General features: G+C 59.5%; 51 protein-coding genes and 2 pseudogenes (2 of these 53 cut by a window edge). 28 read left to right on the top strand and 25 right to left on the bottom strand.

The annotated features are described in order from the left end of the window. A protein-coding gene (locus KBY08_RS04320) for a sensor domain-containing diguanylate cyclase (RefSeq protein ID WP_024651386.1) crosses the window boundary here: on the bottom strand, positions 1-1,409 show its 5' portion. Its footprint begins 166 nt before the window's first position; only the first 1,409 of its 1,575 coding nucleotides appear in the window; it begins with the start codon at positions 1,407-1,409; its stop codon lies beyond the left edge, outside the window. Between the two features lie 363 nt (positions 1,410-1,772). Here KBY08_RS04320 and KBY08_RS04315 point away from each other — a divergent pair, with 363 nt between their 5' ends. Next, positions 1,773-3,971 (top strand): putative bifunctional diguanylate cyclase/phosphodiesterase, encoded by a 2,199-nt coding sequence (locus tag KBY08_RS04315; protein WP_104684397.1) that lies wholly within the window; start codon positions 1,773-1,775, stop codon positions 3,969-3,971. Between the two features lie 60 nt (positions 3,972-4,031). On the opposite strand, the gene hppD is transcribed toward KBY08_RS04315, so the two are convergent. Both hppD and KBY08_RS04305 read right to left on the bottom strand, forming a co-directional pair. Further along, positions 4,032-5,108 (bottom strand): 4-hydroxyphenylpyruvate dioxygenase, encoded by a 1,077-nt coding sequence (gene hppD / locus KBY08_RS04310; RefSeq protein WP_010438666.1) that lies wholly within the window; start codon positions 5,106-5,108, stop codon positions 4,032-4,034. Positions 5,109-5,250: 142 nt separating this feature from the next. After that, positions 5,251-5,409, bottom strand: a pseudogene (locus KBY08_RS04305) (maleylacetoacetate isomerase); the annotation flags it as partial. 134 nt (positions 5,410-5,543) lie between these two features. Between KBY08_RS04305 and glcD the strand changes: the two are divergent. The 4 genes from glcD to KBY08_RS04285 are packed head-to-tail and all read left to right on the top strand — an operon-like array spanning position 5,544 to position 9,779. Beyond that, positions 5,544-7,043, top strand: coding sequence for a glycolate oxidase subunit GlcD (glcD, locus tag KBY08_RS04300; RefSeq protein ID WP_003403770.1), 1,500 nt, complete (start codon positions 5,544-5,546; stop codon positions 7,041-7,043). Then, positions 7,043-8,101, top strand: a complete 1,059-nt coding sequence (gene glcE, locus KBY08_RS04295) for a glycolate oxidase subunit GlcE (RefSeq protein WP_024642320.1) — start codon at positions 7,043-7,045, stop codon at positions 8,099-8,101. The genes glcD and glcE overlap by 1 nt, the downstream gene beginning before the upstream one ends. 3 nt (positions 8,102-8,104) lie before the next feature. Then, entirely contained in the window at positions 8,105-9,337 is a 1,233-nt protein-coding gene (gene glcF / locus KBY08_RS04290) for a glycolate oxidase subunit GlcF (protein WP_003403772.1), read from the top strand. A 34-nt stretch (positions 9,338-9,371) separates the two neighbouring features. Next, a complete protein-coding gene (locus KBY08_RS04285; RefSeq protein ID WP_011268368.1) occupies positions 9,372-9,779 on the top strand; it encodes a heme-binding protein in 408 nt (135 codons plus the stop codon). 48 nt (positions 9,780-9,827) lie between these two features. On the opposite strand, the gene KBY08_RS04280 is transcribed toward KBY08_RS04285, so the two are convergent. Next, positions 9,828-10,799 (bottom strand): YncE family protein, encoded by a 972-nt coding sequence (locus KBY08_RS04280; RefSeq protein ID WP_024638673.1) that lies wholly within the window; start codon positions 10,797-10,799, stop codon positions 9,828-9,830. Between the two features lie 328 nt (positions 10,800-11,127). Further along, positions 11,128-12,144, bottom strand: coding sequence for a LacI family DNA-binding transcriptional regulator (locus tag KBY08_RS04275; RefSeq protein WP_024642321.1), 1,017 nt, complete (start codon positions 12,142-12,144; stop codon positions 11,128-11,130). A gap of 283 nt (positions 12,145-12,427) precedes the next feature. On the opposite strand from KBY08_RS04275, the gene KBY08_RS04270 reads away from it, so the two are divergent. The 3 genes from KBY08_RS04270 (at position 12,428) to csrA (ending at position 15,080) form a co-directional block, all read left to right on the top strand. Further along, a complete protein-coding gene (locus KBY08_RS04270) occupies positions 12,428-12,916 on the top strand; it encodes a gluconokinase (protein WP_024638672.1) in 489 nt (162 codons plus the stop codon). Between the two features lie 98 nt (positions 12,917-13,014). Beyond that, positions 13,015-14,367 carry a GntP family permease gene (locus KBY08_RS04265; protein WP_003315860.1) on the top strand — a complete coding sequence of 451 codons (1,353 nt, stop codon included), beginning with the start codon at positions 13,015-13,017 and terminating at the stop codon, positions 14,365-14,367. Between the two features lie 524 nt (positions 14,368-14,891). Next, positions 14,892-15,080 carry a carbon storage regulator CsrA gene (gene csrA, locus KBY08_RS04260; RefSeq protein WP_002554157.1) on the top strand — a complete coding sequence of 63 codons (189 nt, stop codon included), beginning with the start codon at positions 14,892-14,894 and terminating at the stop codon, positions 15,078-15,080. 117 nt (positions 15,081-15,197) lie between these two features. On the opposite strand, the gene KBY08_RS04255 is transcribed toward csrA, so the two are convergent. The 3 genes from KBY08_RS04255 to KBY08_RS04245 form a co-directional block, all read right to left on the bottom strand. Then, the gene (locus KBY08_RS04255; protein WP_024642322.1) at positions 15,198-16,598 is read right to left on the bottom strand and encodes a hypothetical protein; all 1,401 of its coding nucleotides are present in this window, start codon (positions 16,596-16,598) and stop codon (positions 15,198-15,200) included. A 716-nt stretch (positions 16,599-17,314) separates the two neighbouring features. Beyond that, entirely contained in the window at positions 17,315-17,575 is a 261-nt protein-coding gene (locus KBY08_RS04250) for a DUF1652 domain-containing protein (protein ID WP_003403781.1), read from the bottom strand. Between the two features lie 405 nt (positions 17,576-17,980). Beyond that, positions 17,981-18,478, bottom strand: coding sequence for a GNAT family N-acetyltransferase (locus KBY08_RS04245; protein ID WP_003403782.1), 498 nt, complete (start codon positions 18,476-18,478; stop codon positions 17,981-17,983). 365 nt (positions 18,479-18,843) lie between these two features. On the opposite strand from KBY08_RS04245, the gene KBY08_RS04240 reads away from it, so the two are divergent. From KBY08_RS04240 to KBY08_RS04230, 3 genes are all read left to right on the top strand, one after another. Continuing rightward, a complete protein-coding gene (locus KBY08_RS04240; protein WP_032654974.1) occupies positions 18,844-19,788 on the top strand; it encodes an alpha/beta hydrolase in 945 nt (314 codons plus the stop codon). A 54-nt stretch (positions 19,789-19,842) separates the two neighbouring features. Continuing rightward, complete coding sequence (locus KBY08_RS04235; protein WP_024642324.1) at positions 19,843-20,283, top strand: GNAT family acetyltransferase; 441 nt, start codon at positions 19,843-19,845, stop codon at positions 20,281-20,283. 109 nt (positions 20,284-20,392) lie between these two features. Further along, entirely contained in the window at positions 20,393-22,513 is a 2,121-nt protein-coding gene (locus tag KBY08_RS04230; protein ID WP_024661110.1) for a TonB-dependent siderophore receptor, read from the top strand. 58 nt (positions 22,514-22,571) lie between these two features. On the opposite strand, the gene KBY08_RS04225 is transcribed toward KBY08_RS04230, so the two are convergent. Continuing rightward, entirely contained in the window at positions 22,572-23,093 is a 522-nt protein-coding gene (locus KBY08_RS04225; protein WP_003403786.1) for a DUF3237 domain-containing protein, read from the bottom strand. A gap of 184 nt (positions 23,094-23,277) precedes the next feature. Between KBY08_RS04225 and KBY08_RS04220 the strand changes: the two genes are divergently transcribed. The 3 genes from KBY08_RS04220 to KBY08_RS04210 all read left to right on the top strand — a co-directional run bounded on the left by KBY08_RS04220 (position 23,278) and on the right by KBY08_RS04210 (position 26,226). Next, on the top strand, positions 23,278-23,895 hold the full coding sequence (locus KBY08_RS04220; protein WP_024651396.1) for a TetR/AcrR family transcriptional regulator: 618 nt from the start codon (positions 23,278-23,280) through the stop codon (positions 23,893-23,895). A gap of 93 nt (positions 23,896-23,988) precedes the next feature. Next, positions 23,989-25,656, top strand: a complete 1,668-nt coding sequence (locus KBY08_RS04215) for a methyl-accepting chemotaxis protein (RefSeq protein ID WP_371834304.1) — start codon at positions 23,989-23,991, stop codon at positions 25,654-25,656. A 141-nt stretch (positions 25,657-25,797) separates the two neighbouring features. Further along, entirely contained in the window at positions 25,798-26,226 is a 429-nt protein-coding gene (locus tag KBY08_RS04210; RefSeq protein WP_032607810.1) for a nuclear transport factor 2 family protein, read from the top strand. A gap of 28 nt (positions 26,227-26,254) precedes the next feature. Here the strand turns inward: KBY08_RS04210 and KBY08_RS04205 are convergent, their stop codons facing one another. The 4 genes and pseudogenes from KBY08_RS04205 to KBY08_RS04195 form a co-directional block, all read right to left on the bottom strand. Next, positions 26,255-27,136, bottom strand: a complete 882-nt coding sequence (locus KBY08_RS04205; RefSeq protein ID WP_024642587.1) for a CAP domain-containing protein — start codon at positions 27,134-27,136, stop codon at positions 26,255-26,257. A 138-nt stretch (positions 27,137-27,274) separates the two neighbouring features. Beyond that, positions 27,275-28,138 carry a methyl-accepting chemotaxis protein gene (locus KBY08_RS26650; protein WP_404944258.1) on the bottom strand — a complete coding sequence of 288 codons (864 nt, stop codon included), beginning with the start codon at positions 28,136-28,138 and terminating at the stop codon, positions 27,275-27,277. After that, positions 28,133-28,915 (bottom strand): annotated as a pseudogene (locus tag KBY08_RS26645) (MCP four helix bundle domain-containing protein); the annotation flags it as partial. The pseudogene KBY08_RS26645 and the gene KBY08_RS26650, both read right to left, overlap by 6 nt. Before the next feature lie 199 nt (positions 28,916-29,114). Then, positions 29,115-29,840 (bottom strand): GNAT family N-acetyltransferase, encoded by a 726-nt coding sequence (locus KBY08_RS04195; protein WP_024642586.1) that lies wholly within the window; start codon positions 29,838-29,840, stop codon positions 29,115-29,117. A 576-nt stretch (positions 29,841-30,416) separates the two neighbouring features. On the opposite strand from KBY08_RS04195, the gene katB reads away from it, so the two are divergent. Further along, on the top strand, positions 30,417-31,922 hold the full coding sequence (gene katB, locus KBY08_RS04190) for a catalase KatB (RefSeq protein WP_024638661.1): 1,506 nt from the start codon (positions 30,417-30,419) through the stop codon (positions 31,920-31,922). 61 nt (positions 31,923-31,983) lie between these two features. Then, positions 31,984-32,553 (top strand): ankyrin repeat domain-containing protein, encoded by a 570-nt coding sequence (locus KBY08_RS04185; protein WP_003403801.1) that lies wholly within the window; start codon positions 31,984-31,986, stop codon positions 32,551-32,553. 12 nt (positions 32,554-32,565) lie between these two features. Here the strand turns inward: KBY08_RS04185 and KBY08_RS04180 are convergent, their stop codons facing one another. From KBY08_RS04180 to KBY08_RS04170, 3 genes are all read right to left on the bottom strand, one after another. Continuing rightward, entirely contained in the window at positions 32,566-34,659 is a 2,094-nt protein-coding gene (locus KBY08_RS04180) for a PAS domain-containing sensor histidine kinase (RefSeq protein WP_058822822.1), read from the bottom strand. A gap of 216 nt (positions 34,660-34,875) precedes the next feature. Then, positions 34,876-35,100, bottom strand: a complete 225-nt coding sequence (locus KBY08_RS04175) for a DUF6434 domain-containing protein (RefSeq protein ID WP_024642585.1) — start codon at positions 35,098-35,100, stop codon at positions 34,876-34,878. A gap of 108 nt (positions 35,101-35,208) precedes the next feature. Beyond that, positions 35,209-36,093, bottom strand: a complete 885-nt coding sequence (locus tag KBY08_RS04170; RefSeq protein WP_003403808.1) for a LysR family transcriptional regulator — start codon at positions 36,091-36,093, stop codon at positions 35,209-35,211. A gap of 99 nt (positions 36,094-36,192) precedes the next feature. Between KBY08_RS04170 and KBY08_RS04165 the strand changes: the two genes are divergently transcribed. Both KBY08_RS04165 and KBY08_RS04160 read left to right on the top strand, forming a co-directional pair. Beyond that, positions 36,193-36,672, top strand: a complete 480-nt coding sequence (locus KBY08_RS04165; RefSeq protein ID WP_003403809.1) for a multidrug/biocide efflux PACE transporter — start codon at positions 36,193-36,195, stop codon at positions 36,670-36,672. 102 nt (positions 36,673-36,774) lie between these two features. Next, a complete protein-coding gene (locus KBY08_RS04160) occupies positions 36,775-37,608 on the top strand; it encodes a PhzF family phenazine biosynthesis protein (protein WP_011268384.1) in 834 nt (277 codons plus the stop codon). A 6-nt stretch (positions 37,609-37,614) separates the two neighbouring features. On the opposite strand, the gene KBY08_RS04155 is transcribed toward KBY08_RS04160, so the two are convergent. Then, positions 37,615-38,766, bottom strand: coding sequence for an MFS transporter (locus KBY08_RS04155; RefSeq protein WP_003403811.1), 1,152 nt, complete (start codon positions 38,764-38,766; stop codon positions 37,615-37,617). 224 nt (positions 38,767-38,990) lie between these two features. Between KBY08_RS04155 and rarD the strand changes: the two genes are divergently transcribed. Beyond that, positions 38,991-39,875 carry an EamA family transporter RarD gene (gene rarD / locus KBY08_RS04150; protein WP_003403812.1) on the top strand — a complete coding sequence of 295 codons (885 nt, stop codon included), beginning with the start codon at positions 38,991-38,993 and terminating at the stop codon, positions 39,873-39,875. Between the two features lie 3 nt (positions 39,876-39,878). Here the strand turns inward: rarD and zapE are convergent, their stop codons facing one another. Both zapE and KBY08_RS04140 read right to left on the bottom strand, forming a co-directional pair. Next, positions 39,879-40,994, bottom strand: a complete 1,116-nt coding sequence (zapE, locus tag KBY08_RS04145) for a cell division protein ZapE (RefSeq protein WP_225651085.1) — start codon at positions 40,992-40,994, stop codon at positions 39,879-39,881. Positions 40,995-41,076: 82 nt separating this feature from the next. Further along, positions 41,077-42,522, bottom strand: coding sequence for a SulP family inorganic anion transporter (locus tag KBY08_RS04140; protein ID WP_024651404.1), 1,446 nt, complete (start codon positions 42,520-42,522; stop codon positions 41,077-41,079). A 144-nt stretch (positions 42,523-42,666) separates the two neighbouring features. On the opposite strand from KBY08_RS04140, the gene ampC reads away from it, so the two are divergent. After that, complete coding sequence (gene ampC, locus KBY08_RS04135; protein WP_225650707.1) at positions 42,667-43,824, top strand: class C beta-lactamase; 1,158 nt, start codon at positions 42,667-42,669, stop codon at positions 43,822-43,824. On the opposite strand, the gene ada is transcribed toward ampC, so the two are convergent. Together ada and KBY08_RS04125 are read right to left on the bottom strand one after the other, a co-directional pair. After that, positions 43,813-44,919, bottom strand: coding sequence for a bifunctional DNA-binding transcriptional regulator/O6-methylguanine-DNA methyltransferase Ada (gene ada, locus KBY08_RS04130; protein ID WP_225651084.1), 1,107 nt, complete (start codon positions 44,917-44,919; stop codon positions 43,813-43,815). The genes ampC and ada overlap by 12 nt on opposite strands. Positions 44,920-44,988: 69 nt before the next feature. Beyond that, positions 44,989-45,654: a DNA-3-methyladenine glycosylase family protein gene (locus tag KBY08_RS04125; RefSeq protein ID WP_024661105.1), complete on the bottom strand. Its 666-nt coding sequence runs from the start codon at positions 45,652-45,654 to the stop codon at positions 44,989-44,991. A 252-nt stretch (positions 45,655-45,906) separates the two neighbouring features. Between KBY08_RS04125 and efeU the strand changes: the two genes are divergently transcribed. Genes efeU through efeO (KBY08_RS04105) form a run of 4 tightly spaced genes read left to right on the top strand, consistent with a single transcriptional unit; the run spans position 45,907 to position 50,182 of the window. Then, on the top strand, positions 45,907-46,761 hold the full coding sequence (efeU, locus tag KBY08_RS04120; RefSeq protein ID WP_003403822.1) for an iron uptake transporter permease EfeU: 855 nt from the start codon (positions 45,907-45,909) through the stop codon (positions 46,759-46,761). An 8-nt stretch (positions 46,762-46,769) separates the two neighbouring features. After that, the gene (efeO, locus tag KBY08_RS04115; RefSeq protein WP_024661104.1) at positions 46,770-47,981 is read left to right on the top strand and encodes an iron uptake system protein EfeO; all 1,212 of its coding nucleotides are present in this window, start codon (positions 46,770-46,772) and stop codon (positions 47,979-47,981) included. A gap of 24 nt (positions 47,982-48,005) precedes the next feature. Beyond that, positions 48,006-49,328, top strand: a complete 1,323-nt coding sequence (gene efeB, locus KBY08_RS04110; RefSeq protein WP_024651408.1) for an iron uptake transporter deferrochelatase/peroxidase subunit — start codon at positions 48,006-48,008, stop codon at positions 49,326-49,328. Between the two features lie 29 nt (positions 49,329-49,357). Next, complete coding sequence (gene efeO / locus KBY08_RS04105) at positions 49,358-50,182, top strand: iron uptake system protein EfeO (protein WP_003403826.1); 825 nt, start codon at positions 49,358-49,360, stop codon at positions 50,180-50,182. A gap of 565 nt (positions 50,183-50,747) precedes the next feature. Here the strand turns inward: efeO (KBY08_RS04105) and KBY08_RS04100 are convergent. From KBY08_RS04100 to KBY08_RS04090, 3 genes are all read right to left on the bottom strand, one after another. Continuing rightward, complete coding sequence (locus KBY08_RS04100) at positions 50,748-51,518, bottom strand: molybdopterin-dependent oxidoreductase (protein WP_004407366.1); 771 nt, start codon at positions 51,516-51,518, stop codon at positions 50,748-50,750. Further along, a complete protein-coding gene (locus KBY08_RS04095) occupies positions 51,515-52,135 on the bottom strand; it encodes a cytochrome b/b6 domain-containing protein (RefSeq protein WP_011268393.1) in 621 nt (206 codons plus the stop codon). The genes KBY08_RS04100 and KBY08_RS04095 overlap by 4 nt, the downstream gene beginning before the upstream one ends. 74 nt (positions 52,136-52,209) lie before the next feature. Then, positions 52,210-52,815 (bottom strand): hypothetical protein, encoded by a 606-nt coding sequence (locus KBY08_RS04090; protein ID WP_011268394.1) that lies wholly within the window; start codon positions 52,813-52,815, stop codon positions 52,210-52,212. A gap of 170 nt (positions 52,816-52,985) precedes the next feature. Between KBY08_RS04090 and KBY08_RS04085 the strand changes: the two genes are divergently transcribed. Together KBY08_RS04085 and KBY08_RS04080 are read left to right on the top strand one after the other, a co-directional pair. Then, complete coding sequence (locus tag KBY08_RS04085; protein WP_004407375.1) at positions 52,986-53,675, top strand: heavy metal response regulator transcription factor; 690 nt, start codon at positions 52,986-52,988, stop codon at positions 53,673-53,675. Then, positions 53,654-55,042: a heavy metal sensor histidine kinase gene (locus tag KBY08_RS04080; protein ID WP_004407377.1), complete on the top strand. Its 1,389-nt coding sequence runs from the start codon at positions 53,654-53,656 to the stop codon at positions 55,040-55,042. The genes KBY08_RS04085 and KBY08_RS04080 overlap by 22 nt, the downstream gene beginning before the upstream one ends. A 19-nt stretch (positions 55,043-55,061) precedes the next feature. On the opposite strand, the gene KBY08_RS04075 is transcribed toward KBY08_RS04080, so the two are convergent. Continuing rightward, complete coding sequence (locus tag KBY08_RS04075) at positions 55,062-55,730, bottom strand: polysaccharide lyase family 7 protein (protein WP_011268396.1); 669 nt, start codon at positions 55,728-55,730, stop codon at positions 55,062-55,064. A gap of 540 nt (positions 55,731-56,270) precedes the next feature. Here KBY08_RS04075 and KBY08_RS04070 point away from each other — a divergent pair. Both KBY08_RS04070 and KBY08_RS04065 read left to right on the top strand, forming a co-directional pair. Then, positions 56,271-56,723: a MarR family winged helix-turn-helix transcriptional regulator gene (locus KBY08_RS04070; RefSeq protein WP_004407381.1), complete on the top strand. Its 453-nt coding sequence runs from the start codon at positions 56,271-56,273 to the stop codon at positions 56,721-56,723. Then, a protein-coding gene (locus KBY08_RS04065) for an FUSC family protein (protein WP_104652587.1) crosses the window boundary here: on the top strand, positions 56,720-57,479 show its beginning. 1,328 nt of this gene lie beyond the right edge of the window; the window shows 760 of its 2,088 coding nt (coding positions 1-760); it begins with the start codon at positions 56,720-56,722; its stop codon lies off the right edge, out of view. The genes KBY08_RS04070 and KBY08_RS04065 overlap by 4 nt, the downstream gene beginning before the upstream one ends.

The raw sequence follows: 57,479 nt of genomic DNA, 5'->3' as shown, positions 1-57,479 counted from the left end.
GCCACCACGCCCGAGCTGATGCTCAGCCTGCCCAGCGGGCTGGACGAGTGCTCTATACAACTGGCTTCAATGGATGATCTGATTTTTTCCGCAAGTTTCAGCGCCCCTGCCAGGTCGGTTTCAGGCAACAGAATGACAAACTCTTCGCCGCCGTAACGTGCAGCCATATCCCCAGACCGGTCGAGGCTGTTGCCAATCAGCCCCGCCACTTGCCTCAGGCAGTCGTCACCCTGCAGATGGCCGTAGGTGTCGTTGTATTGTTTGAACCAGTCGATATCCAGCAAAATAATTGCGATGGTTGCATCATTCCGGCTAGCCCGCCCCCACTCCTGCTGCAAGGCCGTATCGAAGCAGCGTCGATTGGCCAGGTGCGTCAGGCTGTCCGTGTGAGCGATGATCTCCAGGTCGTTCCTGGCAATGTTCAGTTCCCCCTCCGCAGTGATCAACTGCTGGATTTGCCGATACAGCAGGACGCCCAGAAAAACCAGCGCCAGGATAATGATGCCGGTGATGGTCATGGAGCGCTGTGCATAGGCCCACCAGGGCGCGAACACATGCTGACTGGAGATACCGGCAGCGGCGACGATGGGCAATCCTGACACACGCCGATAGGCATAGATCCTTTCCACCCCATCCACCACGGAGTTGATCACTGCGGTGCCGCTGTCGCTGTACGGCAGATAGCGAGTGAAGATATCGCCCTTGGCCACATTGGTGGTCATCAGTGCGGTTAATGTGGGCCTACGCGCCAGCAGGTCGCCATTGTTCAGAGCGAGGAAGATCACGCCCTTGTCGTCTACATCCATGCGCTGGAAAAACGCCTGGAAATAAGTCACCGGCACCGTGGCCAGGGCAACGCCTGCAAAACTGCCATCCGCCGCATTGATACGCCGACTGACCGGGATGATCATGTCCCCCGTATTGCGGCTTTCGACAATGGAACCTATATGAATGGACGGGTCAGGGTTGTCGCGGTGATAAATGAAGTAGGCGCGGTCTTCGTTGTTTCTGGTCTGCACGCCCTTGGCAAAGGAGTTGGCGACCCAGTTGCCTTGAGCATCGTAGATGAACAGCCCCTGAAGCCCTTTGACGTTCACCAGGTCTTGAGCCATCAGCCTGGTCAAGCGGCTTTGCTGCTCGCCTGCGGCGCCATCCTGCTCAACACGCTCGGCAAGGTCTCGCAGCGTGTTGTCAGCCTGTTGCAGGGTGTCCTGAGCCTGTTGCTCAGCAGCAAGCACGATATTGGACACCGCAATCCTGGCGGTGGCCAAGCGCTCGAGCTTGGACTGGTTCATCTGCCAGGCGGTGGCCATGATCAACGATAGACAGACCAGGGCAATAAAGCCGATCAACGCTTTGCTGAGCGCCGAAGGTGTAAGCCTCGTCGAAATAAAGGAAAGCGGCTTCATAGGATTGTCATCAAATTGGCAGTGAAACCTTCTATGCAGTTTCCATACCTTTGCGACACTTAACCTGAACATCTTGTTGCATCAGGTAACGCTGGCCTTAGTTGGATCGATGCCCGCCTGGCTAGTTGCTCAAGAAGTTGTTACAGGTATCCGGTTTTTTGACGATACAGCTTCTGAGCTGTCCGAAAACAGCTGCCGATACGCTACTGTGAGAGGTGCTCCAATGCCAATGTATCGAACGTTGTTTTTCCGGCATGGCGCAGGCGCGTGTTGGCAGGGTGCTTTCAACGGTGCCGGCACAGCGGCGTTGCCCATCGATCGCTGCGTGTTTCAGGCGCGATCAGCTTATAGCGATGGCCTCAAATGAACACTTACCCGGTCGGCGATGATGACGAAGAACGTATTCGTATCTTGAATGCCTTTTCGTTGATGGATACCCCACCTGAGCACGAATACGATCAGATCGTGCAAATGGCATCGCGGATTTTCGATGTGCCCATTGTGCTGATTTCTCTGGTTCATCGAGACCGGCAATTCTTCAAGGCGCGCGTTGGCCTCGATGTCTGCGAAACGGGCCGCGACGTCTCATTCTGCAATTTCGCGCTCATGGGCCGTAACGTTTTTCTGGTACCGGATGCCTTGCAGGATGAGAGGTTCAGCTCAAACGCTCTGGTGGTCGGCGCTCCCTATATTCGCTTTTATGCCGGGGCGCCGCTGATAACCGCCAGCGGTCATGTGCTGGGCAGCCTGTGCCTGATCGACAATAAACCCAGGGAGACTTTCTCGGAGCGAGATCAGCGGGTTCTTCAGGACCTGGCAGTCATGGTCATCGAAAGAATGGAGTTGCGTCGGCTCGAACTGGAGAATGAAGACAGCCACACCCGCTTCATGAATATCACCTCGACTTCACCCGACGCGATCATCTGCTCGGACAGCAAAAACCGGATCATCTCATGGAACAATTCGGCCGAGCTCATTTTCGGGCATCGATCCGAGGACGCCATGGGAAAGCCTCTCGACATCATTATTCCGCCCGAAATGCGCTCCAGGCACCATGCCGGTCTGTCGAGGGTGGCTGCAGGCGGTCCGGCCTCCATCATCGGAAAATCCATCAACCTGACGGCCATCCATCGCGACGGTCATACCATCCCCATCGAGCTCTCGCTCTCACAATGGACGTCTGCCGGCGAGCCACAATTCGGAGCGATCATTCGTGACATCACCCAGCGTGTCGAGGCGGACAAATTACTCAAGCATGCGGCCGAATACGATCACCTGACCGGGCTTGCCAATCGATCGACGCTCAAGAGGCGGATCAAGGAGGCGTGCGATGCTCAGCTTTCAGCAGCCATCCTGCTGATCGATCTGGACGGGTTCAAGGACGTCAACGACACGTTGGGCCACGCTGCGGGTGATTTTGTGCTCAAGGTGACCTCTCACCGTCTTCGCGAACACGTACCGGCCTGCCATATGGTCTCGCGTCTGGGCGGCGATGAATTTGTCGTGTTCCTGTCCGAAACGGCAGACCCCGACAAGGCGATCAAGCTGGGCCTGGAGCTCATCGCGGTCATCGAGGAGCCGATAGAATTTGAAGACAATTCAATCTATATCGGCGCCAGCATCGGCGTCTCCGTAAGGTGTGGCTCCGACTACGATGAGGAGCAAATGCTCGGCAATGCGGATCTGGCGCTCTACCAGGCCAAGTCTGACGGCCGCTCCCTGGTACGCACCTTCACCTCCGAGCATCGACAGACCGCGTCAAGAAGAGGCGCGCTCAGCTCATCGATGCGTCAGGCGTGGGCCAACAAAGAGTTCGAGCTGTACTACCAACCTCAGGTACGACTTGCGGATGGTCGTATCACCGGAGCCGAAGCCCTTATACGCTGGAACCATCCGACACTGGGTGTCGTGTCCCCTGCGGTTTTTCTACCGGCACTGGAAGCCAGTCTTCTTGCGGTGCCGGTGGGCGAATGGATACTGCGTTCAGCCTGTGAGCAGGCAGCGCAATGGCGAAATACCGGCTGCGAGGAATTCCGCATCGGCGTCAACCTGTTCGCCGCGCAGTTTCGCATGCGGGACTTTGCCGAAATGGTTGAAAGCGCGCTTGAAGACTTTTCCTTGCCGGCACACTCACTCGAACTGGAAATCACGGAAAACATCATCCTGCGAAACGAACAGCGCATTATGGAACCGCTGCGCCACCTTCGCTCATTGGGTGTGGGCATCGCATTCGATGATTTCGGTACCGGCTATGCGTCCCTGAGCCTGCTGAAAGACTATCCGGTGACACGACTGAAGATCGACCGCTCATTCGTGAGTGGCGTGGAGCGCAGCAAAAAAGACGAAGTCATCGTCGAGGCCGTCGTCAGGCTGGCAAACGGCTTCAATCTTCAGGTCACGGCAGAAGGCATAGAAACCCGTGAGCAGGAAAGTCTGATGCGCCATTATGTGTGCGACGAAGGCCAGGGCTATCTGTATGGTCGCCCCATGCCGGCGCATGAATTCACCAAGCGTTATATCTCTTCTCACAATTGGCACGCTGACGTGCTCAAGCACAACTGACTCAGAACGAGCCTGGGCAGGCTCGTCTGATCGCGCAATATGGACGCCTCTGGTGATCACTCAGTCCGGCGTCAGTACACCACGCTGGATCTGGTCGCGTTCGATGGATTCGAACAGTGCCTTGAAGTTGCCCTCGCCAAACCCGTCATCGCCCTTGCGCTGAATGAATTCGAAAAATACCGGGCCCATCAGCGTTGCGGAGAATATCTGCAACAGCAAACGACGCTCGCCGCCTTCGGAAGAACCATCGAGCAGAATCCCGCGTGACTTGAGCTCGGCCTCCGGCTCACCGTGGTCGGGCAGGCGGCCTTGCAGCATCTCGTAGTAGGTATCCGGCGGCGCAGTCATGAAGCGCATGCCGGTGGCTTTCAGCGCGTCCCAGGTCTTGATCAGGTCATCGGTAAAGAAGGCTACATGCTGAATGCCTTCGCCATTGAACTGCATCAGGAACTCTTCGATCTGCCCCGCGCCCTTGGACGATTCCTCGTTGAGCGGAATGCGGATCATGCCGTCCGGGGCGGTCATGGCTTTGGAGGTCAGGCCGGTGTATTCGCCCTTGATGTCGAAGTAACGCAGCTCGCGGAAATTGAACAGCTTTTCATAGAAACCGGCCCAATACGCCATGCGCCCGCGGTACACGTTGTGGGTCAGGTGGTCGATGAATTTCAGACCGGCACCGACCGGGTGGCGGTCAACGCCCTCGATGAAGTTGAAATCGATGTCGTAGATCGACGTGCCCTCGCCGAAGCGATCGATCAGGTAAAGCGGCGCGCCACCGATGCCCTTGATGGCGGGCAGGCGCAACTCCATGGGCCCGGTAGCGATTTCCAGCGGTTGGGCGCCCAGTTCAAGCGCCCGGCTATAGGCCTTCTGCGCATCTTTCACGCGGAACGCCATGCCGCATACCGAAGGACCATGCTCGGCGGCAAAGTACGATGCCAGGCTGTGCGGCTCGTTGTTGAGAATCAGGTTGATCGCGCCCTGACGATACAGGGACACGTCCTTGGAGCGGTGGGTCGCGACTTTGGTGAAGCCCATCATCTGAAACACGGGCTCAAGGCTATTGGGCGTCGGTGATGCGAATTCGATGAATTCAAAGCCCATCAGGCCCATTGGATTTTCGTAAAGATCAGCCATGACTGGCTCCTTGCAGGAAAGTGAGAGTGAGTAACCCTGGCAATCACTGTCCTGCGGGCGGCGCACACGGAATCCCTCGCACGCTGCGTGCGAGAAAATCACCGAATATCAGTTGCAGACCAAGAATCTTCATGAGGGCAGCCTACTCCGGCTTGTCCGATTGTGCATCAGGGTGTGCCTGGTAAAAGACCGAGGGCTGCCGGGCCAGATGCTCGACCCGCTGAATACGCACGAATGCAGTCAGGTCGACGCGGTAACGATGCGCTGCGTACAACAGGGGTAGCAGGTAAATATCGCATGGATGCGGTGTTTTTATTTTCGTAAACCCATTACGTAATGCGTAAATTGCGTGATCGGACCCTCGCTGTCAACTCAAGCCTCGCAGCGAATGAGCTAGGATGCATTAACCCGACAATAACAACCCAGGGTGGCTTGATGAACATTCTGTACGACGAACGCATCGACGGCGTGCTGCCTGCCGTCGACAAGCAGCAACTGTTGCAGGCGCTGCAACAGCAGTTGCCCGACCTGGACATCCTGCATCGCCCCGAAGAGCTGCGGCCTTATGAGTGCGACGGGTTGTCAGCCTATCGCACCACACCGATGCTGGTGGCGTTGCCGCGTCATGTGGAAGAAGTCCAGACGCTGCTCAGGCTGTGCCACGCACGGCGCGTACCGGTGGTCGCTCGTGGGGCGGGCACCGGGCTGTCGGGTGGCGCGCTGCCGCTGGAAAAAGGCGTGCTGCTGGTCATGGCGCGCTTCAATCAGATCCTCGGGATCGACCCTTCGGCGCGCCTGGCGCGGGTTCAGCCCGGCGTGCGCAACCTGGCCATTTCCCAGGCGGCAGCGCCCCACGGCCTGTATTACGCGCCAGACCCGTCCTCGCAAATCGCCTGCTCCATCGGCGGCAATGTGGCGGAAAATGCCGGCGGCGTGCACTGCCTCAAGTACGGGCTGACCGTGCATAACCTGCTCAAGGTCGAAATCCTGACGGTGGAAGGCGAGCCCATGACGCTGGGCAGCGACACGCTGGACTCGCCGGGCTTCGACCTGCTGGCACTGTTCACCGGCTCCGAAGGCATGCTCGGCGTCATTACCGAAGTCACCGTCAAGCTGTTGCCCAGACCGCAAGTGGCCAAAGTACTGCTGGCAGCGTTCGATTCCGTGGAAAAGGCCGGACGTGCAGTGGCCGATATCATTGCGGCGGGCATCATCCCCGGCGGGCTGGAGATGATGGACAATCTGGCGATTCGTGCCGCCGAGGATTTCATTCACGCAGGCTACCCGGTCGATGCCGAAGCCATCCTGCTCTGCGAACTGGACGGCGTCGAAGCCGATGTGCACGCTGACTGCGAACGGGTCAGCGAGGTCTTGACACTGGCGGGCGCCACCGACGTGCGCCAGGCGAAAGACGAGGCCGAACGGGTCCGCTTCTGGGCCGGGCGCAAAAACGCTTTCCCGGCCGTGGGTCGCCTGTCGCCGGATTACTACTGCATGGACGGGACCATCCCGCGCCGTGAGCTGCCGGGCGTATTGCGCAGCATCAGGGAGTTATCCGGGCAATACGGCTTGCGTGTCGCCAACGTGTTTCATGCCGGTGACGGCAACATGCACCCGCTGATCCTGTTCGACGCCAATCAACCGGGTGAGCTGGAGCGCGCCGAGGCACTGGGCGGCAAAATCCTCGAGCTGTGCGTCAAGGTCGGCGGCAGCATCACTGGCGAACACGGTGTCGGTCGCGAGAAGATCAATCAGATGTGCGCCCAGTTCAATAGCGACGAACTGACCTTCTTCCATGCCATCAAGGCGGCATTCGACGCCAGCGGCCTGCTCAACCCTGGCAAGAACATCCCGACCCTGCACCGTTGCGCGGAATTTGGTGCCATGCACATCCACGCCGGGCAATTGCCGTTCCCCGACCTGGAGCGCTTCTGATGAGCACGATGGACAACGATGTCAGCCAGGCACTGCTCGAGCGGGTCGAACAGGCGCTGCGCGACAACACGCCGTTACGTCTTCAGGGCGGCAACAGCAAGGCTTCTCTCGGTCGTGAAACCGCTGGCGAAGTACTCGATACCCGCGAGCACCGGGGCATCGTCACTTATGACCCGACAGAGCTGGTGATTACTGCGCGCGCCGGCACGCCATTGAGCGAGCTGATCCAGACACTGGACGCCGCAGGCCAGATGCTGCCTTGCGAACCGCCAGACTTTGGCGCTGCGACGCTCGGCGGTATGGTCGCTGCGGGGCTTTCGGGACCGCGCCGCCCGTGGAGCGGGTCGGTGCGTGATTTCGTGCTGGGCACACGGGTCATCACCGGTCTTGGCAAGCACCTGCGTTTCGGCGGAGAAGTCATGAAGAACGTCGCAGGCTACGACGTTTCGCGCCTGATGGCAGGCAGTTTCGGCTGCCTGGGGCTGCTGACCGAGGTGTCGCTCAAAGTGCTGCCAAAACCACGTCTGTGCAGCAGCATCGTGCTGCACATGGACAGCGCGCTGGCCTTGGCCCGCCTTGCCGAGTGGGGTCAGCAACCGATACCGATCAGCGCAGCCAGCCACGATGGCCACGTACTACGCCTGCGCCTGGAAGGTGGTGAAGGTTCAGTGGCAGCAGCCCGGGACCGGCTCGGCGGCGAGCTGCTCGATGCCGCCTACTGGCAGCAGTTGAATGCGCATCGCCTGCCCTTCTTCGATGACCCGCGGCCCCTGTGGCGGCTCTGTGTACCTGCCGACAGCCGCCTGCCGGATCTGCCGGGCGAGCAACTGATCGACTGGGGTGGCGCGCAACGCTGGCTCAAGTCGGACGCGGACGGACAAACCATTAGAGCGATCACCATGGCGGTTGGCGGCCATGCGACCTGCTACAGCCAGGGCGTCGTCGACAGCCCATTCGAGCCGTTGGCCGCACCTGTGCTGCGCTACCATCAGGCACTCAAGACCCGACTCGACCCGCAGGGGATTTTCAACCCCGGCCGACTGTACGCGGAGCTTTGAAACATGCAGACCACATTAAGTGAACACGCCAGAACCCTGCCGCGTGCCGAAGAAGCCGAACGTATCCTGCGCAGTTGTGTGCATTGCGGTTTCTGCAACGCCACCTGTCCGACCTATCAATTGCTGGGGGATGAGCTGGACGGTCCACGCGGCAGGATCTACCTGATCAAGCAGGTGCTAGAAGGTCAGCCGGTCACCGAGAAAACCCGTCTGCATCTGGACCGCTGCCTGAGCTGTCGCAACTGCGAAACCACCTGCCCGTCCGGCGTGGATTACCACAACCTGCTGGACATCGGCCGCGCGGCGGTTGAAGACCTGGTCCCGCGGCCACTCGCCGAACGCATGCTGCGTGAAGGCTTGCGTCGGGTCATCCCCCACCCCGGACTGTTCAGATCCCTGACCGGCATGGGCCTGAAGTTCAGGCCATTGCTGCCACAGCCCCTGGCCAGCAAGCTGCCGGCAACGGTACACCCTGCCGGCCTTCGCCCGCACACCGGTCATGCGCGCCAGGTGCTGCTGCTGGAAGGTTGCGTTCAGCCGGGCCTGTCGCCCAACACCAACAGCGCCACGGCGCGGGTGCTGGATCGTCTGGGCATCGGCATTACGGCGGTCAGCCAGGCGGGTTGCTGCGGCGCCGTGGATTATCACCTCAACGCACAGCAGGCCGGGCTGGACCGGGCGCGGCGCAACATCGATGCGTGGTGGCCTGCGCTACAGGGCGGTGCTGAAAGCCTGATCCAGACGGCCAGTGGCTGCGGAGCCTTCGTCAAGGACTACGGCCACCTGCTGCGCCATGATCCAGGCTACGCCGACAAGGCCGAGCAGATCAGCGCGCGAACAAAGGATCTGGTCGAACTGCTGCGCGACGAGCCCCTGGAAACCCTCGGCATAAAGGCCGAGACGCGCCTGGCGTTTCACTGCCCGTGTACGCTGCAACACGCGCAAAAACTCGGCGGCGAAGTCGAGCGCGTCCTGACTCGTCTAGGCTTCAATCTGACCACAGTGGCGGACGGTCATTTATGCTGCGGCTCTGCAGGCACCTACTCCATCACCCAGCCTGCCATCGCCCGCCAGTTGCGCGACAACCGCATGAACGCGCTGGAGAGCGGCAAGCCGCAGGTCATCGCCACCGCCAATATCGGTTGTCAGACCCATCTGGCCAGCGCCGGCCGAACGCCAGTGCGGCACTGGATCGAACTGATCGACGCGGCACTTGGCACGCCTGAATCACACTGAACCCTATTCAATAATCACTGCTCCGGAGAACCCCATGAAGATCAAAGCCGTCCTGACCCAGACCGAAGTCAGCCTGATGCTCGGCACCGCACGCGAAGAGGCGCAGGCCAATGGCTGGGCCGTGTCCATCGCCGTCGTTGATGACGGCGGCCATTTGCTGGCATTCGAGAGACTGGACGACGCCGCCGCCATCAGCAGCTACATCGCGATTGAAAAGGCGCGCACCTCGGCACTCGGCAAACGTGAATCCAAGGGGTACGAAGAGATGGTCAATGGCGGGCGCACTGCATTCCTGAGTGCTCCGCTGCTGACGTCGCTGGAAGGCGGTGTGCCGGTCATCGTCGACGGCCAGGTCATCGGTGCGCTGGGGGTTTCAGGCGTGAAGGCCGAACAGGATGCTCAGATCGCCAGGGCCGGTGTCGCAGCGCTTGACGCCGACTGACCGGTCGACCCGGCTGATACCACGCAAGCCAGGCCACTGCTGGAGTCTTTATAGCCGGTAGATCGAAATCCAGCTCATGTCCGGATGGGAGGAGTAGATATACGTGCCGGTCTTGTTGAGGACCGCGCCACCTACTGACGGAAAGTAAGCGATGCAGGTGGCGATCCCCTTCACCGTGTCGATCCGGTAGACATCGTAATTACAGGTATAGATCGCGTACACATAGCGGTCATCCGGCGTCACTCCGATGACTTTCACCGGGTAGCCCTGCGTGCCGATCCTTTCCCGATAGAAGGTTTTATTGGTCGCGGCATCGATGATGTAGACCTCGTCGATGCCGCCGACATACAACCAGGCGCCATCGGAACTGAAGGCCATCGAACGCGGGTCGGAAAACCCGGGGATGTCATGTTGCAGGTAATCGACCTTGCTGATCGCAAGAACATCGGTAGGCGCGGTCCGGTCAACCAGCATGGTCGCGTAAAACCTGTCGTTCAACGGGCTGATCCCGAGGGCCAGCGACGCGTTGGTCAGGGCGCCCAGATCGAACTCGTTTTCGACCGTGTAATTCTCGGTCTCGATCAGGCGAATCAACCCGCCGAGCGCGTTCTGAAAGGAAAGGCAGATAAAACGGCCATCGGCACTGCACAGAATCCTGTTGACGTTGGCTGCCGGAAGTATCCTGATCACTTCGCGCATGCGCGTATCGACCACGTAGCACCTTTTCTGGCCGATGGTGTAAAGCCTCTTGCCATCGGGACTCAGGGTAATCGCGCCCGCCCCTGCCCGCTTGATGGCCCCCGTCACGCTGGCGCTGGCGATGTCGACCACACTGACTTCCCGGCCGCTTTCATGAGCGACATACAACGTGGTTTCATCGGGGCTGATAGCGATCTCTGCGGGTACAAAGCCCAGCGGGATAATGCCGGTCAACCACGCGATGTCCAGGGGGACACCTGAACCGACGGGGTCGACGATATGCGTCAAGGCTCTAACGTTCTGAGATGCTTTTTTTTGCATTTCTCTCACCTTTCAATAGGTCTTGTAAGACCGCCAGAACGGGGAATAGATAAGAAGATATATCCCCGTCATCCAACGATGCGGCCAAGACACTTATGCCGCTCCGAGCCAAAAACGTAAGGTCATTGAATACTCAACACGGGGGGATGGGTACTGTCAGAAATAACAGTCGAAATGGGCCGCAACCGCTCGAATGAGGGTATCCCCGACAGTGCAGGACAGCACGGTCGGGCACTCCAGCCCGGAGGCATCGAGCCCGCAGAGCGCCCTTACCATTGGTCAGCGCAATGAACCGGGGAAGCTCGCCAGGGTTAGCCGGGGAAAAGACTCAAGAGCTTTCCCGCACCACCAGCTCAAACCCGAGATCCACCTGCGGATGCTGGGAGACCCCGTCAAGCAAGCCCAGCAATACCTGAGCCGCACGCTGCCCGACTTCTTCCCTGGGCGTGCGTATCGAGGTCAGGCGCGGCACCATGTGCGCGGACCCCGGCAGGTCGTTGAAACCCACCAGAGAGACCCGTTCGGGAATCGCGACGCCCAGGCGCAAGGCCTCAAGTGCAGCGCCCTGCGCCAGGTCGTCGTTACAGAAGAACACCCCGTCGACATCCGGATGCTGGTCAAGCAGACGCGCGAACAACTCCCCGCCCAGACCGATCGAGGAGGCCTGGCGGGTCGAGACCTGCAGCGCCGGGTCGAACAGCCCCGCGCTTTCCAGCACTCGACGGAACCCTTCGCCACGTTGCAGTACCCGAGGGTCGAGCTGGGCGGCCATGTACGCCAGCCGACGGCGGCCACGCCCGAGCAGGTGATGCGCAGCTTCGGCGCCGGCCTGTTGTTGCGAGAATCCGACGCAATAAGCGCCCAGGCGGGTGTCGAGTTCCATCATGTGCACGCAGGGTATACCACTGGTTTCAAGCATCTGGCGGGACGCTGCCGTGTGGTCGAAACCGGTCAGCAGAATACCGCGCGGGCGATTGACCAGATGGTTGCGCAGCAGCTTCTCTTCCTCTTCGGGCGAGTAATGGTAGTTGCCGATCAGCACGTCCAGGCCACGCACGCGCAACACGTCCTGAATGGCTTCCAGCGTCTCGATGAACAGCTGGTTGGAAAGCGATGGCACCAGCACCACGACGGTCTGACTGCAGGAAGAAGCCAGCGCCCTGGCTGCCGGGTTGGCTACATAACCCAGGCTCTGCGCCGCAGCGCGGACCTTTTCGACGAGTTCAGGCGCTACGGTGCTGATGCCGCGCAACGCACGCGAAGCGGTGATCGGAGAGACGCCAGCCAGCTTCGCCACTTCATTGAGCGTGGGGCGACCGGTCGAGCGGGAACCAATGCGTATCATGCGTTGCCAACTAACATAGGGGTTGCCAAATGTGTCGAATGCCCCATAAGGTAGCGCTGTCTCATGGAACGTGACAATGCTTTATCGCTGGTTTCACAGGGGTTGCCCGGTTCGGGTCCCGCGGAGAACAGCCTCCCATGCTTATTGATGAGCCCAAAACAACGACAAATAACTGGAACAGCCCGGGCTGAGACTCATGTCCACCCGCAAGAAGACAGCGCTGTCTCCAGATGAGGTGCCTACTGTGACAACTGCGAATATTGCTATTTCCGCCCTTGTGGTGATGGGTGTGTCTGGCTGCGGCAAGAGCGCCGTGGGTGCCGAGATCGCGCTGAACAGCGGCGGCCGCCTGATCGAAGGCGATGCGTTCCACCCACCGGCCAACATCGAAAAGATGAGCGCCGGAACCCCCCTCAACGACGAAGACCGTGCCGGCTGGCTGACCCGCCTGGGCGAAGAGATGGCTGCCGCCCTCGCCAAGGGTGAACACCCGGTCCTGACCTGCTCCTCGCTCAAGCTCATCTATCGCCAGCGCCTGCGTGATGCGGTGCCTGGCCTGGGTTTTGTATTTCTGGAACTCAGCAAGGAACTCGCCGCCGAACGTTGCTCGCACCGGCCTGGGCACTTCATGCCCGCCAGCCTGGTGGACAGCCAGTTCGCGACCCTCGAACCGCCTTATGGCGAACCGCTGACATTGATCGTGGACGCCTCCCAGCCTATCGATGTCATCGGCAAACAAGCCGCAGCATGGTGGAAAGGCTCTCACGCCTGACACAGGCATGAGTGCAAAAGACAGCGCTGTCTTGCGCACACACGATTGAAGTCGGCGCTGTTAACAGTTCCTTAAAACAATAAACCGGAGAGACACCCATGTTCGGTATGACCCATGAGACGTTCCTGCTCGTCGATGCGTTGGTGACCATCGTCGGCCTGGTGCTGCTGATCACCACCTTCAAGGTACACCCTTTCGTCGCGTTGACCCTGGCGGCAGGCTTTCTTGGCCTGACCTCGGGAATGCCGGTGGAAAAAGTCATGAAATCCTTCCAGGACGGCTTCGGCGGCGTACTGGGCTTCGTTGGTATCATCCTCGGCCTGGGCACCATGCTCGGCAAGCTGATGGCCGACTCGGGCGGCGCGGACCAGATTGCGCAAACGCTGATACGCACCTTCGGCAAACAGAAAGTGCACTGGGCAATGATGTTCTCTGCCTTTCTGGTGGGCATCCCGCTGTTCTTCGAGATCGGTTTTGTCCTGCTGATCCCGCTGGTGTTCATCGTCGCACGGCGCACCGGCGTGCCCATCGTCAAGATCGGCATTCCGCTGCTGGCAGGCCTGTCGGCCGTACACGGTCTGGTTCCTCCGCATCCAGGTCCGTTGCTGGCCATCGGCATCTTCGGGGCTGACATCGGCAAAACCATTTTCTACGGACTGATCGTTGCACTGCCGACGGCCATCATCGCTGGCCCGATCTTCGGTAACTGGATTTCCAAAAGCATCCCCGGCACACCGTCCAAGGAACTGATGGATCAGATCGCCAAGGAGTCGAGCACTGAAAACCTGCCAGGCTTCGGCATCACGCTGGTGACCATCCTGCTGCCGGTCTTCCTGATGCTGCTCAAGACCTTTGCCGACGTGGTGTTGCCGGAAAACAACATGTTCCGCATCTGGATGGACCTGATCGGTCACCCGATCACCGCCCTGCTTGCCGCGCTGTTGCTGGCGTTCTACACCTTTGGTGCCGCGCGTGGTTTCGACCGCAGCAAGATCATGAAGCTGCTGGACCAGAGTCTGGCCCCGGTGGCGGCAATCGTGCTGATTGTCGGCGCAGGCGGTGGCTTCAAGCAGATGCTGGTTGCCAGCGGCGTGGGTGACGTCATAGGGCACATGGCCGTGCAGGCGCAGATCAACCCGATCATGCTGGCCTGGCTGGTAGCGGCGGTCATCCGCATCGCAACCGGTTCGGCGACGGTGGCAACCATTACCGGTGCCGGCATCGTAGCGCCGGTGGTCGGCCTGATTCCAGGCGTCAATCGCGAGCTGCTGGTGCTGGCAACCGGCGCCGGCTCGTTGATTCTGTCGCACGTCAATGACGCCGGGTTCTGGCTGGTGAAGCAGTACTTCAACATGACCGTTGCCGAGACCTTCAAGACATGGACGGTGATGGAGACCATCCTCTCGGTCGTCGGCCTGATCTTCATCATGCTGTTGTCAATGGCGGTGTAAACCCCGGCCAAGCCTTCGCGGGAGCTGAAGCCCGCGAGGGCCTGGCCCCGCCTCACACCTGTGCATCACCCCACTCCAGTCCCCCCGCAATACCCCGCATCAGCGTGGACACGAAGGTGATCCGCAGTCCCTTCCTACACACTCGCTCACCACTTTCATTTGAATTTTCAGAAAGCACGGGCAATCTGGTGCAGTCATGCCTACGCTTGTACTCATATCGAAATGGCTTGAGCAGCGCCGTCGACCGAGAGGATGACGACCTGAAACGGTGCAGCGGTTCACGTTACTTTTTATATGACGCCAGTAAATACGGGCATTTTCACGTCGAAACGGGCAGAATTGGCGCACTCGTCGTATCCGGGATGCAAATCTCGATGACAAGAAAATGAACCGAGGGAATTTAATTCACCTGTGCGACGTCATAAGACGGATGCATTTGGATGCACTCGGCAACAATCACCACGCAAAGGCAAACGCCAGCCTCTTGAGAGAGGCGTTTTCAAGAGGCCATCAAGGAAAAGATTATGTTGATACTCACTCGCAAAGTAGGCGAAAGCATAAACATCGGTGACGAGATCACCGTCACGATTCTTGGCGTTCAAGGGCTTCAAGTCCGCCTGGGCATCAATGCACCCAAAAATGTTTCAGTGCACCGTGAAGAAATCTACAAACGTATCCAGGCAGAACTGGCTCCCAACCAGGACCCACAATAATTCTCGCACTCCCCCTTATTCAATGCTGATTTGCCGTTTATTGGCAGACCGGCCATACGGCGTCCCTGGGACGCCGTTTTTTATGGCCGCCATTCTGCGCTTCTCTGCTGCACCCGCTTAACCGGCTTGAAGGCCTAACACCGCCTGCATGAATCCGTCCGAAATGAACGTCTCGGCAGCTACAGGCTGATGAGCGAGTCTGCGCGTGACCGCCTCCAGTACCGCTCGGCTGGCATCATGATGAAACTGCCAGACGCCGTATATCCGGCCGTCGAAGGCGGGTTCGCTGCCTAATTGCGGGTCGACGCCCAGCCCGGCGCCCAGGCCGAAAAGATGCAGCCCCCTCATTCGACGACCGTGCTGATCGACTGGACAGCCGCCAGCGTCCGAGTCGAGACCACCCTTGGCCTCGCGCAAACTGACGGGGTTGCCATCGGCATCCCACAGTCTCGGCAACACGGGCTGATAGCCAGAGCACTGCACGATTACAGTCGAGTCGGCCAGGGCCAGTCGGGCCTGCTCATGTTCATCGGAGCGTCCGCCCAGTGTCTGCAACATCTGCACGCGCACGCCGGTTTTGCCTACGCGGCCGCTTTGCAGCGCCTCGCGTCCGATCTCCAGCGCACGGTAACGCAAACCTCCGGAACGGTTGACCCGACCTGAAACCGGGCAGACATCACACTGCGAGTCGAATGCGTAACCGGCCGCCTGTGCCAGCTCGGCACTTTCGTAAAACAGCCTGATACTGCTGCGATGAACCAGTGTCAGTTCCTGCAGGCCGGCAAACTCCAGTGCATCCGCCAGATTCTCCAGCGTCGAGAACGCGCTGTGAGATCCCCCGACGATGGTTATGCGCCCGTCACCGGCCAGCGCCGGGGCAAACACTTCGCGCAACTGCACCGCGTTCATGCGTAGCAAGCGGTCGGCGCTCTGGACAGTGCAGTGCTCCGGCAGCGCCAGGCCTTGTCGGGCAAGATCATCAATCAAGTGTTGTGGATCCTGTCGCCCGCCCAGGTTGAGTACCAGCGCCTGGCAGCGCACGCGTCTTTTGCCATGCACACTGTCAACGCGCAGACAGAACTCGTCGCCCTCGCAAATGACTTCATCAAGGCGGGTGCCGGACCATACTTCTACGCCATAACGTTGCACGATGTGGTCCAGCACCAGCCTGGCTGCCTCGGCCATGAGCACGCCCACATCCGACAGTTGCGGCGCGCTCTGTGCCTGCGCCTTGATGCGCCAGTAGGCTGCCGAGTATTCGAGGGTCTCGAACACCTCGCGCAATGCCGGATCGCGAAGGCAATCGATGAATACATCGCCTACCGAGTTGGCAGTGATCCGGTAGTCTCCCAGCGCACCCGCCCCGGGCCGGTCACTTGCATCAATGACAATCAGTCCTTTCGCAGCAAGCCCGGGCATCGCGCCGCTCTTCAGGGCGTTGAACAAAAAACCCATGCCTGCCAGCCCGGCACCGCCCACCACACAACCGCAGGCTGTTTCCATACAGTTATCAAACATAATGATGCTCCATCGTCATTTTCATACGTTGGTGCAGTCCAGAAGTTCTGGATGATCGAATGCCTGGCTGATAAGGCGAACCAGCGTCCATGCACGATTCGAGGCGAAACATACGCAGCAGAATACACACGCGCTCATTCACGGCGCTGAGGAGACGCCATGGTTAGAAAAGGTGGTCTTCACAAAAAATTACAATACTGCAGGTACAGTTTGAAGTTTCAGACCTGCCAGAAGGGATGCGTCATGCTACCGCCCTTTTTAAGACAGCGCTTTTATCAACCTGCAAAGAGTGACAATGCGTTACAAAATAAGTCGGCAACTGAATAGTTGCAAAGAAACGCGGGAGTGTCAAACGGGCTGCCGGAGTCCGCCATCGCTCAGTGTCGCTGTATAACCTGATGATTTGAATGACCTTGCATCTTTTAATCCTTGAAGGCCACTTCAAAAAGATAGTGTTCGATGACATTAACGCGCTCAATGCGTTCAACTTATTTTTTATCGTCTGCGCTAAAAACAGCATGCTTTCGACGCTGTTAATTTGACGAGCTCAAAGCGGTTGTGCGCCACCAGAAGTTTCGCGGTCATGAAGACCAGACGTGCCCCGTTCCGGGCGCTGAATGAGGCCGCCACAGCGCCCATAAAAATGACAAGGCCCCGATCAGCGATGATCAGGGCCCTGTAACGTGATGCCGCGGCATCAGCGGGGTGCAGCCGTATCAGGCAGCGCTGTAGTACGCTTTCGCTACTCGAGTCGTCACCGGCTCTTCACGCAGCTCGGCCACCAGCGCAGAGATGTCCCGAACCGTATTGATACGGCTGAGCGGCAGGCTCTTCTGACGCTGGGTGCGCCCCGATACCGGGTCGCTTATCTGCACATTCATCTGCTCGTTGGCAATCGTACAGGTGCAACGCAACGGCAGAAACGCACGTTCCACAATGCTCCTGAGTTCTAACTCGGACAGTCCACTCGCGATCATTTCTTTATCTCCTTATGTGTGTAAGCATGTCCCGGCAGTGACAAAATTTTGATAATTTTTATTGTTGATGACTTTTTAAAAACGGCACGCGCCAGCCCGCCAATTATCTGTCGCCACTTACGTGATGCTTAAACCCGTTATACACGGTGTCCTGCACTTCAGGCAACTTCCATAACTGAATATCCCGCGCCCTTTTAACGCTGTTTCTTATTGAGGGCATCCACAGAAAAAACGATTCACCGTCATGATCTTCAACAAAATGGCACCCGGCGTGAATCACAGCGGATAAAAGGCGCGCGAAGCAAGAGAATAAAGACTGACGAACGGTCAACGCCTGGAACGCAAGCGGCTCGACACGGCACGCACGCCCTGTTGAAAAGGGTCGCGCGTGCCCACGTTGAAAACTTACTCTTGTGTATGTTCCAGGTCCTTGCCGGACAGCCGCAGATGAATCAGCGCAACACGCTCGCCGCGCTTATCGCGCTTTTCTTCAATGTGGAACGGACGAAACCCCATCCGCGGATAAAACAGCAAGCCTGGCACGTTGTGGTTGAAGCACGACGCGATCATTTCGCTCGCTTCGTGCTTGTCGAACGCGATCCCCATCATGGTGGTGATCATGAAGCGCCCTACCCCTCTGGACCGGGCCTTCGGTGCGATGATGACGTTGCCCAGCGAACAGCGGCCGCGAAAGGTGCAGTGAGAGAAATTGGCAAAGCCTACCACCTCACCGTCCATTTCGATGACGGTCGAGTCATGACGCGTTTGAAGCGCTTCACTGAGTTGTGAGGCAGTCAACGGGTACGTTGCCCTGGGGAACATGTAGAACAGCTCATCGGCATTCTGCGGCAGCTCGCAGATGAGAGGGACGTCTTTTTCTTCCAGGGGACGGTGAGTGAACATAGGCGGTAACCTCTTGAAGAAATTGAAGAAAGCGCGGGTATACAGCAAGCAGATTGGTGCAGCGGGCGACGGAAGGTGACAAAAACACAGCGCCCTCGCTGACACAGCATAATCCGCAGCTATCGAAAAGGGCTACCTCAATAGCAAAACGTGCTAATGAGCAGCGCTGTTGACCCCGCCTTTGAGCCACCTTGCGCAAGGTGTTGAAGCGATGGGTTTTACTCGAACATCGCGTTCCCGCTCAGCCTGTCAGTAGTTACGGCGCAAGTACGCAATATCCTGTAACCCGGTATTCGTCGGCTGGTCTTGCATCCCGAATGCAGATTCTGCATTTATTTCACTTTGTTGACCGGACTATTCCTTTTATGTCGATTTCGCCACTGGCCCGCTTCAAAGCCCGTCCGCTCAGATGGGTTTGCATGATAGCCATCATTCTTGGCCTGCCCGTCGGCTGTGCAGTGCTTGAACACAAGGAGCGCGAACTGGTGTTTCGCATCGAGCCCGGTACCGCCAGCTGGTACAGCGGTCTGCCGGCAGATGTGCAGGAAATCGAACTCAGTACACCGGCATTCGGTACCTCGCAGAATATCCACGCATGGTGGTGGCCCGCTGCGGACAAGAACGCCCCGGCGGTGTTGTACCTGCATGGATCACGATGGAACCTCACCGGCCAGCTGTTCCGTATCCAGCAACTCAAGGCACAGGGCTACTCGATACTGGCGATCGATTACCGGGGTTTCGGGCAAAGCATGGGCCAACTGCCTTCGGAAAGGTCTGTATATGAAGACGCACGCATCGCCTGGGAACGCCTGAAGCAATTGCAACCCGACCCGCAGCGCAGGCTGATTTATGGACACTCTCTGGGCGGTGCGGTGGCAGTGGATCTGGCTGCCGAGCTGGGCGAAGACGCTGAAAAGGACAATGCACCCATTCAGGCCCGCGGGCTGATCATCGAATCCACGTTCACCAACCTCGCCGATGTGGCCACCGCGCTTGCCAACACATCGTTGCCGGTGCGTTGGCTGCTGTCGCAGAAGTTCGACTCGCTGGACAAGATTGCAGACATCCATATGCCGGTGCTGATCGTGCACGGCACCGAGGATCGCTATGTACCGGCACGCTTCAGCGAACAGTTGTTTGCAGCCGCGCGGGAGCCGAAGAAACTGTTATTGGTGCCTGGCGGTACGCATAACAACAGCATGCAGCTCGGACAGCCCGCTTACAGCCGGGCCATTCGTGCCCTGTTCGATAAACCGGCATCACTGCCTCAGGTGACAAAACAGGGCAAGGACTCAAAGAACGCCGGTTAGACAGCGCCGGGTGCGTGGCAGTAGTCTTCGGATTCATGGCCTAAGGACCCCGCAATGAACTGTATTGTCGAGTATTCAGACCCGCATCACCGCCTGGCGGTCATCCAGCTGTGGAAGACCGTCTTCAATGACGACATGCCACACAATCGCCCAGACCTGTCGATCGACAAGAAACTGGCTGTCGACGACCATTTGTTCTTCGTTGCTCTCGCGGATGACGAGGTGGTCGGCACACTCCTTGCCGGCTATGACGGGCATCGCGGCTGGCTGTATTCGGTCGCCGTCGATCCGCAACAGCGCGGCAACGGCCTAGGCACCCGGCTGGTCAGGCACGCAGAAAAGTCGCTTGCGGATCTCGGCTGCGTGAAGATCAACCTGCAGATCCATACCTTCAATGAAAGCGTGCAGGCCTTCTATAAAACCCTGGGCTATACGCCTGAGCTCATTATCAGCATGGGCAAGCGGATCGATGCCAACGTAACGGCTCAGTCCTGAGCTGTCTGCCGAGGCGACCGAAACCATCGGGCGCCTCAATCATTTATTTACATGAGAATTAATATCAAATTACAATTATTGCTATTAACGTCCTAGCAGAGCATCTCCCTTGAGCACTTCCTTCCAATGCCCTCGCCGTCCCGGCTCTTTTCTGCTGTCCGCGCTTTCTCTGGCGATGTTCTCCGGCGGCGCAGTGCATGCTGCCGAAACCGCAACGCTGCCCGCTACGCAGGTGTCGGCAACCGCGACCGAAGCGCAGGAAGGCTACAGCGCCAAAAGCGCCAGCACTGCGAGCAAGAGTGACGTACCGCTCAAGGAAGAAGCGCAGTCGGTCAACGTGGTGACACCGCAAACCATCGCCGACTACAACGTGCGCTCGCTGGACGATGCCATGAAGTTTGTCAGTGGTGTCAGCCAGGGCAATACCCTTGGCAATACCAAGGACTCGCTGGTCAAGCGCGGCTTTGGCACCAACGATGATGGCTCGGTGCTGCGTGACGGCGTGCGCTCGGTGGTGTCGAAAAATTTCGGTGCCACTACCGAACGCGTTGAAGTGCTCAAAGGCCCGGCCTCGCTGCTGTACGGGGCGATGGAGCCGGGTGGCGTGATCAATGTGATCAGCAAACAGCCGCAATACGTGCAAAGCACCACGCTCAGTGGCTCGGCGTACAGCGAAGGCGGCGGCAGCTTCGGCATCGACACCACCGGCCCGCTGGGTGACTCGGGGCTGGCCTACCGCCTGGTGGCCGAGCGTCAGAGCGAGGACTACTGGCGTAACTATGGCGTTGACCAGCACACGCTGGTCGCGCCGTCGCTGTCCTGGACCGGGGAGCGCGCCAGCCTGACGCTGGCTTACGAGTACAACGATTACGTCAGCCCGTTCGATCGTGGCACGGTGTTCACCGGCGGTCATCCGGCCGATATCAGCTACGACAAGCGCCTGGACGAAAAATGGGCAAATACGGTCGGCATCAGCGAAACCGCTACCGCACGCTTCGAGTACCAGCTCAGCGATGACTGGAAAGCCCGCCTGACCTACGGCTGGAACAACGACCGCTACAGCCTCTCGATTGCCCAGCCGAGCACGCTGTCCAGCAGCGGCGTGCTGCGACGCCAGGCCAATGGCGGCCATTACGATTATGAAACGCGTTATGCCAGCTGGGACTTCATCGGCAAGCAGGAGGTGTTTGGCCAGCAACATGATCTGCTGATCGGTGCCGAGCAGGAGGATTCCGACAAGTACCGCGGCAAGACTTACCGCAATGGCGTACAGGGTGGCTTCAATATCTTTTCGCCCAGCTACGGCAGCCTGGCGGAGCCCAGTGTTGTCAGTACGACCACCAGCAACCTGAGCAATCAACTGACCTCATCGTCCATCTACCTCAAGGACAACTGGCATCTTGATGACCGCTGGATTCTGGTCCTGGGCGGCCGCTATCAGCATTATGACCAGCACATCGCCCAAGGCCTCGGCGCCAGCCGCAACACTAATCTGAACAAAAATGACGATATATTCCTGCCGATGGCGGGCCTGGTATTCAAGGTCAATGAGGACCTGTCGTTGTACGGCAACTACAGCCGCTCTTTCGTCCCCAATGATGACGTCAACGATGACGGCACCACCTTCGACCCGGAAGAAGGCCGCAGCTACGAAGTCGGCGCCAAATATGCGCTGGCACCGGAACTTGACTTCAACCTGGCGGTGTTCGACATCGAGAAGAAAAACGTCGTTACTCCTACCGGCGTGACCGGTGTCAGCGAAGCCGCAGGCAAGGTAGGTTCACAAGGCATCGAGCTGGACGTGACCGGTCGAATTGCCGAGCGCTGGGACATGATCGGCACTTACGCCTACACACATACCGAAGTGCTTGATGACCCCAAAAACGAGGGCAACCGTTTGAGTCAGGCACCGAAACATACCGCCAGCCTGTATCTCACCCATCACCTGCAAGTCCCGTCCGGTCTGGGCGAATGGCATGCCGGTGGTGGCGCGCGCTATGTCGGCGATAGGGCGGGTGACAACGCAAACACGTTCTACATGAGCAGCTACACCGTGGCTGATGCGTTCCTGCGCTGGGATGTGCCAATGGCAGGTTATAAAACCCGCCTTCAATTGAACGTGGATAACCTGTTCGACAAGCAGTACTACCCGTCCAGTACCGACAGCCCGTTGCAGGTCAATGTGGGTGAACCACGCACCGCACGCCTGAGCGCCAGCGTCACGTTCTAAGAGGTTGCCACGAAGCAGGCCTGCGCGGGCTTGCTCCGTGGGCAATCAAACGGATGAATCAGAACTTCATTCGGTAAAAACTGATCAGCGCTTCATTGCCATACAGGTATTCGAACCTGCCGATGAATGCGCTCTTCTCCAGCCACTCGTTAGGGCCCAGAGCGACCTGAAAGCGTGGTGTGCAAGTGCACTGGTAATGGCCTTCGCTGATTGGCCATAGCCCGTTCTGAAGTTCGTGCTGGCCCGTTTCGTCAACGAGCAGAGCACCCCTGCTTTCAACGTTGATCATTTCGCCCAACTGGGTGACCAGCGTGAAACGGGTTTCGAGAAAGGCAAGCTCGGATGACAACTCAACCAGCGTATTGCTGCCGCCGGAGAGTACCGAGCCGCTGAAGTTTTCGCCGTAAAACTCCCCGCCCACTACATTGCTGTTGCTACGCAGTCCGTCGCTGCATATCCCCATGAGCACAGGCGCGTCGGTCTTCAGAATCACGGTCAGCACTTTTTCAAGATGAGGAGCGGCTACCGTTTTACCACGAAAAGCGCGTTTGACGGATTTGTTGAAGTCGATAATGGTCATAGAACTGTTCACTCCATCTTTGAATGGATTCGGGCAACGAATGGCCGGGTGCAGTCCATCGGCATTTATCTACGCCTGCTTTTCCAGTAAGCTCCACGGAGTCGACTGAAATCGTACCGAACGGTTCAGTTCCAGTCTAGGGAATTTTGTACACGATCTGCTCACTGGAGAATTGAGGATATGAATGAAGGTCCGTACTGAAGCTCGCCGCGAAGCCATCATTGATGCCGCAGCAAGTGTCTTCCTCGAAATGGGCTACGAGCGTGCCTCGATGAATGAAGTCACCAAACGAATGGGTGGCTCCAAGGCAACGATCTATAGTTACTTTCCCTCCAAGGAAGAACTGTTCATCGCTGTGGTCAACAGGCTTGCAACTGCCCATCTGGCCGACGCGGTTTCAGAGCTGGCGATCCAGGATGACAAACCGATCGATTTGCGGGCCCTGTTCACGCGCTTCGGGGAACGCATGCTGATGGTGCTTATCAATGATGACAAGGCATTGGCCGTGTATCGCATGGTAGTGGCCGAGTCCGGGCACTCGGACATCGGCATGATGTTCTACGAGTCCGGCCCCAGCCAGTGCCTGCAGACAGTTACCTCGCTCATGACTCTGGCGATGCGAAAAGGCCAGTTGCGTGAAACCGATCCGCACATCGCCGCGTTGCAGCTGACCTCGCTGTTGACTGCCGAGACCGACATTCGCCTTTACCAACAGGCGCCCATGCCGCTAAGCATCGAAGAAATTCGCGCCATGGTCGAACGCGCAGTGGATACCTTCATGTTGGGTATGGAGAAACGTTGAGTCTGCATAACAGAACCAGCCGGTACTGATAAGAACCGTAATTGCAACCCTTCTGACACACCTTGTTACTCTTTTGCAGCCAAGTTAATCCGAATGAGGGCGATAGCTGTCTACCCTCTCGGAGAAATACTCATGATCCTGCGAAAACTCAACCTGGCCGCGCGCTCGACGCTTTGTTTCGGCGTGTTCTGCCTGATGATCATTGCCTTGGGCTTGCTTGCCCTGCGTCAGGCAGCCGAGCTCAATGCGGCGGAAAAATTCATCGAGACCAATGTGCTTCCGAGCGTGAAACAGCTCGCATCGATCGATCGGGAGTTTGTCAGTATCCGCGGCAACAACGCCCGTGTGCGCAATCCGATTGAGCCGCAGGATCGAAAGACCAAGGCGCTCAGCGATATCCAGCAGTCGCGCTCGCTGATCGCCGGCTATTTTGACACGCTCGGCAAATTGATCGTGACTCCGCAAGGGCGCCAGGCCTTCGACGAATTGTCCCAGGCACAGGCCGGGTATCAGGTGGCACAGGATCGCTACCTCGCCTCGGTAGCCGCCGGCAATCTGGAAGCTGCAGTGGCAACTTCCAATGGCGAAATGAAAAGCGCGGCCGATCAGGTTGAAACCGGGCTGAAGAAACTCATTGGCGTCAACGACGCCAAAGCCGAGAAAGCCGGCGCTGCCGCTAACGCTGCCTATCAGCAGACGCTGTGGATGGTGGGCATTTTCATCACCGTAGGCGTCATCACCACGCTGCTCCTCGCCTGGATGTACACCCGCAGTCTGACTGGCCCGATTGGCGATTCGTTGAGTATCGCGCAACGCATTGCCACCAATGATCTGAGCCAGGACATCCCGCAACATGGCACTGACGAGGCGGCGAAACTGATTGCCGCACTCGCCACCATGCAGTCCAACCTGCGCAATGCCCTGACCCTGATCGGCGACTCCTCCACCCAACTGGCTGCGACTTCCGAGGAAATGCATGCCGTCACCGAAGACGCCTCGCGCACCATTCTGCGCCAGACCAACGAGATCGAAATGGCAGCCACCGCCGTCAACGAGATGAGCGCGGCAGTAGAGGAAGTGGCCAGTAACGCCGCATCGGCATCTGAGGTGACCTCGCAATCCAGCACTGCAGCCATGGCTGGGCGCGCGCAGGTCGATGAGACCGTCACGGCGATCAACCTGATGGTCTCCAAGGTGCAGATCACCTCCACTGAGGTACAAGGCCTGGCCGTCATGGCGACGGATATCAGTAAGGTGCTGGATGTGATCCGTGCCATCGCGGAACAGACCAACCTGCTGGCACTCAACGCAGCCATCGAAGCGGCTCGTGCAGGTGAAGCCGGGCGGGGTTTTGCGGTGGTGGCGGACGAGGTCAGGGCGCTGGCGCATCGCACCCAGCAATCAACCCGTGAAATCGAACAGATGGTCGACTCGATCCAGACCGGCACCGGCAATGCTGTCAGCGCAATGGAGCAGACCAGCGTTCAGGCCCACAAGACACTGGAGATGGCCAATGGCGCTGGCAAGGCGCTGCTGGAAATCACCGAATCCATCAGCCAGATCAATGAACGCAACCTGATGATCGCCACCGCCGCCGAAGAGCAGGCTCAGGTCGCTCGAGAAGTCGACAGAAGCCTGGTCAGCATTCGTGATCTGTCCAGCCAGACATCCGAGGGCTCCAATCAGACGGCCATCGCCACTGCCGAACTGTCGACCCTGGCTTCAAGCCTGAACCGTCTCACCAAGCAATTCCGCGTTTAAGCCCCTCTGCCGGGAAGCTCGCTTCCCGGCATCTCCCCTTGTCGAATGGCCTTCCCTGATCTAAGTTGTACGACGACAGATGAATTCTGTCATCTGAGCCGGTTTCGCTCACCTTCAATAATCACAAGAAAAGGGATGAACATGAAAAAGCTGACACTGCTGATGGGGTTTCTGTGCCTGTTCACCGGTTACGTCGCGGCCTCGCCTTCCGACGAGACCGATGTCGCCAATGCCGTAGACAAACTGACACAAGCCATGTGGCACAAGGACATAGCGCAACTCGATGCGCTGACCGCCGACAACCTCACGTATGGTCACTCCAGCGGTACTATCCAGGACAAGAAGGCATTCATTGCGGACATCGAAACCGGCAAGAGCGCCTTCAATGACCTGAAGATGCTCAATCAAAAGATCACCCTGTCCGGCGACGTGGCACTGGTGCGCAATCACTTTTCGGCTCAGGCGGTGAACAGCGGCAAGCTTGTGCCGACTGAAATCGAGAACTTCCAAATCTGGCAAAAGCAGAACGGCCAATGGTTGCTGATCGGCCGTCAGGCATTCCGCTTCTGATTCCAGGTTACCAGCGCAGCGCCAGACGCTACTGCTGCGTGCCGAACATTGCCGTCCAGTAAATTCCTGCGTCACTTTTGGGGTCCATTGCGTAGGCTGCGCCCAGCTCGCGGAAATCCGGATTCATCAGGTTGGCGCAGTGGCCCGGGCTCAGCAGCCAGCCATCCACGACCTTGCGCGCACTGTCCTGGCCGGCGGCAATGTTCTCGCCCACCTGCTGACCCACATACCCGGCCAGTTCGGCGCGGTCGCCAGGCGTGCGGCCGTCGCGATCCTTGTGGTCAAAAAAGTTTTGATTGGCCATCGCCTGGGAATGACGTTGCGCAGCGGTCCCCAGCACCAGGTTCCAGGCCAGCGGCGTGGTAGCGGCGAAGGATTGTGTGCCGCACTGGCGTGCCTGAGTGCGGGCATTGTTGATCATGCCCAGAATCTTTTGCCCCTCTGCCTGCCAATCGCCAAGACGCGACGCGACCAGCGAGCGCGCCAGCACGATACGCCAGTCTCGCCCTTCGCGGCTGACCCCGATGTCGACGAATTGCGGGTCCAGCACCACGCGGCAGAAACTCTCCAGCACCGCCTTGAGTGCAGCGTCTGCATTGTTCGGACCGGACAGGCTTATCGCCTGCACAGTGACCATCGGATAGGAAGCACGGGTCAGCGCCTGTTGCAGGTCCAGATTGCCACTGGCCGGCAGCACCAGACGCGCGTCGCTGGTCAGCGGCGGCAGTTCCATGGACACCTGCTCGCCGCAGCGCTGCGCCTGGCCGCGATAGGCATTGAGGGATTCGATCAATTGCGTTTCGTCGCCGGCCAGCGCAGCACTGGCAAACACGCCAGAGCACAACAAGGCCAGAAAGGATATCGACACTCGCGGGAGCGACAGGCGCAGAAGGTAATGAATGACAGGCATGAAAAGTCTCTCTCGGGCTGAGTCCGCCTATGATGCGCGAAATGACCCGGTCGGGCGCAACGCCTTTTTTATGCCTGACCGGAATTTAACAACCGATCGGGCCCAGACGTGCGCCAGACAATGCCTCGTGAGGACGACTTACAGCTTGAAGTTGGCAACCAGTGAGTTGAACGAAGTGGCCAGTCGCGACAGTTCCTGACTGGACGCGCTGGTCTGGTTGGCACCGGCAGCGCTCTGGGTCGACAGGTCCTGAATATTGATCAGGTTGCGGTCTACCTCGCGGGCCACTTGGGCCTGCTCTTCCGAGGCGGAAGCAATGACCAGATTGCGCTCGTTGATGGTGGCTACACCCAAGGTGATTTTCTCCAGCGCCGCGCCCGCACGCAGGGCCAGTTCCTGCGTGTTGGTGGCCAGCGACAGGCTCTTGCCCATCGCCGCAACCGCGCCGTCGGCACCTGACTGCACGGTGCTGATCATGCCTTCGATTTCCACTGTCGATGCCTGGGTACGGTGCGCCAGGGCCCGAACCTCGTCAGCCACCACCGCAAAACCACGGCCCTGCTCGCCAGCACGTGCAGCTTCAATGGCGGCGTTCAAGGCCAGCAGATTGGTCTGCTCGGCGATACTGCGAATCACGTCAAGCACCTTGCTGATTTCCCGCACATGCCCGGCCAGCTCGGAGACAGCGCCAGTGGATGCGGTGATCTCGTGGACCATGGTGGTGATGCCCTTGACCGTGTGATCGACCTGACCACGGCCATCGACGGCATCGTCTGTAGCGGACTTCGACGCTTCGGAGGTGGACACCGCGTTGCGCGCCACTTCTTCCACTGCGGCAGTCATCTGATTGACGGCTGTTGCCGCCTGCTGGATTTCGTCGTTCTGGCGAGTCAGCCCGCGGGTGCTTTCATCGGTGACGGCGCTCAGCTCTTCGGCAGCGGAAGCCAGCTGGTCCGAGGCACTGGCAATCTGTTGAATGGTGTTTTTCAGACCGCCCTGCATATCGGACAGCGCGTTCAACAGTTGTCCGGCCTCATCGCCACTGGTAGAAACAATAGGCTGAGTCAGGTCACCGCCCGCAATGCGCTGAGCACTGGCGACTGCAACAGCCAAAGGACGGGTGATCATGCGGGTAATCAGCACGCCCAGCATGATCGCCACCAGAAACGCGATCACCACACCAATCTCCAGCATCAATACCGAACTGGCCTTCAGGTCGGCAGCAGCGGCTGCGCCTTCCTTGATCTGACGATTGTTGGAGTCGATCATGACGCGCATGTAACTGCGCACCTTGGTAAAGCTTTCCGAGGACAGGCTGTTCAACTGGGTCCGGGCAGCCTCGTAATTACCCGCCTTCATCAGGTCGACAACCTGTTGAGAGCCGGAAATGTAAGCGGGCAGCATCAGTTCCAGCTGGTCACCGGCGGCGCGCTCGTCATCTTCCAGAGGCGTGGCGCGGTAGATCGCGAACACTTTTTGCGCACGGGCCAGGTCATCACTCAACGCCTGACGAACTCGATCCTTGTCCGTTTCGGAGACACCGCCATCCTGCGCATCCAGCAAACGGTACAACCCGCGGTTGTGAGCGGTGAAGCTGGTCAGCGCTTCATTGGTGTTGCTGACCGATACAAGGTTGTTGGAGAAGGTCAGCTCAAGGGCGTTGGCCAGGCGGGTCACGCCCACCATTCCCAGAGCGCCGACGGCCAGCGTAATCAATGCACAAATGATGAAAGCAGAGAGCAGCTTGGTGGAAAACTTGGACTGACGCAGGACGTTCATGGGGCTTACCTGTTGCTGAATGAGGAGTGGTGTCAGTGCCGGAATGAGTTGATCAAACAGCGATGATGTCATAATGACTTCACCTCATTTGGATCGTTCCACGGCCTCCTCGCTTTTTGATAAAAAGAGCTTTGACAAGTCGCACGTGTGCAACTAATGCCCTCTATCGGTCCTGCCTCGTTCGCACGCTCTTCTTTAATCAGTGCAGCCGCAACGTTTGCGACACGCCGTCTGCCAGCTCATTGTTGCCAAGACGTTGCTCGGCGAGCGTTCTCGCTTCAAGGGCCATGCGGTCCAGGTGGCGGTCGCGTTGCTTCTCCGCATCGACCATCGCGCTGTTGCCATGCTGTTTGAGCAAATAAGCGTGGATCTGCCGCACTTCCACCGAGTTGTAGATCGGTGCGATATCCATGACGGCAAGCAGACCGTCAGTACCGTGATCACGCGTGTTCATGATGACCTGCGGACCACGCGCACCCAGCACCTGAAAACCCATCGCCTCGAAATACGCGACTTTGCCGACCACGCAATACAGCTCTGCGTGCGGATAGCGACTGGTCATTTTCTCCAGCATCGAGCGTGCGATGCCCTGACGGCGGTGGCTGTCGCGCACCGCCATGTAAGCTACGGCGCAGGCCTCCGGGTCATCCTGCACAGGCAGGTACAGCAAAAAACCCAAGACGGTTTCGGGGTCTTCGTCGTCCAGCGCAACGATCAGCTCCACGGCCAGCTGCTGCGAACCGTCCATGGCATTCAGGTACAGATGCACCTCGTACCCCACGCCGTACTGGTAAAGGTTGTACAGTGGGTTGCTCGGCGCGATGGCTACCAGGCTGATGTCAGTCACGTAATCGACGACCATCTGCTGGATCTGGCTACGGATGAATTCCGGCGGCGGGGTGTGTAGCAGCATGATCGTTGGCATGGGACAAGGGGCTCCATTAAAGAGGTGTGCCTGTACAGAATGTGGCCACATGATAGCGCGTCGAGGCATTCAAGACCGATATTGTCATATTGCCAGCATTCTGCAGCGCGGCACCTTAGTTACAACTTATACGATGACCTGGAAAAAGAATATCAAATAGCCACCTACTGACAAGATGGCCACAAGTATCAGTACGATCGTACCAGCGCACATCACGGCCATCTGTAGTGCTACCAGACAATAAAGCTGATAATGATTCACATTGACCTGAACACGGAGAAAAACAGCGTGTTTAATGACTGCCAACATTTAATAAAAATCAAATATTTTCAAGGAGATGCATAACTAGCAAAGGCAGGAAAATATAACTTGATCCACCGCATATGAACGTGCCCTCAGTGCACCATATCAACGGGTACAAACATTCTTTACCGGGTCTACCTTTTGCCCGAGTATTTATCTCAATCGCCCCGATACATTTTTATAATCACTGTGTTTCCCTCACGCGCCTAAGATAACCCGGCCTACTAAAAATATGAGGGATTCAAAATGCCGTTATTAAACTGGTCCAGACACATGGTGTGTTTAACTGCAGCCGGTCTGATTACTGTTCCGACCGTTTATGCCGCTGACACCCTGACCCGCGACAATGGCGCCGTCGTCGGCGACAATCAGAACTCTCAGACCGCAGGCGCCCAAGGGCCTGTCCTGCTGCAAGACGTGCAACTGCTGCAAAAGCTGCAGCGCTTTGATCGCGAACGCATTCCTGAACGCGTCGTGCATGCCCGTGGCACCGGCGTCAAAGGCGAGTTCACGGCCTCGGCCGACATCAGCGACCTGAGCAAGGCGACCGTGTTCAAATCCGGTGAGAAGACCCCGGTATTCGTACGCTTCTCCTCCGTGGTTCACGGCAATCACTCGCCGGAAACCCTGCGCGACCCGCATGGCTTCGCCACCAAGTTCTACACGGCTGACGGCAACTGGGACCTGGTGGGCAACAACTTCCCGACCTTCTTCATCCGTGACGCCATCAAGTTCCCGGACATGGTCCACGCGTTCAAACCTGACCCGCGTACCAATCTGGACAACGATTCGCGTCGCTTCGACTTCTTCTCCCACGTACCGGAAGCCACCCGTACGCTGACCCTGTTGTATTCGAACGAGGGCACCCCAGCGGGCTATCGCTTCATGGACGGCAACGGTGTACACGCCTACAAACTGGTCAACGCCAAGGGCGAAGTGCACTACGTGAAGTTCCACTGGAAATCCCTGCAGGGCCTCAAGAACCTTGATCCCAAGGAAGTCGCTCAGGTCCAGTCCAAGGATTACAGCCACCTGACCAACGATCTGGTCGGCGCGATCAAAAAGGGTGACTTCCCGAAATGGGATTTGTACGTTCAGGTCCTCAAACCTGAAGAGCTGGCGAAATTCGACTTCGATCCACTGGACGCCACCAAGATCTGGCCGGACGTTCCCGAGAAGAAGATCGGGCAGATGGTCTTGAACAAGAACGTCGATAACTTCTTCCAGGAAACCGAGCAGGTCGCCATGGCCCCGGCCAACCTGGTTCCAGGTATCGAACCTTCCGAGGACCGCCTGTTGCAGGGCCGTGTGTTCTCCTACGCTGACACCCAGATGTATCGCCTTGGCGCCAATGGCCTGAGCCTGCCCGTCAACCAGCCCAAGGTTGCGGTCAACAACGGCAATCAGGACGGTGCGCTGAATACCGGCCACACCACCAGCGGCGTCAACTATGAGCCGAGCCGTCTGGAACCGCGTCCAGCGGATGACAAGGCGCGTTACAGCCAGCTGCCGCTCAGTGGCACTACCCAGCAGGCGAAGATCACGCGTGAGCAGAACTTCAAGCAGGCGGGTGATCTGTATCGCTCCTACAGCGCGAAAGAGAAGACTGACCTGGTGCAGAGCTTCGGCGAGTCGCTGGCCGACACCGACACTGAAAGCAAGAACATCATGCTGTCGTACCTGTACAAGGCAGATCCTGACTACGGCACTCGGGTAGCCGAAGTCGCCAAAGGCGATCTGAGCAAGGTCAAGTCCCTGGCTGCAAGCCTCAAGGACTGATGATCTGATACCCCGTCCCGGTGCTCTGTCGCCGGGACGGTTCCCGTCAGGAGAACGCTCCATGAAGCATCTGATCTATGGCTTGCTGCTGTTTTCCGCAGCCGCAAACGCCACACCACCGACACCCACTCCCACTCCAGCGCCTTCAGAGCTGAGCGCCGAACAGACTGCCAGCCAGCTGCGCACGCTGTTTTTCGACGCCTCCCGTGAAGGCAACAACCCGATGCTGGACACCTTTATCGAAGCTCATTACGACCTCAATATCCGTGACGAACAAGGCTATACCGGTCTGATTCTGGCGGCCTATCACGGCCATGAAGACTCGGTGATACGCCTGATAGACGCCGGAGCAGACCCCTGCGCCAAGGACAATCGCGGCAATACGGCGCTGATGGGTGCGATTTTCAAGGGTGAACTGAGCATCGCCAAGCGTCTGGTGCAGGCAGATTGTGGTGCGAACCTCACCAACAATGCCGGACAGACCGCCGCCATGTACGCCGCCTTGTTCAAACGCACTGAAGTGCTAAAGGAACTGACCGACAAGGGCGCAGACCTGAGCATTCGTGACAGCATGGGCAATGACGTGGAAGGCTTGTCCAAAGGTGAATTCCAGGCGCCGCCCACCCGCTGACGGCTGCTGGAATCAGTCTTCGCGCTCGATCATTTCGTAGATGCGGCTGGCAAACGCTTCCATGGTGAAGGGTTTGGTGAGCACCCACATGCCCGGATCCAGATGGCCGTTGCCAATGATGGCGTTCTCTGCGTACCCGGTGATGAACAGCACTTTGAGGTCGGGTCGAATGATGCGCGCAGCATCGGCCAATTGCCGGCCATTCATGCCACCCGGCAACCCGACGTCAGTCACCAGCAGGTCGATACGCGCATCGGACTCCAGCACCTTGAGCGCGGATGCACCTTCGCCCGCCTCGATCGGAATGTAGCCCTGATCCTCCAGCACTTCAGCCACCAGCATGCGGATGGTCGGCTCATCGTCAACAATCATTACCGTGCGCTCGGTCTGTGCAGGCGCCGATCCACAGGCATCTGCAGCCTCGATCTCTTCTGGCGCCCCGAGGTAATGACGCGGCAGGTACAGGCACATGTTCGTGCCCTGACCAGGCTCGGAATAGATGCGCACCTGCCCGCCGGACTGGCGCACGAAACCGTACACCATCGATAAGCCCAGCCCCGTACCCTGCCCCAGTGGCTTGGTGGTGAAGAAAGGGTCGAATACCCGATTGATGACCTCGGGCGACATGCCTGTACCGGTGTCGCTGACACACAGCGACAGGTACTGCCCGGGGATCAGGTCGCGGCCTTGCGAACCGCGCTCGTCAATCCATCGGTTGGCCGTCTCGATGGTGATCCGCCCGCCTCGCGGCATGGCGTCCCTGGCGTTGATGCACAGGTTCAACAAGGCATTTTCCAGTTGCGGCGCGTCGATGAAGGTTGACCACAACCCGACCGAGGTCACGACTTCCAGAGTGATGTGCGGCCCGACCGTGCGCCGAATCAGCTCTTCCATGCCGATCACCAGGCGGTTGATGTCGACCGGTTTGGGGTCCAGGGTTTGCCGGCGCGAAAACGCCAGCAATCGATGAGTCAGTGACGCCGCACGTTTGGAGGCATCCTGCGCAGCCCCTAGGTAGCGATCCAGTTCATTGAAACGGCCCTGGCTCACCCGTGTCTTGAGCAGTTCCAGCGAGCCCGTGATGCCGGTCAACAGGTTGTTGAAGTCGTGGGCGATACCGCCAGTCAACTGGCCTACGGCTTCCATTTTCTGGGACTGGCGCAAGGCTTCTTCAGCCTGGCTCAGGCGCTCCTGCTCGCGCAGCCGTTCGCTGACATCGTAGGCAAACAGGTAAGCGCCAATGGCCTGCCCCTGAGCATTGCGCAGCGTGCTGTAACGTATTTCAAAATGGCTGGCCGGATCGTTCGAGTCGCTGAAGCTGACGCTTTCGGCGAACTCTTCGCCCGCTAATGCGCGCGTCCAGCGCCTTTCAAGATCAGCCTTGCTCTGCGGCCGGTCGTCGAGCAGGTCGAGCATACTGTCACCCACTTGCGGCCGGATGCCGAACAGGCGCTCGAACTCGCGCAGTGCCGCGCCATTGATGGCCATCCAGCGAAAATTGCAGTCGACAACATGAATGATCGCATTGGTGCCGTTGACGACATCGGCCAGCACATTGCGCTCGGCCACGGCTTCGACAATGCGCGCCTCCAGTGTCTCGTTCAGCTGCTTGAGCGCCAGTTCAGCGCGCTTGCGTTCAGTGATGTCTTGAAACAGCACAGCGACCTGCCGACGGCTGGCCGGCTCGATGCGAAAAGCGGTCAAGGCCAGATAGCGCCCGGTGGCCACCAGTTCGCGTTCAAAACGGATCGGCTTGCCGGTCCGCAACACGTCGCCGTAAAACTCCACCCAGCCATCGGCCTCCTCGCGAACCATCTCACGCAGCTTCTTGCCCACCACGTTGGAAATGCCGGCGTGGCACTCGTAGGCCGGGTTGGCTTCAACGTGAATGTAATCGCTCAGAGGACCGTGCGGCCCGTCAAAGAATTCAATGATGCAAAAGCCTTCATCCATGGCGTTGAACAGAAAACGATAACGCTCCCGGGATTGCGCCAGGGCGTATTCGGCCTCCCGCCCCGTGACGCTCAGGCTCTCTTTAAGCGAAGCGTTTTCCTGCTCCAGAGCCGCTAGCCGGCTCTGGAGATGCTGTAAATCTGTCGGGGTCAAAGCGGCGGCACCTGAGGCATTGGTTGCGCCGCTTTCCCGTCATGCGGGGCGGCACGAGCACGCTACGAGAAAAACCACTCGCATGCAAAAAATAATGGCGTTTTGAGCTCGTAAATTGTCGGTTCTCGCCAGACCAGAGCGAGAGACGATTTGGTGAGCAGCCTTCACCAGCACAGAAACTTACCCTGCAGGACCGCTCCCATCGCCGCAGCGATGTCAGTTCGATGCTGAGGCTGCGGCATGCAGGCGCAGCCATTGGTCTGCGACTTGCCCCATGTTCTTGGGCTCGCCATTGTTGATCCACGCCATGAATGGCCGATCAAACCTGAACGACGGCCCGCACTGCAAGGTCATGAAGCGCCTGACGTTCTGCGTATGCCGATAGGTGTCATCCACCGGCGTGTCGCGCGTGATAAGGTCGGAGTGCCAATCGAAAGCCATGCCTTATTCCTTCTGCTGTCGGGTTGCAGGCACTCTTTATAGCGGGATTCTGGTGCAGTCGCGAGGCTGGAAGGGCTTGTGGCGTACAGGAAATTGCGCAAACCCGCCTCACTCCCCCGCAAACGGTACCAGCGACTCCAGCAGCCACGCCCCCGCAGGCCCCAGACTGCGCTGGAACGACCAGATGACGTCCACCGCCGAGCGCCGTGGCCAGCCTGAGACTTGCAGTTCTTTCAGCAGTCCGCCCGAGTAGCGCGACACCAGCCAGCGCGGCAATGCCGACCAGCCAAACCCGAACGCAGCCATGTCCATCAACAGCAGGTAATTGGGTGCCGACCAATGCCGATGGCCGCTGGTGGGCAGGTCGTCAGTGGGGATGCTGTGCTCGATCAGCGTATTGAGGCGCAAGGCGCGATAGCGGGCCAGCTGTTGGTAATCGACCCGTTCCAGCGCGGCAAGCGGATGTTTGTGCGACACGAACAGCCCGAAATCGGCACTTTCATCGATGGTCGCGTGACCGATTTCCGGTGGATAGCTGGCTTGTGCCGACAGCAGCCCCAGTGACGCCCTCCCCGACTGCACCAGGCTGATGGCGTCGCCATGCTCGGCGAACACGCATTCCATCTCCAGCTCTGGAAAGCGTTGATCGAGCTCGGTCATCAGCCGTTCGAAATCGGCAAACTGGTTGGCATCCGACAGCACCAGCGTCAGCCGTGGCTCGACGCCTGCCGCAAGCCGCGCAGCCGCGCGACGCAGCCGGTCCGAGGCGCACAGCAGATCATCGACACGGCCCAGCATGACCCTCCCCGCTTCGGTCAGGACCGGTTGCCTGGAAGAGCGATCGAACAGCTCCAGGCCCAGATCGATTTCCAGGCGGGCGATCGCTTCACTGATGGTCGATTGACTCTTGCCCAGCCGGCGTGCGGCGGCGCTGAACGAACCCAGGGCAGCAATCTGGGCGAAGGCTTCCAGGGCTTCGGGTGAATAACTCATGGCACTCTCAAATCGGTTTAACCGATGGTATTGATTTTCAGCTTAACGCAAACACCGATGATAATGCTGCCATCAACCAGCACCAAGGGCAGCGTAGTTATGAGTAACAGCCAACCGCACATTGACCAGCACCCCGGCGTCGCCAGCAAAACCCTGCGTGAGCGGGCACTGCATGCCGCGCTGTTCGAGGTCGGCGGCGTTATTCTGGTCGCACCACTGCTGGCCTGGCTGATGAACCAGTCACTGGCGATGATGGGCGCCATGACGGTGATGATCTCGACCATCGCCATGCTGTGGAACATGACCTACAACACGCTGTTCGACCGCCTGCGCAAGCGCTACGGATTTTCCATGAGCCTGACGGTCCGCGTCCTGCACGCAACGGGTTTCGAAGCCGGACTGATTCTGGCCGTGGTGCCGCTGGCCGCATGGTGGCTTACGATCAGCCTGATGGAGGCGTTCTGGCTGGACATCGGCCTGCTGCTGATGTTTCTGCCCTACACCCTGCTGTTCAACTGGGCCTACGACACACTGCGTGAACGCCTGGTGCAGCGACGTCTGGCAAGGTGCGAGGTGTAATGCATCAGGCAAACGCATACCGTGCATCAAATGTTCTCACTGGCTAATCAAATCCTCGCCATTGCACACTGTCCCCTACTGACCCAGGCAAGGACACCTACGATGACAACTGAAGTACTCAAACTGGCGGCGTTCAGCGATGGCGATCGCGGTGGCAACCCGGCAGGTGTGTGGATTGGCGATGCGTTACCCGATGATGCCGTCATGCAGCAGATTGCCGCCGACATCGGCTTTTCCGAAACGGCGTTCGCTGCGCCTGTCGAAGGCGGCTGGCGGGTGCGGTATTTCTCGCCGCTGGCAGAAGTACCTTTTTGCGGGCACGCGACCATCGCCCTGGGCGCAGCGCTGGCGGCACAGCAAGGCGATGGCGTGTTTCAGCTGACACTCAATCAGGCGCAGATTACCGTCGAGGGCCACGCGCAGGGCTTGCTGACGTCGGCGGCGCTGCAATCGCCGCCTACCTTCAGTAAGCCGATCAGTACGCCGGTGCTGGAACAAGCCCTGGCGCTGTTCGGCTATAGCCATGCCGATCTGGATGAGCGCATTACCCCCGCGCATATCAATGGCGGTGCCGGGCATCTGCTGCTGGCGCTGAACAGCCGGGCCAGGCTCAAGGCCATGCGCTACGACCAGCAGGCGGGTCACGACCTGATGGTTCGTGAAGGCTGGGCAACGATTCTGCTGGCGTGGGCCGAGACCGATCAGTTGTTCCACACCCGCAACCCGTTTGCGTTCGGCGGCGTCTACGAGGACCCGGCCACCGGTGCGGCCACAGCAGCACTGGGCGGCTATCTGCGCGATATCGGCTGGCCGCATGGCGGTTTGATAGACATTATTCAGGGCGAGGACATGGGCAGCCCATCGCGCCTGCGCGCCGAAATCCCGCAGCAACCGGGAAGCTCGATCCGGGTGTCGGGGATGGCGCGCAGGTTGTAATACCGATCAGGTCCTGAGCTTGCTGCCGCCGATCGCCACGCCTACCAGCATCACGGCGACGATCATGAACGCCAGTTCAAGGCTGCTGACATGGGCGATGAAACCGATTGCCGCAGGACCGATCAGAATCCCGGCGTAGCCGACTGTAGTAATGGCCGGGATGGCCACGCTTTCAGGCATGGTCTTCTGCCGACCGGCTGCGCTGTAGCAGACCGGCACGATGTTCGAGCAACCCGCCCCCACCAGTGCATACCCCAGCAGCGCAGCCTGCCAGAACGGGATCAATGTCGCGACGGCCAGGCCCGCCGCGGCACACAGTCCGCCGAGAATGATCACTCGAGTGGAGCCGACCCGTTTTACCACTGCATCGCCAAACAGCCGTCCCAGGGTCATGGTCGCGGCGAATACCGCATAACCCAGCCCGGCATAGGAAGGCTCGACACCCCGCAACGAGGTCAGGAATACCGCGCTCCAGTCGAGCATCGCGCCTTCGGCCAGGAATACAGTGAAGCACAGCAGGCCGATAAACAGCACCACGCCACGCGGAATCGCAAAGGCCGGTCCATCGGACGGACTGCCATAGGGCAATAGATTTGGCGCCGCTTTCGCCAGCGCGGCCAGGGTCAGCACCACCACAATCAGCATCGCAGCAAAAGGCGAGATACCCAGGCTGAGCAGGCCGGCGACACCCGCCGCACCGACAATCCCGCCGAGGCTGAACAGGCCGTGAAAACCCGACATCATCGTCTTGCCGCTGGCGCGCTCGACAATCACCGCCTGCACGTTGGCCGTGCAATCCACTCCGCCCATGCTCGCACCAAACAGAAACAGCGTGGCTATCAATAACGGCAGACTGGAAATCGTCGCCAGCAGCGGCAGGCACAGGCAGATCAACAGCGTCGAACACACCAGCAGGCGCCGACAGCCAAACCGCGCCGCCAGTGCGCCCGCCAGCGGCATCGAAATGATCGAGCCCACCCCCAGGCACAACAACAAGAGCCCGAGTGTGCCCTCATCAAGGCCCATCCGCTGTTTGACGTAAGGCACCAGCGGCGCCCACGAGGCCACGCTGAAACCGGCAATGAAAAACGCGATACGCGTCGAAGACTGTTCCGCCCGAGCCTTGGCATCCTGGGCTGCGGTGCTGAAAGAGGTCATGCATGCTCCTTGTAATTTGCCGAGTACGGTCACACCGACCAGCGCGACAGCCTAACAAAGCTGATCGATTAGCCAAAACCTCTGATGCACTTAAAGGAGGCTCGTTCCATCGCCGTGCGGGGGACGTCTGATTTGCAGCTTTTTGCACCTCAGGCCAGTAGACTGGCGAGCACGCGCACCAGACAGGTGCGTAATCTGTCGAATCAGCTGTTGCGGAGGCCGTTGTGTACAAAGGTGTGGTGCTGTCGGTCCTGGCGTCTACGCTGTTCGGGGTCATGTATTTCTATACGTCACTGATGACCCCGCTCGACGGTGAAGAAATCTTTGGCTGGCGCATGCTGCTCACCGTGCCATGCGCGACGCTGTTCATGCTGGTCAGCGGTGACTGGCGGCGAGTCCGCGAAGTGGCTGTCCGGCTCAGGCAGCAACCGCTGCTGATCTTCGCCCTGCTGCTGTCTTCGGTGCTGCTCGGTGCGCAGCTGCTGATCTTCATGTGGGCACCGCTGCACGGGCGCAGTCTGGAGGTATCGCTGGGCTATTTCCTGCTGCCGCTGAGCATGATTCTCACCGGCCGCGTGGTGTATGGCGAGCACCTCTCCTACCTGCAGAAAGTCGCTGCGGTGTTTGCCATGATCGGCGTGGGGCATGAGCTGTGGCGGCTGGGCAGTTTCTCCTGGGAGACCCTGCTGGTCGCGGGCGGCTATCCGCTGTACTTCGTGCTGCGTCGCAAGCTCAAGACCGATCACCTCGGCGGGCTCTGGTTCGACATGCTGCTGATGCTGCCCATCGGCCTGTGGTTCATCGCCCACGGCCATCCGCAGGCCATTCAGCAGGCACCGCTGTTGTACCTGCTGATTCCGCTGCTCGGGGTGATCAGTGCCTCGGCGCTGGTCAGTTACATTCTTGCCAGCCGCCTGCTGCCGTTCAGCCTGTTCGGGCTGCTCAGTTATGTCGAGCCGATCCTGCTGGTCGGCGTCGCCCTGCTGCTGGGCGAAAGCATCAGTCGCGATGAATGGCTGACGTACCTGCCGATCTGGCTGGCCGTGGTGGTCCTGATGATCGAAGGCGCCAAGCATATGCTGGCCCAGCGCCGCCGGGACGCGAGCTGAGCGTCAGGACTCGGTGAAACGCTCCAGCTGCATTTCCTGAAGTCGACTGAGGGTGCGCCGGAAGGCAAACGACAGGTAGCCCTCGGTGTACAGCTCGTCCATCGGCACCGGCGCTTCGACATACAGCGGAATGCGCCGGTCATAGCACTCGTCGACCAGCGCGATGAAACGGCGCACGCCATCATCGTTGGGCGACAACTGCGGCAGCTCGCGATCGCCTGCGGTCACCTGCTCGACGCCATCCTCGGTGCCGCGGGCAATTTTCGCTTCGCGCTGTGCGGCCCCCAGCAGCGGCACCTCGCTGAGCAGAATCACCAAAAAGCGATCGCACAAGGCGATGAAATCCATGGCCGCCAGCGGCTGTTCGCAAAGGTCGCGATAGCGGCACCACACGGCCGTGTCGGAATGCTGAACCACGTTGATGCTGCGATAACCGAGCATGACCTGCGAATCGTGAACCGGCTGATCCGCGCTCAACGCGTCGAAGATGCCCTGCAAGGCGCTGGGTCGACCGGCTTCGGCAATCCAGTAACGCTGATGCAGTTGCCCGGGGTGCAGCCGGTGATCCTCGCCGCCGTCGACCGCCACGACATCCATGTACTTGAGAATGGCCGCAACCGCTGGCAGGAAGCGCTCGCGATTATGGCCGTGGCTGTATAACTGCTCCGGTGGCTGGTTGGACGTGCAGACCAGCACCACACCCTCTTCGAACATCACCTGCAGCAGCCCGCCGAGGATCACTGCGTCGCCGATATCGGTGACGAACAGCTCGTCGAAACACATCACCCGCACGTCACGCGCCAGCTCCCTGGCGACCACAGTCAGGGGTTGGGAAGTGCCCATCAACTCGAACATGCGTTTGTGCACCCAACGCATGAAGTGATGAAAATGCTGACGCCGGGCCGGTACGCTCAGGCTCTCGAAAAAGCGGTCCATCAGCCAGGTCTTGCCACGCCCGACCGGTCCCCACAGATAAACGCCGCGTGCCCGACCGCGAGCGTCGGCAAGCCCCTCGTAACACGCCTGCAACTGCCGGGCGGCCTGCAATTGCGCCTGGTCGGGTTGAAAACCACGCTGGACGGCACGTTCGTAGGCCTGCAGAGGAGAGACGGCATCCATCAGGTACACACCCTTCGCTATCGGAGAAAAGACATCCAGCCTATACGAGGCTGCGTCGCGCAACGCAACTCATCAACTCAACTCAGGCATGCTGCACGCCGGCACGCTTGAGCAGTCGCTTGCAGCGCTCGGACAGGTGGACCACACGCAGATGCTTGCCCGCTTTGGCGTAACGCTCGCGCAGGGTCTTGAGCGCAGCGATGGCCGAGTAGTCGACAAAGCTCAGGTGGCGGCAATCCAGAGTCACCTGAGTCGGGTCTTCGGCCGGGTTGAACTGGTCGAGAAACGGTGTGGTCGAGGCGAAGAACAGCGTGCCATGCAGGTGGTAGACCTTGCTGCCATCCGCTTCGACATGGCTGTCGGCGTACAGCTCGCGAGCCTGCTGCCAGGCGAAATTGATCGCCGCGATAATAATCCCGAACAGCACTGCGGTGGCCAGATCGGTCAGCACCGTGACCACGGTCACGGCAATGATCGCCAGTACATCGTTGACCGGCACCTTGCGCAACACACGCAACGAGGCCCAGGCGAAGGTCTGCTGGGCGACCACGAACATCACTCCGACCAGTGCCGCCAGTGGAATGCGCTCGATCAGCGGCGAGAGAAACAGCACGAACATCAGGATCATCAAGCCGGCGACCACGCCCGACAGCCGACCGCGGCCGCCAGAACTGAGGTTGATCACGGTCTGGCCGATCATCGCGCAGCCGCCCATGCCGCCGAAGGCACCGGACACCACGTTGGCAGCGCCCAGTGCTACACATTCGCGATCCGGATAACCACGGGTTTCGGTGATTTCGTCGGTCAGGTTCAGGGTCAGCAGGGTTTCCAGCAGACCGACCAGCGCCATCAGAATGGCGTACGGGGCAATGATGCGCAGGGTCTCAAGATTCCACGGAATGTCCGGCATGGCGAATACCGGCAAGCCACCGGCAATGTGCGCCATGTCGCCTAACGTGCGGGTCGGCAGGCCGAGCAGGTACACCGCCAGCCCGACGCTGAGGATGGCCACCAGCGCTGGCGGCGCAATGCGGGTCAGGCGTGGCAACAGGTAGACAATCGCCATGGTCAGCGCCACCAGCCCGAGCATGACGTACAGCGGCGTACCGCTGAGCCACGATTCACCGACCTTGAAGTGCTCAAGTTGCGCCATCGCAATGACGATCGCCAGGCCGTTGACGAAGCCCAGCATCACCGGATACGGCACCAGCCGCACCAGTTTGCCGAGCCGCAGCAAGCCGAACAGGATCATGATCAGACCGCCCAGCAATACGGTCGCCAGCAAATACTGCACGCCCTGCTGAACCACCAGCGCGACGATCACCACCGCCATGGAACCGGCCGCACCGGACACCATGCCCGGGCGCCCGCCGAACAGCGCGGTCAGCGTACAGATGATGAACGCACCGTAGAGTCCCATCAGCGGATTGAGATGGGCCACCAGCGCAAAGGCGATGCACTCGGGCACCAATGCAAAAGATGTGGTGAGGCCTGCCAGGACTTCGGCACGTATACGAATCGTTTTCATGGGTTACCTGAGCGGCGCTCCATGGAGGAAGCGCAAAAAAGGGGGCATATTACGCAAACCTTTGACGACCGACCACCACGGTGGGGCTTCCAGGAAAGCTCTCTGATGATCGGCCCATGCCCCAAAACAACAAGGAGTAAACCGATGCAATGGAATGGAGCGCTGCTCTGCACAGGACTTCTGCTGGTCAGTGCGCTGGCTGTTGCCGGCGACGACACAGCGTCTGTCGACGCATTCGTGCAGGCAGAAGCCAGTAAAGTGATGCAGGAAAATCATATCGCGGGCCTGTCGATTGCCGTCACTCGCCAGGGCAAACAGCAGTTCTACACCTATGGCGTCGCCTCAAAAGCCACCGGCCAGCCAGTGACCCGCGATACGCTGTTTGAACTTGGCTCGATCAGCAAGACCTTCACCGCCACCCTCGCTACCTGGGCGCAGGCCAATGGGCAGCTGTCGCTGACGCAAAGCATCGACAGCTATATTCCGCAGTTGCAGACCACGCGGCTGGGCAAGGTGCCGGTTTTCCATCTGGGCACCCACACGGCTGGCGGCTTCCCGCTTCAGGTGCCGGACAAAGTGCAGAACACCCGTCAGTTGATGGAATATTTCAAGGCCTGGCAGCCCGAATATCTATCCGGCACCCATCGCACCTACGCCAACCCCAGTGTGGGCCTGCTCGGCATGGTTGCGGCGCGCAGCATGCAGCTGCCGTATGAACAGGCCCTGCAGCAGCGGCTGTTTCCGGCGCTGGGTCTGAGTAACACCTATATCAACGTGCCCGATGAAAAACAGGCGCTGTATGCGCAGGGCTACAACAAACTCGACGAGCCGGTCAGGGTCAATCCAGGTCCGCTGGCGGCTGAAGCCTACGGGGTGAAATCGAGCAGCAGCGACTTGCTACGCTTCGTCGAAGCGAACATCGACCTCGGTCAAAACGACGCCGCGCTGCAAAAAGCCCTGCGCGATACCCGGACCGGCTATTTCAAGGTCGGCGGCATGACTCAGGACCTGATCTGGGAGCAGTATCCGCTGCCGGTTCGTCTGGAGACGCTGCTTGAGGGCAATGCCAGCGCCATGCTCAACACGGTCAAAGCCGAAATGATCGAACCGCCGCAGGCAGCGCAATCTTCGGTCTGGGTCAACAAAACCGGATCAACCAACGGTTTCGGCGGCTATGTGGCGTTCATTCCGGAGCAGCAGTTGGGGATTGCCATCCTCGCCAACAAAAACTACCCGAACGAGGAGCGGGTGAAACTGGCCTATCGGATTCTGCAGAAAATGGGCTGCTGCTCAACGCCCTGAAAACAGCCCTGCCCCTTCGGCCGCTTCGATTTCAAGCAGCTTGCGCTTGCGCTCGACGCCCCAGCGGTAGCCCGACAACGATCCATCGCTGCGCACCACGCGGTGGCAGGGAATCGCCACCGCGAGCTTGTTCGCACCGCAGGCGTTGGCCACCGCACGGACTGCACCAGGCAGTCCTATCTGCGTCGCGATCTGTGTATAGGTGGCCGTCGATCCGGCAGGAATGTCCCTAAGCGCCTGCCAGACCCGCTCCTGAAACACCGTGCCGCGGATATCCAGTGGCAGCGCCAGGCCGGTCGCAGGTGATTCGACAAAACCCACGACCTCGGCAACCAGTTGTTCGAACGCGGCGTCTGCACCGATCAGGTTGGCGTTGGGAAACTGGTCCTGGAAAGCTTCGATCAGCGCATGCGGGTCATCACCGAGCGAAATCGCACAGATGCCCTTGCTGCTGGTGGCCACCAGAATCGAACCCAGCGAACTTTCCCCCAGAGCGAACCTGATATCGACATTGGCGCCGCCCGCGCGGTATTCGGAAGGTTTCATGCCGAGCATGTCCTGCGAAGCCTCATAGAAACGACTGTTGGCGTTGTAGCCCGCCTCGTACAACGCATGGGTAATGCTTACGCTCTGTGAGAGCTGGACTTTCACCCGCGAACGTAACGAGGCGACACTGTAGGCCCTGGGCGTCAGCCCGGTCAGTCTTTTGAAAATGCGGTGGAAATGAAAACCGCTGATCCCGACCTGCTCCGCAAGCGCGGTCAGATTGAGCATCGAATCGGCGGCATCGATCAGTCTGCAGGCCTGGGCAACGACTTCTGCGTGCTTGCGTTGCAGCGCGTTTGAGTCGCCGGCATTGCGCAGGGATGGGCGAAACCCGGCGGCCTCGGCGTCGTGCGCACTATCAAAAAACACCACGTTTTCCGGACGCGGCAGCCGGGTCGGGCTGCACGGCTTGCAATAGATGCCGGTGGTCAGCACGCCATAAACGAAGTCAGCGCCGGCGTGTGAACGCCGATTGACCAGGATGTCCCAGCGCGGGTCGTCTTCAGTGCGCAGGGCGCGTGCCGTTTGAGTGCCTTCTGTGCTGTCCATGGTCGAGCCTGCCTTGAGTTTCGATAAGCCTGCGCCTGTCGGAGCCACTGGGCACTCCGAGTCTTGCTTTCAAATTCGAGATGAGCCGAGTTCGCTGAAATCGACCGGTACTCGCCACAGATACCAGGCAGCAATGGTTCGGTAAGGCGCGAAGCGTTCGGCAAGCCGGGCCATTTGCCGGTGCGACGGTTTGAGTTGCAGAGCATACAGTCGCCGGTATCCTTCGCACACGCCGAAGTCGCTGGCTGGCATCACATCCAGCTGACCGAGCCCATAGATGAGCATCATCTCCACGGTCCAGCGCCCCACGCCCGGCAACTGGATCAGGCGTTCGACCAGCGCCTCGTTGCCCATCGCCAGCGCAGCACTGACCTCAGGCACCAGACCGTCCAACCGCGCAGCGGCAATCGCCTTGATCGCCCGGCATTTGGACGCCGAGAAGCCACAGGAACGCAGTGCCTGATCATCCAGCTCGACCAGTGCCGGGGCGCTCGGAAAGCTGACCTCTGGAAAGAGGGAGCGCAATCTCAGGACCATCGCATCGCCCGCCCTGGCATGCAATTGCTGATAGGCAACGGCCTTGACCAGCGCCTGAAACGGGTCCTGCGCTGCGCTGACCGGATGCAGACAAGGGCCGACCTGGTCGATCAGCGACTGCCATTGCGGGTCTAAAGACCTGAGCGCCGCGACCGCCTCGGCATGCTCGCGGTCGGTGCTGTCTGATTCTGATGACATGATGATTTCCAGATTAGAGCGGCAACCAGGGTTTACAGGAGGGTTGAAAATGATCGCTGATTGTCGAAGGCCGCGGAACGTTCAAAACACCGCGAGCGATTAGCTGAACCTGAGCTGAACGACCTGCCAAAAACGCAATCCCGATAAAAAACAACTACACGCATTCAAGAATGAGTATCATTATGTTACGCAGTGTTTCCGGCCGATGGCTCGTCGAGACACATTCACCCTACAGCTTTGACCCGGTGAGATATGCTCGTTCCCTTTTTGATCATGCTGCGCGAAGGCATCGAAGCCGCACTTATCGTTGGCATTATCGCCAGTTACCTGAAGCAGACCGGCCGCGGCGAGTGGATGCCTGCGGTGTGGATCGGCGTATTTCTGGCTGTCGCGCTGTCGCTGTTCGTCGGTGGCGGGCTTGAGTTGATGAGCGCCGAGTTTCCGCAGAAGCAGCAGGAACTGTTCGAAGGCATCGTCGGCCTGATCGCCGTTGGCATTCTCAGTTCCATGGTGTTCTGGATGCGCAAGGTGGCACGATCGATCAAACACGCGCTGCATGAGTCACTCGACGCGGCCCTCACCGGCTCGAAAAACCAGACCTACGCGCTGATCGCCATGGTGTTTTTCGCCGTGGCCCGCGAAGGGCTGGAAACCGTATTCTTTCTGCTCGCTGTGTTCCAGCAGAGCGAAGGCTCCGGCGCGCCGCTGGGCGCCCTGCTCGGTCTGTTGCTGGCGGTCGGTTTCGGCGTGGCCATCTACAGCGGCAGCATGCGTCTCAACCTGAGCCTGTTTTTCCGCTGGACCGGGCTGTTCATTCTGGTAGTGGCGGCGGGCATTCTCGCCAACTCCGTTCAGGCACTGCATGAAGCCGGGGTCTGGAATCACCTGCAGGAAGTGGTCTTCGACATCAGTGCACGGTTGCCGATGGACGGCCCTGCCGGTTCGGTGCTGGCAGGCATGTTCGGTTACCAGGACGCACCGACGGTCAGCACTCTGAGTGCCTACCTGATTTACCTGATCGGGGCGCTGCTGCTGTTCTTCAAGCCGCATACCCCGACGACTGGCAAGGTCATGCAGCCAAACACCTCTTCTGTTACGAACGAATAAGGGCCTCCATGTCTAACCGTCCCTCAGGGCCTTCCGGGAAAGCCCGGCCGCCCCGTGTCCTGCGATTGGCAGTCGCCGGCTCAGTGATCCTGATGATCGCCGCAGGCGGGCTGTTCTACTACGCCTCGCAGGTCGCCGCGAAAAAGCGCGCAGCCAATGCCGGAACTGAAACCGTGGTCAATATCCACGCGCACAACTGCGAACCGAACGCCTTGACGGTCGCGGCGGGCAACAACGCCTTCCGCATCGTCAACCGCTCCGAGCGCGCCGTCGAATGGGAAATTCTCGATGGCGTGCTGGTGATCGAAGAGCGGGAAAACATCGCGCCGGGCCTGAGCCAGGTGATCAATGCCAACCTGGCACCCGGCGATTACACGATTACCTGCGGTCTGCTGAGCAATCCGCGCGGCACCTTGCACGTCACGCCGACGGCAGAGTCCGACGCCAAGGCCAAGGCGCGTCCGTCCATGACCGCCTTCATCGGGCCGCTCTCCGAGTACCGCGTGTACCTGAGCCTGCAGAGTTCGGCGCTGATCAAGGCAGTCACCGCCCTGCAACAGGCCATTGATGCCGGCGACCTGAGCGCCGCCCAGGCGGCCTACCTGCCCGCCCGCGCCGCCTACCAGCGCATTGCACCGGCTGCACAGCGTCTCGCCGAACTGGACAATGCAATCAACGCCCGCGCCGACTACTACGAGAAACGTGAACAGGACCCCGGCTTCAGCGGTTTCCATCGCATTGAATACGGCCTGTTCGAGCAACACAGCGTCGAGGGCCTGACGCCGGTGGTGCAGCGTCTGCAAACCGATGTCACCCAGCTCAAGCAACAGTTGCTGGCGCAATCGCTGGCGCCCGAGCAATTGGCGGCCATCGCCACCCGCACCCTGCGCAGCCTGGCTGAGGTACGCAGCAACGGCGAAGAGGAACGCTACAGCCACAGCGACCTCAACGGCTTTGCTGCCAACCTGGACGGCACCCGCAAGATCGTCGACCTGCTGCGTCCGTTGCTGGCCCGCAGTGCGGGCGATCTGTTGCAGAAGATCGACGCGGCCATGGCCGATCTGGACACCACGCTCGATGCGCTGAGCAGCGCCGACGGTGGCGTGCGCCCGTACGATCAGGTGGACGCGACGCAGCGTCAGCAGATCGCCGCCAAGGCTGGCGCTCTGGCTGACGCGCTCAATGGTATCGACCCGGCACTCGGCCTCTCCGGCCTCTGATTTACTGGAGCACAGCACATCACCATGAAAAACCCGGACAGCAATCCAGACACAAGCAACGCTCCGACCTCCCTGCAACGCCGCCGCGTGCTGATGGGGCTTGGCGCTGCAGGGGCCGCGCTGGCTGGCAGCAGCCTGAGCGGCAACGTACTTGCCGCAGCACCTGCACAAGTCGCCGAAGCGCCAAACAGCGAGAAAACGCAGGACCACAACGCGTTTCACGGCGTGCATCAGAGCGGCATCGTCAACCCGCGCCCTGCCGCGGGCATGCTGGTGGCGTTCGATGTTCTGGCCGCCGACCGTGAGGACCTGGAACGCCTGTTTCGCACGCTGAACGAGCGCATCGCGTTCCTGATGACCGGTGGCCCGGTGCCGGAGATCGATCCGAAACTGCCCCCTCCGGACTCGGGCATTCTCGGCCCGGTGGTGACCCCGGACAACCTGACCATCACCGTGTCGGTGGGCGAGTCGCTGTTCGATGAGCGTTTCGGCCTGGCCCCGATCAAGCCGAAACGCCTGAGCCGGATGACCGGTTTCCCCAACGATGCGCTGGATCCGGCCAGTTGCCACGGCGATCTGAGCATCCAGTTCTGCGCCAACACCGCCGACAGCAACATCCATGCGCTGCGCGACATCGTCAAGAACCTGCCCGATCTGCTGCTGGTGCGCTGGAAACAGGAAGGCACCGTGCCGCCCCAGGCACCGAAGAAACCCGGTCAGCCGCCGGAAAGTGCGCGCAATTTCCTGGGTTTCCGGGATGGTTCGGCGAACCCGGATTCCAACAACCAGAAGACCATGAACGAACTGGTCTGGGTGCAGCCGGGCAGCGACGAACCGGCCTGGGCCGCCAACGGCAGCTATCAGGCGGTGCGCATCATCCGCAACTTCGTCGAGCGTTGGGACCGCACGCCGTTGCAGGAGCAGGAATCGATTTTCGGTCGCAGCAAAAGCACCGGCGCGCCCATGGACGGCAAGGTCGAGAGCGATGTGCCCAACTACGCGGCAGACCCGGAAGGCAAGAAAACCCGGCTTGATTCGCACATCCGCCTGGCCAACCCGCGTACCGCCGAAAGCCAGCGCAACCTGATCCTGCGTCGTCCGTTCAATTACTCCAACGGGGTGAACAAGAACGGGCAACTGGACATGGGCCTGCTGTTCATCTGCTACCAGGCCGATCTGGAAAAGGGCTTCATTACGGTACAGAGCCGGCTTAACGGCGAGCCGCTGGAGGAATACCTCAAACCGGTCGGTGGCGGCTATTTCTTCACCCTGCCGGGGGTAACCGGCGACCAGGATTTCATCGGTCGCTCGCTGCTGGCGGCCGTAGCGCCCACTAAAAACGCATGACCTATCCACTCCTGACCCGGAAGACACTCATGAAAAAGACGCCCCTGGCTTTGCTCCTGACCCTTGGCCTGCTCCAGACCCCACTGGCGGCCTTTGCCGCCACCGCGCCGCTGGATCTGGTAGGCCCGGTGTCGGACTACAAGATCTACGTGACCGAGAACATTGAAGAGCTGGTCAGCCACACCCAGAAATTCACCGATGCCGTGAAGAAAGGCGACATCGCGACAGCCAAAAAGCTCTACGCCCCTACCCGCGTGTACTACGAGTCGGTAGAACCGATTGCCGAACTGTTCAGTGACCTGGACGCCTCCATCGACTCACGCGTCGACGACCATGAACAAGGCGTGGCGGCGGAAGACTTCACTGGCTTCCATCGTCTGGAATATGCGCTGTTCTCGCAGAACACCACGAAGGATCAGGGCCCTATCGCCGACAAGCTGTTGAGCGACGTCAAGGACCTGGAAAAGCGCGTGGCCGACCTGACCTTCCCGCCTGAAAAAGTCGTCGGCGGCGCAGCAGCCCTGCTCGAAGAAGTGGCAGCGACCAAGATCTCCGGCGAAGAAGACCGTTACAGCCACACCGACCTGTATGACTTCCAGGGCAACATCGACGGCGCGAAAAAAATCGTCGACCTGTTCCGCCCGCAGATCGAACAGCAGGACAAGGCCTTCTCCAGTAAAGTCGACAAGAACTTCGCCACCGTGGACAAGATCCTCGCCAAGTACAAGACCAAGGACGGTGGCTTTGAAACCTACGACAAAGTCAAAGAAAACGATCGCAAAGCCCTGGTCGGCCCGGTCAACACCCTGGCAGAAGACCTCTCGACCCTGCGCGGCAAACTGGGCCTGAACTGACCTGAAACGCCGCGCCTGCCCAAGGTGCGGCTCTTTGCCCTGCCCGGTGGTTACTGCACCTGAGTGTGACGCAGAGCGTCACGAACTGCATTCCCACGCGGAGCGTGAGGAACGATAGTCATCAGCCTCTCAGCTACGCTTCTAAAAAGCTTTTCAACCACGATGGCACTGACGACGCAGAGTGCGACGTTAGTGACGGCTGAGTCCTGGCGCTGATCCGGGGGTAGCCTGGCAGGACGCCAGGCTAGCCGCACCGCGCCATGGATGGCGCGTTGCGGCGACCTCCGGATCAGTGTCAGGACGAAGGAACCCGACGAAGTCGGGCCGGAAACAGGAGCGAAAGGCTTTGGTTACTTTGGCCTCATCAAAGTAACTCGCCGAGGGGCGAAAAGGTGACCTGAGCCGAACTTCAATCCACCTGACAAAGAAAAACCGCCATGTGACGCAGAGCGTCAGAGCGTCACGAACTGCATTCCCACGCTGGAGCGTGAGGAACGATAATCTCACTACCGCCATCGTGCGACGCTCTGCGCCGCATGCCCTTCTGGACGCTCTGCGTCCGCTCCTAGATCCCGCTGAACCAGTTGTACCCCTGATCCTCCCAATACCCGCCAGGATTCTCGTTACTGACAAAAATCTCGACGATGTGCTTGGGATTCTTGAAGCCCAGCTTGGTCGGCACCCGCACCCGCAACGGGTAACCGTAATCAGGTGGCAGGGCCACTTCACCGAAATCCAGCGCCAACAAGGTCTGCGGATGCAGCGCAGTAGGCATATCCAGGCTTGAGTAATAGCGGTCAGCGCACTTGAAACCGACAAAACGCGCCGTCGTGTCAGCGCCGATATACTCCAGGAACGTCTTCAGCGGCACGCCGCCCCACTGCCCTATCGCACTCCAGCCCTCGATACAGATCAACCGCGTGATATCCGTGCGTTGCGGCAGTTTGCGCAGCGCCTCCAGCGTCCACGGCTGCTTGTCGCGCACCAGCCCCGACACCGCCAGTTGGTAATCGGCAAGATCCAGCTCCGGCACGTTGTATTCAGGGTAGAACGCATTGAACGGGAACGGGTTGGTCAACTGCGCCTTGCTATAGGTCGGCGCCAGCTTCTGGCCGTTGAACAGCCAGGCCTGAACCCGGTCATTCCAGCGCGACATGGCCCACAGCACCTTATCGACCTGATCGCCATCCTGCAGGTTGCAGCCCGTGAGCATCGACATCGCGCCCACGGTCAGCCCCGCGCGCAGAAACGAGCGGCGCTGGATATCGACCAGCTGACGCTGCTGCGCAGGCTCCAGAATGATGCGCTGAGTCGTACGTTTACGTGGTTCGTTCATGATTGCGCAGTTCCGTCTTCGTTCGGCTGGCGGCCGCCGGTAATCATCGGCAGCAAGGTACTGGGCACCAGCACGACCAGCAGCAGATGGACGATGACAAACGCGCCGATGGCGGTCATCGCCCCGAAATGTACCCAACGGGCGAAATCGAATCCGCCCAGCAGACTGACCAGCCCTTGAAATTGCACCGGCTTCCAGATGGCCAGGCCGGACAGCACCACCAATACGCCCATGGCCAGCACCAGCCAATACATCAGTCGTTGCACGGCGTTGTAACGGCCTTTGACGTGGACCAGGCGAAAATGCAGCGCGTCATTCATGTCACGCGTCACTTCGGACGGCCGTACCGGCAGCAGATCGCGCTTGAAATGGCGGCTGAACACGCCATACAGCACATAAATCAGACCGTTGATGACCAACAGCCACATCACCGCGAAGTGCCAGGCAATGGAACCGCCCAGCCAGCCGCCGAGTGTCAGGAATTTGGGAAAGGTGAACGGCATCAGTGGTGATGCGTTGTAAATCGCCCAACCGCTCATGAACATACAGACCATGCCCACGGCATTGACCCAGTGGGTCAGGCGCACCGGCCACGGATGAATGGGGCGGGTTTTCATGTCGAGATCCCTCTGATCAGGCATGGAAGAGGCTATCAGGGGCAGCCTTGTGCCCCTGATAGCCCTGGCGGTGATTACATCGGCGGTGTGAAACCGTCCTTGCCGACGGCAACACCGCGAGCGGACTTGCCGTCGTCAGCCGGGAATACCACGACCTTCGCGCCTTTGGTCAACTGGTCAACCTTGCCTGGCTCGACGTAGGCGACAGGCACATCCTGCGGCACCACCAGTTTCTTCTCGCCACCTTCATACTTGACGATGAGTGTGCGGCCATTGGTGTCGGCCAATGTGCCAACGGTGCCATTGGTCATGGTGCCGGTGCTGCCATCCGCGTTTTGCCAGCCATAGTGACCTTCGCCGCTGCCTTTGAGGCTCGCCTCAAAAACGGTCACTTCCAGCGCTTCCAGCGTGCCGTCAGATTTCGGTTTCGCTGCCGAACCGACAAAACTGCCGTCTTTGATTTGCTTGAAGTCAGCTTCGGACACAAGACGAATACCGGTCTTGTCAGTCAGCTTGATACTTTCGTGCTGACCCGAACGGGTGGTGAAGTCGAGGGTGTCGGCGCTGACGCTGTCGACGGTCCCGCGCATGGGTTTGACCACCTTCATGTCGGCAGCCTGGGTCATGACAGCGGCACTGAGCAACAGCAGGCCGAACGTAGTAGAGAGTGCAGTCTTCATCGGTACTTCCTTGGCAGGTGAGATCTGAAAGCCATCCTTGCACCGCTACCGGCACCGTAGAATGACCGGGCAATGACATTTTTGTCATTCGCCGGACACCCTGTCGGCAACTGGTTAGACTCCGGCATCGGCGCAACAAGGGCGCCAGGAAAAGCGTAGCGGACAAAACGATGCATATCCTGCTAATTGAAGATGACACCAAAACCGGCGAATACCTGAAGAAGGGACTGGGCGAATCCGGCTACGTGGTCGACTGGACGCAGCACGGTGCCGACGGCCTGCATCTGGCGCTGGAAAACCGCTATGACCTCATCGTGCTGGACGTGATGCTGCCAGGCATCGACGGCTGGCAGATCATCGAAGTCCTGCGCGCCAGGCAGGACGTGCCAGTGCTGTTTCTGACCGCGCGCGACCAGTTGCAGGACCGAATTCGCGGCCTGGAACTGGGTGCCGACGATTATCTGGTCAAGCCGTTTTCCTTCACCGAACTGCTGCTGCGCATCCGCACCATCCTGCGCCGCGGCGTGGTACGCGAGGCGGACCACTTTCATCTGGCCGACCTGGAACTGGACCTGCTGCGCCGCCGCGTAACGCGCCAGCAGCAGGTCATCGTGCTGACCAACAAGGAGTTCGCTCTGCTGCACCTGTTATTGCGCCGCGAAGGCGACGTACTGTCCAGGGCACAGATCGCCTCGGAAGTCTGGGACATGAATTTCGACAGCGACACCAATGTCGTGGACGTCGCCATCAAGCGCCTGCGCAGCAAGGTCGACCTGCCCTACCCGGTCAAGCTCATCCACACCGTGCGTGGCATCGGTTATGTGTGCGAGGTGCGGCCATGCGACGCCAGCCTTCCCTGACCCTGCGCTCGACCCTGGCCTTTGCCCTGGTGGCGATGCTCACCGTCAGCGGCGCAGGCCTGTACCTGTATCAGTCAATCGAAGAAACGGTCATGCAGCGCAGCGACCATGCCGTGCTCGCGCGGCTGGACCACTTTCGCAAGCTGTTGCGCTATGACCTGACCATGGACAACCTCAAGGGCAGCCCGCAGCTGTTCGAGAACATGCTCGACAGCGAAGAAGACATCTTCATCATCGGCGAGCCGGGCAAGTCACCGGTCATCTCGGTCAATCCGCAGCACGCGCCCCTGCCGGAGCTGCCGACCGTGGCGCAGGACCAACCGCTGCGGGTCGATGACCTGCGCAGCGGCATGAGCCTGCAAGGCGTGCCGTTGCGCGCTGCCGCCGTCCAGGTGATGTCCAACGGTGTCGAAGTGCGCTTGCAGGCTGCGCACCTGATGGTCAAGGAAATGGCCATGCTCGCCAGTTTCCGTCAGCGTATCTATATAGCTGTGGCCCTGGCGTTTCTGATCACCGCAGCCCTGGGTTATGTGCTGCTGCGCCGCGGCTTGCGTCCACTGCGCAGAATGGCCGCCCACGCTGCCGCCATCACCCCGGCCAGCCTGCACAAACGCCTCGACAGCCGCGATACACCCGTCGAGCTGCAACAACTGAGCGATGCCTTCAACGCCATGCTTGACCGTCTGGACGATGGCTACCGGCGCCTGATGCAGTTTTCTGCCGATCTGGCCCATGAAATCCGCACACCGGTCGGCTCACTGATGGGCCATTGTCAGGTCGCCTTGCGCCAGAACCGCAGCGCCGATGAATATCAGGCGCTGCTGGCCTCCAATCTGGAAGAGCTGGAACGCATCTCGCGGCTGGTGGAAAGCATTCTGTTTCTGGCACGGGCGGACGAAGCCCAGGCCGCGCTGGAACGTCAGGCGCTGGATATGCATGACGAACTGCAACGGGTCGCCGGCTATTTCGAGGGGCTGGCCGAAGAACGCAACCTGACCCTGAGCACCCACGGACAAGGCACGCTGCTGGCCGATCCGATTTTGCTGCGGCGTGCATTGAGCAATCTGGTCGCCAATGCGATTCGCTACGCTGATGAAGACAGCGAGATTCTGATGCGAGTGACGGCTGTGGACAGGCACTGGAAGATCGATGTGGAGAATCAGGGACCGGTGCTGCCGGAGGCCACCCTCGCACGCTTGTTCGATCGTTTCTATCGCGGTGACGCCTCACGCCATGAGCGCTCGGATTCCAACGGCCTGGGGCTGGCGATCGTCACGGCAATCATGCAACTGCACGGCGGTCGGGTCGAAGTCGCTCAACCCGCCGTCGGCAGAATCTGCTTCAGTCTGATATTCCCAGCGGCCTGAAGCCTGCAGTGCGCAAGGATCAATTCTTTTTCTCGTGGGCAATGGCCAGCTTGTAGAACGTGGCCGAGCCGCCTTCCGTGGTGTAGCCGGTATTGTCCTGGGTATAGACCCCTGCCTTGAAGTAGAACAGTTTGCTGGCCCAGGCTGAATCCAGCTTGGCGTACCAGACCGCGTCAAAGGCATTGACCGTCAGATCGCCAGACGGCGACAGGTTGATGGTGTAGTTGAATTGCTTGTTGAGCGGCACACCCTGCGCAATGTTGATGACCTCGATTTCCGAGTCCGGCGTACGACGAAACTTGGCGACGATATTGCCGGTCTGCAGCTTCTCCTTGTACTGGTACTCCACCTTCAGCAGCGGTTCGGTGCTCTGGTAGCAGTGGATCTGACCGATCACGATCTTGCCGCTGGAAGGCACCTGATCGACTTCCAGGGTCGCGCGCAGAAAATTGTCGGCACTAGAGTAGGCCCAGTTGAACACCCTTCCGTCCGAAGTCGTCTCGCGCAATTCGGAACGCGGGTACTTGGCGTTTTCGGTGGTTGAACCCGTTACCGGTGCCCAGAAAAACAGCGTATCCCCGGACTGAAAGTAGCCATCCCGATAGCCCTTTACCAACTTGGGGGTTTCGATAATGGTCGCGGGGCTTCCGACAGGGACGGAGAGATTCCAGGTAGCAAGGTCGATCATCGCGTAGCTCGCAAGGTGCGCATCGCGCACCAACTGAATGGCTCTGAAACGGGTGTGCTGGCCCGTTTGGTCATCCAGACTATCGGCTTAATCGTTTATTTTTTAAACAGACTCGACAACGCTTTGGCGTCAACAAACCGTCTAAAATCGGCCAATGCCATTACTACGATATCAATTGTTACGATGCGGCCATGTGCCACTCTCAAGCTGCAAGCATTGATTCACGTGAAGAAGTGTTTTGTGAAGTGCGTCATTTTTTTGAATGTATCGAGGCCGATACAGCGCAAAAAACCGCAAATTCCCGACAGACGGTAGCGGTTATCTTCAGGATAAATGAACTTCCATTGTCCGGAGCTGACCAAGGCGGCCCTTTTAGAGCGTCACGTCGCCTCGAAACGCGCTCTTAACGGGCAGAAAAGAAACCACCTCCGCCTGGCGGCTGCGGGTTGACTGTAAGCAGTTGTTACGAGATATTAGTTAGCAAGCTATTTATCTCCCTGCTAACAATATCGCTCCTAACTAAATTCCTGGTGTTTTTCCATGTCTGTCGAAGCCTTGCATCGGACAATCAGCAGTGGTCTGGTGGCCGCGTCTCGCCAATGGCGACGCATCTGCCAGAACACGCTGGTGACCTATGGCATTTCCGAAGCCTGCGCAGGTCCGTTGCTGGCCATCGCACGTCTGGGCGATGGCGCACATCAGGTGAAAGTCGCCCAGGCGGCCGGTATGGAAAGCCCGACGCTGGTGCGTCTGCTTGATCAGCTGTGCAAGGCTGACATCGTTTGCCGCACTGAAGACCCGAATGACCGCCGCGCAAAGGCCTTGAGCCTGACGCGCAAAGGTCGCGAACTGGCCTGTTCGATCGAAGCCGAACTGACTCGCTTGCGCGCCGAAGTGCTGCAAGGGCTGCAACCTGCCGACCTGGAAGCCACGTTACGGGTGTTACAGGCGTTTGCCGATGCGGCGCAGCGCGAACACGGGGGCCAGGCTTGAACGGATTTTTCTCCAGCGTTCCACCTGCACGCGACTGGTTCTACGGTGTACGCACCTTCGGCGCATCAATGCTGGCGCTGTACATCGCATTGTTGATGGAAATGCCCCGCCCCTACTGGGCAATGGCCACGGTGTACATCGTCTCCAGCCCCTTCGTTGGCCCGACCAGCTCCAAGGCCCTTTACAGGGCCGCCGGGACCCTGGCCGGTGCTGCGGCATCGGTGGTGCTGGTGCCCATGTTCGTGCAGACGCCCTTGTTGCTGGCCATCGTGGTCGGGCTGTGGACCGGTACCCTGTTGTTTCTGTCCCTGCACTTGCGCACCGCCAACAGCTACGCATTGATGCTGGCCGGCTACACCATGCCGCTGATTTCGCTGCCGGTGGTCGACAACCCGCAGGCTGTGTTCGACATCGCGGTGTCGCGTACCGAAGAGATTTTTCTCGGCATCATCTGCGCCGCTGTCGTGGGTGCGATGTTCTGGCCCAGACGCCTGGCACCGGTGTTTCAGGCCACCACGGAAAAGTGGTTCAGTGACGCCGCGACTTACAGTCAGCGCTTTATCAGCCGCACCTGTCAGCCCGAAGAAATCGGCACACTGCGAAATTCGATGGTCGGCAGCTTCAACTCGCTGGAAATGATGATCGGCCAGTTGAGCCACGAAGGCGCCCGCAAGCAAACCGTGCGCAATGCCAATGAACTGCGCGGCCGGATGATCCACCTCTTGCCGGTCATTGATGCGCTGGATGACGCGCTGT

Origin of the sequence: Pseudomonas sp. P135, from assembly GCF_020312125.1 — a bacterium.
GTDB classification, from domain to species: Bacteria; Pseudomonadota; Gammaproteobacteria; order Pseudomonadales; family Pseudomonadaceae; genus Aquipseudomonas; species Aquipseudomonas fragariae.
This window is presented reverse-complemented; position numbering and strand designations above follow the sequence as displayed.

Coding starts and splice junctions, on each gene's coding strand:
- KBY08_RS04315 (WP_104684397.1), top strand. CDS start 1,773: ATGAACACTTACCCGGTCGGCGATGATGACGAAGAACGTATTCGTATC.
- hppD (WP_010438666.1), bottom strand. CDS start 5,108: ATGGCTGATCTTTACGAAAATCCAATGGGCCTGATGGGCTTTGAATTC.
- glcD (WP_003403770.1), top strand. CDS start 5,544: ATGAACATTCTGTACGACGAACGCATCGACGGCGTGCTGCCTGCCGTC.
- glcE (WP_024642320.1), top strand. CDS start 7,043: ATGAGCACGATGGACAACGATGTCAGCCAGGCACTGCTCGAGCGGGTC.
- glcF (WP_003403772.1), top strand. CDS start 8,105: ATGCAGACCACATTAAGTGAACACGCCAGAACCCTGCCGCGTGCCGAA.
- KBY08_RS04285 (WP_011268368.1), top strand. CDS start 9,372: ATGAAGATCAAAGCCGTCCTGACCCAGACCGAAGTCAGCCTGATGCTC.
- KBY08_RS04280 (WP_024638673.1), bottom strand. CDS start 10,799: ATGCAAAAAAAAGCATCTCAGAACGTTAGAGCCTTGACGCATATCGTC.
- KBY08_RS04275 (WP_024642321.1), bottom strand. CDS start 12,144: ATGATACGCATTGGTTCCCGCTCGACCGGTCGCCCCACGCTCAATGAA.
- KBY08_RS04270 (WP_024638672.1), top strand. CDS start 12,428: ATGGGTGTGTCTGGCTGCGGCAAGAGCGCCGTGGGTGCCGAGATCGCG.
- KBY08_RS04265 (WP_003315860.1), top strand. CDS start 13,015: ATGTTCGGTATGACCCATGAGACGTTCCTGCTCGTCGATGCGTTGGTG.
- csrA (WP_002554157.1), top strand. CDS start 14,892: ATGTTGATACTCACTCGCAAAGTAGGCGAAAGCATAAACATCGGTGAC.
- KBY08_RS04255 (WP_024642322.1), bottom strand. CDS start 16,598: ATGTTTGATAACTGTATGGAAACAGCCTGCGGTTGTGTGGTGGGCGGT.
- KBY08_RS04250 (WP_003403781.1), bottom strand. CDS start 17,575: ATGATCGCGAGTGGACTGTCCGAGTTAGAACTCAGGAGCATTGTGGAA.
- KBY08_RS04245 (WP_003403782.1), bottom strand. CDS start 18,478: ATGTTCACTCACCGTCCCCTGGAAGAAAAAGACGTCCCTCTCATCTGC.
- KBY08_RS04240 (WP_032654974.1), top strand. CDS start 18,844: ATGTCGATTTCGCCACTGGCCCGCTTCAAAGCCCGTCCGCTCAGATGG.
- KBY08_RS04235 (WP_024642324.1), top strand. CDS start 19,843: ATGAACTGTATTGTCGAGTATTCAGACCCGCATCACCGCCTGGCGGTC.
- KBY08_RS04225 (WP_003403786.1), bottom strand. CDS start 23,093: ATGACCATTATCGACTTCAACAAATCCGTCAAACGCGCTTTTCGTGGT.
- KBY08_RS04220 (WP_024651396.1), top strand. CDS start 23,278: ATGAAGGTCCGTACTGAAGCTCGCCGCGAAGCCATCATTGATGCCGCA.
- KBY08_RS04215 (WP_371834304.1), top strand. CDS start 23,989: ATGAGGGCGATAGCTGTCTACCCTCTCGGAGAAATACTCATGATCCTG.
- KBY08_RS04210 (WP_032607810.1), top strand. CDS start 25,798: ATGAAAAAGCTGACACTGCTGATGGGGTTTCTGTGCCTGTTCACCGGT.
- KBY08_RS04205 (WP_024642587.1), bottom strand. CDS start 27,136: ATGCCTGTCATTCATTACCTTCTGCGCCTGTCGCTCCCGCGAGTGTCG.
- KBY08_RS26650 (WP_404944258.1), bottom strand. CDS start 28,138: ATGCAGGGCGGTCTGAAAAACACCATTCAACAGATTGCCAGTGCCTCG.
- KBY08_RS04195 (WP_024642586.1), bottom strand. CDS start 29,840: ATGCCAACGATCATGCTGCTACACACCCCGCCGCCGGAATTCATCCGT.
- katB (WP_024638661.1), top strand. CDS start 30,417: ATGGTGTGTTTAACTGCAGCCGGTCTGATTACTGTTCCGACCGTTTAT.
- KBY08_RS04185 (WP_003403801.1), top strand. CDS start 31,984: ATGAAGCATCTGATCTATGGCTTGCTGCTGTTTTCCGCAGCCGCAAAC.
- KBY08_RS04175 (WP_024642585.1), bottom strand. CDS start 35,100: ATGGCTTTCGATTGGCACTCCGACCTTATCACGCGCGACACGCCGGTG.
- KBY08_RS04170 (WP_003403808.1), bottom strand. CDS start 36,093: ATGAGTTATTCACCCGAAGCCCTGGAAGCCTTCGCCCAGATTGCTGCC.
- KBY08_RS04165 (WP_003403809.1), top strand. CDS start 36,193: ATGAGTAACAGCCAACCGCACATTGACCAGCACCCCGGCGTCGCCAGC.
- KBY08_RS04160 (WP_011268384.1), top strand. CDS start 36,775: ATGACAACTGAAGTACTCAAACTGGCGGCGTTCAGCGATGGCGATCGC.
- KBY08_RS04155 (WP_003403811.1), bottom strand. CDS start 38,766: ATGACCTCTTTCAGCACCGCAGCCCAGGATGCCAAGGCTCGGGCGGAA.
- zapE (WP_225651085.1), bottom strand. CDS start 40,994: ATGGATGCCGTCTCTCCTCTGCAGGCCTACGAACGTGCCGTCCAGCGT.
- KBY08_RS04140 (WP_024651404.1), bottom strand. CDS start 42,522: ATGAAAACGATTCGTATACGTGCCGAAGTCCTGGCAGGCCTCACCACA.
- ampC (WP_225650707.1), top strand. CDS start 42,667: ATGCAATGGAATGGAGCGCTGCTCTGCACAGGACTTCTGCTGGTCAGT.
- ada (WP_225651084.1), bottom strand. CDS start 44,919: ATGGACAGCACAGAAGGCACTCAAACGGCACGCGCCCTGCGCACTGAA.
- KBY08_RS04125 (WP_024661105.1), bottom strand. CDS start 45,654: ATGTCATCAGAATCAGACAGCACCGACCGCGAGCATGCCGAGGCGGTC.
- efeU (WP_003403822.1), top strand. CDS start 45,907: ATGCTCGTTCCCTTTTTGATCATGCTGCGCGAAGGCATCGAAGCCGCA.
- efeO (WP_024661104.1), top strand. CDS start 46,770: ATGTCTAACCGTCCCTCAGGGCCTTCCGGGAAAGCCCGGCCGCCCCGT.
- efeB (WP_024651408.1), top strand. CDS start 48,006: ATGAAAAACCCGGACAGCAATCCAGACACAAGCAACGCTCCGACCTCC.
- efeO (WP_003403826.1), top strand. CDS start 49,358: ATGAAAAAGACGCCCCTGGCTTTGCTCCTGACCCTTGGCCTGCTCCAG.
- KBY08_RS04100 (WP_004407366.1), bottom strand. CDS start 51,518: ATGAACGAACCACGTAAACGTACGACTCAGCGCATCATTCTGGAGCCT.
- KBY08_RS04095 (WP_011268393.1), bottom strand. CDS start 52,135: ATGAAAACCCGCCCCATTCATCCGTGGCCGGTGCGCCTGACCCACTGG.
- KBY08_RS04090 (WP_011268394.1), bottom strand. CDS start 52,815: ATGAAGACTGCACTCTCTACTACGTTCGGCCTGCTGTTGCTCAGTGCC.
- KBY08_RS04085 (WP_004407375.1), top strand. CDS start 52,986: ATGCATATCCTGCTAATTGAAGATGACACCAAAACCGGCGAATACCTG.
- KBY08_RS04080 (WP_004407377.1), top strand. CDS start 53,654: ATGCGACGCCAGCCTTCCCTGACCCTGCGCTCGACCCTGGCCTTTGCC.
- KBY08_RS04075 (WP_011268396.1), bottom strand. CDS start 55,730: ATGATCGACCTTGCTACCTGGAATCTCTCCGTCCCTGTCGGAAGCCCC.
- KBY08_RS04070 (WP_004407381.1), top strand. CDS start 56,271: ATGTCTGTCGAAGCCTTGCATCGGACAATCAGCAGTGGTCTGGTGGCC.